This is a genomic window from Corynebacterium sp. CCUG 69979 (assembly GCF_024454095.1).
GTDB classification, from domain to species: domain Bacteria; phylum Actinomycetota; class Actinomycetes; order Mycobacteriales; family Mycobacteriaceae; genus Corynebacterium; species Corynebacterium genitalium.
Genome location: NZ_JAGPZA010000010.1, coordinates 1 through 55922, shown reverse-complemented (window position 1 = coordinate 55922; position 55922 = coordinate 1). Strand labels below are relative to the sequence as shown.

At 62.4% G+C, this 55922-nt stretch carries 57 protein-coding genes (1 of these 57 running past the window's edge); 24 read left to right on the top strand and 33 right to left on the bottom strand.

Features of this window, described 5'->3' with window-relative positions; all coding sequences use genetic code 11:
• The 3 genes in view from rsmA to KBX18_RS07165 are tightly spaced (at most 29 nt apart) and all read right to left on the bottom strand, a layout consistent with a single transcriptional unit that may run on beyond the window.
• On the bottom strand, nt 1–586 hold the 5' portion of the coding sequence (gene rsmA / locus KBX18_RS07175) for a 16S rRNA (adenine(1518)-N(6)/adenine(1519)-N(6))-dimethyltransferase RsmA (protein ID WP_255995423.1). It extends 266 nt beyond the left edge of the window; only the first 586 of its 852 coding nucleotides appear in the window; its start codon is at nt 584–586; its stop codon lies off the left edge, out of view.
• Nucleotides 587–597: 11 nt separating this feature from the next.
• Entirely contained in the window at nt 598–1740 is a 1143-nt protein-coding gene (locus KBX18_RS07170; protein ID WP_255995422.1) for a resuscitation-promoting factor, read from the bottom strand.
• Between the two features lie 29 nt (nt 1741–1769).
• Nucleotides 1770–2621 (bottom strand): TatD family hydrolase, encoded by an 852-nt coding sequence (locus KBX18_RS07165; RefSeq protein ID WP_255995421.1) that lies wholly within the window; start codon nt 2619–2621, stop codon nt 1770–1772.
• Between the two features lie 23 nt (nt 2622–2644).
• Between KBX18_RS07165 and KBX18_RS07160 the strand changes: the two genes are divergently transcribed.
• Nucleotides 2645–3034 carry a DUF3806 domain-containing protein gene (locus KBX18_RS07160; protein WP_005291296.1) on the top strand — a complete coding sequence of 130 codons (390 nt, stop codon included), beginning with the start codon at nt 2645–2647 and terminating at the stop codon, nt 3032–3034.
• Between the two features lie 347 nt (nt 3035–3381).
• On the opposite strand, the gene metG is transcribed toward KBX18_RS07160, so the two are convergent.
• From metG to rsmI, 3 genes are read right to left on the bottom strand one after another with little or no spacing between them, the layout of a single operon-like run.
• Complete coding sequence (gene metG, locus KBX18_RS07155) at nt 3382–5250, bottom strand: methionine--tRNA ligase (protein WP_255995419.1); 1869 nt, start codon at nt 5248–5250, stop codon at nt 3382–3384.
• An 18-nt stretch (nt 5251–5268) separates the two neighbouring features.
• Nucleotides 5269–7071, bottom strand: a complete 1803-nt coding sequence (locus tag KBX18_RS07150; protein ID WP_005291300.1) for a BCCT family transporter — start codon at nt 7069–7071, stop codon at nt 5269–5271.
• 39 nt (nt 7072–7110) lie between these two features.
• Nucleotides 7111–7956, bottom strand: a complete 846-nt coding sequence (rsmI, locus tag KBX18_RS07145; protein ID WP_005291302.1) for a 16S rRNA (cytidine(1402)-2'-O)-methyltransferase — start codon at nt 7954–7956, stop codon at nt 7111–7113.
• 50 nt (nt 7957–8006) lie between these two features.
• On the opposite strand from rsmI, the gene KBX18_RS07140 reads away from it, so the two are divergent.
• On the top strand, nt 8007–9584 hold the full coding sequence (locus KBX18_RS07140) for a dolichyl-phosphate-mannose--protein mannosyltransferase (protein WP_370687235.1): 1578 nt from the start codon (nt 8007–8009) through the stop codon (nt 9582–9584).
• On the opposite strand, the gene KBX18_RS07135 is transcribed toward KBX18_RS07140, so the two are convergent.
• Both KBX18_RS07135 and KBX18_RS07130 read right to left on the bottom strand, forming a co-directional pair.
• On the bottom strand, nt 9585–10241 hold the full coding sequence (locus KBX18_RS07135) for a zf-HC2 domain-containing protein (protein WP_255995418.1): 657 nt from the start codon (nt 10239–10241) through the stop codon (nt 9585–9587). It abuts the gene before it with no gap.
• The gene (locus tag KBX18_RS07130; RefSeq protein ID WP_005291308.1) at nt 10234–10641 is read right to left on the bottom strand and encodes a DoxX family protein; all 408 of its coding nucleotides are present in this window, start codon (nt 10639–10641) and stop codon (nt 10234–10236) included. Before KBX18_RS07130 ends, KBX18_RS07135 begins: the two co-directional genes overlap by 8 nt.
• Nucleotides 10642–10697: 56 nt before the next feature.
• Here KBX18_RS07130 and KBX18_RS07125 point away from each other — a divergent pair, with 56 nt between their 5' ends.
• A complete protein-coding gene (locus KBX18_RS07125) occupies nt 10698–11435 on the top strand; it encodes a DNA-3-methyladenine glycosylase I (protein ID WP_255995416.1) in 738 nt (245 codons plus the stop codon).
• Between the two features lie 67 nt (nt 11436–11502).
• On the top strand, nt 11503–13146 hold the full coding sequence (locus KBX18_RS07120; protein ID WP_005291312.1) for a thiamine pyrophosphate-dependent enzyme: 1644 nt from the start codon (nt 11503–11505) through the stop codon (nt 13144–13146).
• Nucleotides 13147–13171: 25 nt separating this feature from the next.
• Here KBX18_RS07120 and KBX18_RS07115 read toward each other — a convergent pair whose 3' ends face one another.
• From KBX18_RS07115 to KBX18_RS07095, 5 genes are all read right to left on the bottom strand, one after another.
• Complete coding sequence (locus KBX18_RS07115; RefSeq protein ID WP_005291314.1) at nt 13172–13702, bottom strand: hotdog fold domain-containing protein; 531 nt, start codon at nt 13700–13702, stop codon at nt 13172–13174.
• A 24-nt stretch (nt 13703–13726) separates the two neighbouring features.
• Nucleotides 13727–14839 carry a gephyrin-like molybdotransferase receptor GlpR gene (gene glpR / locus KBX18_RS07110; protein ID WP_255995415.1) on the bottom strand — a complete coding sequence of 371 codons (1113 nt, stop codon included), beginning with the start codon at nt 14837–14839 and terminating at the stop codon, nt 13727–13729.
• A 108-nt stretch (nt 14840–14947) separates the two neighbouring features.
• Entirely contained in the window at nt 14948–15625 is a 678-nt protein-coding gene (locus KBX18_RS07105; RefSeq protein ID WP_255995413.1) for a GNAT family N-acetyltransferase, read from the bottom strand.
• Complete coding sequence (gene glp, locus KBX18_RS07100; RefSeq protein ID WP_255995411.1) at nt 15622–16887, bottom strand: gephyrin-like molybdotransferase Glp; 1266 nt, start codon at nt 16885–16887, stop codon at nt 15622–15624. The genes KBX18_RS07105 and glp overlap by 4 nt, the downstream gene beginning before the upstream one ends.
• Before the next feature lie 12 nt (nt 16888–16899).
• Nucleotides 16900–17844 carry a UTP--glucose-1-phosphate uridylyltransferase gene (locus KBX18_RS07095; RefSeq protein WP_255995409.1) on the bottom strand — a complete coding sequence of 315 codons (945 nt, stop codon included), beginning with the start codon at nt 17842–17844 and terminating at the stop codon, nt 16900–16902.
• A 70-nt stretch (nt 17845–17914) separates the two neighbouring features.
• Here KBX18_RS07095 and KBX18_RS07090 point away from each other — a divergent pair, with 70 nt between their 5' ends.
• The 3 genes from KBX18_RS07090 to mscL are packed head-to-tail and all read left to right on the top strand — an operon-like array spanning nt 17915 to nt 19594.
• On the top strand, nt 17915–18499 hold the full coding sequence (locus KBX18_RS07090) for a 5-formyltetrahydrofolate cyclo-ligase (protein ID WP_255995408.1): 585 nt from the start codon (nt 17915–17917) through the stop codon (nt 18497–18499).
• A 3-nt stretch (nt 18500–18502) separates the two neighbouring features.
• Entirely contained in the window at nt 18503–19141 is a 639-nt protein-coding gene (locus tag KBX18_RS07085; RefSeq protein WP_255995407.1) for an SAF domain-containing protein, read from the top strand.
• Nucleotides 19142–19168: 27 nt separating this feature from the next.
• Nucleotides 19169–19594 carry a large-conductance mechanosensitive channel protein MscL gene (gene mscL / locus KBX18_RS07080; RefSeq protein WP_255995406.1) on the top strand — a complete coding sequence of 142 codons (426 nt, stop codon included), beginning with the start codon at nt 19169–19171 and terminating at the stop codon, nt 19592–19594.
• A 216-nt stretch (nt 19595–19810) separates the two neighbouring features.
• On the opposite strand, the gene KBX18_RS07075 is transcribed toward mscL, so the two are convergent.
• The 9 genes from KBX18_RS07075 to KBX18_RS07040 all read right to left on the bottom strand — a co-directional run bounded on the left by KBX18_RS07075 (nt 19811) and on the right by KBX18_RS07040 (nt 26825).
• Nucleotides 19811–20377: a molybdenum cofactor biosynthesis protein B gene (locus tag KBX18_RS07075; protein WP_005291333.1), complete on the bottom strand. Its 567-nt coding sequence runs from the start codon at nt 20375–20377 to the stop codon at nt 19811–19813.
• A gap of 69 nt (nt 20378–20446) precedes the next feature.
• A complete protein-coding gene (locus KBX18_RS07070) occupies nt 20447–21673 on the bottom strand; it encodes a trypsin-like peptidase domain-containing protein (protein ID WP_370687234.1) in 1227 nt (408 codons plus the stop codon).
• Between the two features lie 100 nt (nt 21674–21773).
• Nucleotides 21774–23210, bottom strand: coding sequence for a HAMP domain-containing sensor histidine kinase (locus KBX18_RS11880; RefSeq protein ID WP_255995405.1), 1437 nt, complete (start codon nt 23208–23210; stop codon nt 21774–21776).
• Entirely contained in the window at nt 23207–23905 is a 699-nt protein-coding gene (locus KBX18_RS07060; protein WP_005291343.1) for a response regulator transcription factor, read from the bottom strand. Before KBX18_RS07060 ends, KBX18_RS11880 begins: the two co-directional genes overlap by 4 nt.
• 113 nt (nt 23906–24018) lie before the next feature.
• Nucleotides 24019–24192 carry a 50S ribosomal protein L32 gene (gene rpmF, locus KBX18_RS07055; RefSeq protein ID WP_255995404.1) on the bottom strand — a complete coding sequence of 58 codons (174 nt, stop codon included), beginning with the start codon at nt 24190–24192 and terminating at the stop codon, nt 24019–24021.
• A gap of 28 nt (nt 24193–24220) precedes the next feature.
• On the bottom strand, nt 24221–24493 hold the full coding sequence (locus KBX18_RS07050; protein WP_005291347.1) for a type B 50S ribosomal protein L31: 273 nt from the start codon (nt 24491–24493) through the stop codon (nt 24221–24223).
• A 139-nt stretch (nt 24494–24632) separates the two neighbouring features.
• On the bottom strand, nt 24633–24935 hold the full coding sequence (locus tag KBX18_RS11875; protein WP_370687233.1) for a DUF418 domain-containing protein: 303 nt from the start codon (nt 24933–24935) through the stop codon (nt 24633–24635).
• A complete protein-coding gene (locus tag KBX18_RS07045; protein WP_255995403.1) occupies nt 24880–25926 on the bottom strand; it encodes a DUF418 domain-containing protein in 1047 nt (348 codons plus the stop codon). Before KBX18_RS07045 ends, KBX18_RS11875 begins: the two co-directional genes overlap by 56 nt.
• The gene (locus tag KBX18_RS07040; RefSeq protein WP_255995402.1) at nt 25923–26825 is read right to left on the bottom strand and encodes a CPBP family intramembrane glutamic endopeptidase; all 903 of its coding nucleotides are present in this window, start codon (nt 26823–26825) and stop codon (nt 25923–25925) included. Before KBX18_RS07040 ends, KBX18_RS07045 begins: the two co-directional genes overlap by 4 nt.
• A 337-nt stretch (nt 26826–27162) precedes the next feature.
• Between KBX18_RS07040 and rpmB the strand changes: the two genes are divergently transcribed.
• The 4 genes from rpmB to rpsR are packed head-to-tail and all read left to right on the top strand — an operon-like array spanning nt 27163 to nt 28138.
• Nucleotides 27163–27399 (top strand): 50S ribosomal protein L28, encoded by a 237-nt coding sequence (gene rpmB, locus KBX18_RS07035; RefSeq protein ID WP_040423806.1) that lies wholly within the window; start codon nt 27163–27165, stop codon nt 27397–27399.
• Entirely contained in the window at nt 27399–27563 is a 165-nt protein-coding gene (rpmG, locus tag KBX18_RS07030; RefSeq protein ID WP_005291356.1) for a 50S ribosomal protein L33, read from the top strand. Before rpmB ends, rpmG begins: the two co-directional genes overlap by 1 nt.
• Before the next feature lie 2 nt (nt 27564–27565).
• Nucleotides 27566–27871 carry a 30S ribosomal protein S14 gene (gene rpsN / locus KBX18_RS07025; RefSeq protein WP_005291358.1) on the top strand — a complete coding sequence of 102 codons (306 nt, stop codon included), beginning with the start codon at nt 27566–27568 and terminating at the stop codon, nt 27869–27871.
• A gap of 18 nt (nt 27872–27889) precedes the next feature.
• Nucleotides 27890–28138, top strand: a complete 249-nt coding sequence (rpsR, locus tag KBX18_RS07020; RefSeq protein WP_005291360.1) for a 30S ribosomal protein S18 — start codon at nt 27890–27892, stop codon at nt 28136–28138.
• Between the two features lie 101 nt (nt 28139–28239).
• Here rpsR and KBX18_RS07015 read toward each other — a convergent pair whose 3' ends face one another.
• Entirely contained in the window at nt 28240–29133 is an 894-nt protein-coding gene (locus tag KBX18_RS07015) for a hypothetical protein (protein ID WP_255995399.1), read from the bottom strand.
• A 114-nt stretch (nt 29134–29247) separates the two neighbouring features.
• On the opposite strand from KBX18_RS07015, the gene KBX18_RS07010 reads away from it, so the two are divergent.
• A complete protein-coding gene (locus tag KBX18_RS07010; RefSeq protein ID WP_005291364.1) occupies nt 29248–29910 on the top strand; it encodes a TetR/AcrR family transcriptional regulator in 663 nt (220 codons plus the stop codon).
• On the opposite strand, the gene KBX18_RS07005 is transcribed toward KBX18_RS07010, so the two are convergent.
• The 5 genes from KBX18_RS07005 to KBX18_RS06985 all read right to left on the bottom strand — a co-directional run bounded on the left by KBX18_RS07005 (nt 29907) and on the right by KBX18_RS06985 (nt 35053).
• Entirely contained in the window at nt 29907–30680 is a 774-nt protein-coding gene (locus tag KBX18_RS07005; RefSeq protein WP_255995396.1) for a hypothetical protein, read from the bottom strand. The two genes, KBX18_RS07010 and KBX18_RS07005, sit on opposite strands and share 4 nt — an antisense overlap.
• Nucleotides 30681–30805: 125 nt before the next feature.
• Nucleotides 30806–31360 (bottom strand): hypothetical protein, encoded by a 555-nt coding sequence (locus KBX18_RS07000; protein ID WP_255995395.1) that lies wholly within the window; start codon nt 31358–31360, stop codon nt 30806–30808.
• Nucleotides 31361–31422: 62 nt separating this feature from the next.
• Entirely contained in the window at nt 31423–32949 is a 1527-nt protein-coding gene (gene purH, locus KBX18_RS06995) for a bifunctional phosphoribosylaminoimidazolecarboxamide formyltransferase/IMP cyclohydrolase (protein WP_255995394.1), read from the bottom strand.
• Nucleotides 32946–33551: a phosphoribosylglycinamide formyltransferase gene (gene purN / locus KBX18_RS06990; RefSeq protein WP_305082995.1), complete on the bottom strand. Its 606-nt coding sequence runs from the start codon at nt 33549–33551 to the stop codon at nt 32946–32948. The genes purH and purN overlap by 4 nt, the downstream gene beginning before the upstream one ends.
• A 2-nt stretch (nt 33552–33553) precedes the next feature.
• On the bottom strand, nt 33554–35053 hold the full coding sequence (locus KBX18_RS06985) for a DUF6350 family protein (RefSeq protein WP_255995391.1): 1500 nt from the start codon (nt 35051–35053) through the stop codon (nt 33554–33556).
• A 223-nt stretch (nt 35054–35276) separates the two neighbouring features.
• On the opposite strand from KBX18_RS06985, the gene KBX18_RS06980 reads away from it, so the two are divergent.
• Both KBX18_RS06980 and KBX18_RS06975 read left to right on the top strand, forming a co-directional pair.
• The gene (locus KBX18_RS06980; protein WP_255995389.1) at nt 35277–35987 is read left to right on the top strand and encodes a M23 family metallopeptidase; all 711 of its coding nucleotides are present in this window, start codon (nt 35277–35279) and stop codon (nt 35985–35987) included.
• A 314-nt stretch (nt 35988–36301) separates the two neighbouring features.
• A complete protein-coding gene (locus tag KBX18_RS06975) occupies nt 36302–36979 on the top strand; it encodes a M23 family metallopeptidase (protein WP_255995388.1) in 678 nt (225 codons plus the stop codon).
• Here the strand turns inward: KBX18_RS06975 and pcrA are convergent, their stop codons facing one another.
• Nucleotides 36980–39274: a DNA helicase PcrA gene (pcrA, locus tag KBX18_RS06970; protein ID WP_255995386.1), complete on the bottom strand. Its 2295-nt coding sequence runs from the start codon at nt 39272–39274 to the stop codon at nt 36980–36982.
• Nucleotides 39275–39344: 70 nt separating this feature from the next.
• Between pcrA and KBX18_RS06965 the strand changes: the two genes are divergently transcribed.
• Nucleotides 39345–39638: a chorismate mutase gene (locus KBX18_RS06965; protein ID WP_255995384.1), complete on the top strand. Its 294-nt coding sequence runs from the start codon at nt 39345–39347 to the stop codon at nt 39636–39638.
• Between the two features lie 164 nt (nt 39639–39802).
• Nucleotides 39803–40813: a hypothetical protein gene (locus tag KBX18_RS06960; RefSeq protein WP_255995383.1), complete on the top strand. Its 1011-nt coding sequence runs from the start codon at nt 39803–39805 to the stop codon at nt 40811–40813.
• A 103-nt stretch (nt 40814–40916) separates the two neighbouring features.
• Here the strand turns inward: KBX18_RS06960 and KBX18_RS06955 are convergent, their stop codons facing one another.
• On the bottom strand, nt 40917–41237 hold the full coding sequence (locus KBX18_RS06955; protein ID WP_255995382.1) for an antibiotic biosynthesis monooxygenase: 321 nt from the start codon (nt 41235–41237) through the stop codon (nt 40917–40919).
• A 62-nt stretch (nt 41238–41299) separates the two neighbouring features.
• On the opposite strand from KBX18_RS06955, the gene pgi reads away from it, so the two are divergent.
• From pgi to KBX18_RS06940, 3 genes are all read left to right on the top strand, one after another.
• Nucleotides 41300–42937 (top strand): glucose-6-phosphate isomerase, encoded by a 1638-nt coding sequence (gene pgi / locus KBX18_RS06950; protein ID WP_255995380.1) that lies wholly within the window; start codon nt 41300–41302, stop codon nt 42935–42937.
• Nucleotides 42938–42983: 46 nt separating this feature from the next.
• Nucleotides 42984–44468 (top strand): glutamate-cysteine ligase family protein, encoded by a 1485-nt coding sequence (locus KBX18_RS06945; protein WP_255995379.1) that lies wholly within the window; start codon nt 42984–42986, stop codon nt 44466–44468.
• A gap of 76 nt (nt 44469–44544) precedes the next feature.
• Entirely contained in the window at nt 44545–45177 is a 633-nt protein-coding gene (locus tag KBX18_RS06940) for a DedA family protein (RefSeq protein WP_255995378.1), read from the top strand.
• A gap of 103 nt (nt 45178–45280) precedes the next feature.
• Here the strand turns inward: KBX18_RS06940 and KBX18_RS06935 are convergent, their stop codons facing one another.
• The 3 genes from KBX18_RS06935 to KBX18_RS06925 all read right to left on the bottom strand — a co-directional run bounded on the left by KBX18_RS06935 (nt 45281) and on the right by KBX18_RS06925 (nt 52392).
• A complete protein-coding gene (locus KBX18_RS06935; protein WP_255995377.1) occupies nt 45281–46129 on the bottom strand; it encodes a DNA-formamidopyrimidine glycosylase family protein in 849 nt (282 codons plus the stop codon).
• Nucleotides 46116–50858, bottom strand: coding sequence for an ATP-dependent helicase (locus KBX18_RS06930; protein ID WP_255995376.1), 4743 nt, complete (start codon nt 50856–50858; stop codon nt 46116–46118). Before KBX18_RS06930 ends, KBX18_RS06935 begins: the two co-directional genes overlap by 14 nt.
• A gap of 82 nt (nt 50859–50940) precedes the next feature.
• Nucleotides 50941–52392, bottom strand: coding sequence for an ATP-binding protein (locus KBX18_RS06925; RefSeq protein ID WP_255995374.1), 1452 nt, complete (start codon nt 52390–52392; stop codon nt 50941–50943).
• 143 nt (nt 52393–52535) lie between these two features.
• On the opposite strand from KBX18_RS06925, the gene KBX18_RS06920 reads away from it, so the two are divergent.
• The 5 genes from KBX18_RS06920 to KBX18_RS06900 all read left to right on the top strand — a co-directional run.
• The gene (locus tag KBX18_RS06920) at nt 52536–53309 is read left to right on the top strand and encodes a 3'(2'),5'-bisphosphate nucleotidase CysQ (protein WP_005291399.1); all 774 of its coding nucleotides are present in this window, start codon (nt 52536–52538) and stop codon (nt 53307–53309) included.
• Entirely contained in the window at nt 53306–54130 is an 825-nt protein-coding gene (locus KBX18_RS06915; protein WP_255995373.1) for a thymidylate synthase, read from the top strand. The genes KBX18_RS06920 and KBX18_RS06915 overlap by 4 nt, the downstream gene beginning before the upstream one ends.
• Nucleotides 54127–54651 (top strand): dihydrofolate reductase, encoded by a 525-nt coding sequence (locus KBX18_RS06910; protein ID WP_255995372.1) that lies wholly within the window; start codon nt 54127–54129, stop codon nt 54649–54651. The genes KBX18_RS06915 and KBX18_RS06910 overlap by 4 nt, the downstream gene beginning before the upstream one ends.
• Before the next feature lie 2 nt (nt 54652–54653).
• Complete coding sequence (locus KBX18_RS06905; RefSeq protein WP_255995371.1) at nt 54654–54935, top strand: glutaredoxin domain-containing protein; 282 nt, start codon at nt 54654–54656, stop codon at nt 54933–54935.
• A 123-nt stretch (nt 54936–55058) separates the two neighbouring features.
• Nucleotides 55059–55922 (top strand): Fic family protein (locus KBX18_RS06900; RefSeq protein ID WP_255995370.1); only part of this gene is annotated, 864 nt, incomplete at its 3' end.

The following is a 55922-nucleotide window of genomic DNA, read 5'->3' as shown; positions in this document are numbered from 1 at the left end:
AGACGTTCTTGCCGATCGTCCCCGCCTTGCGCACATCCCCATAGAATGACGCTTTAACGCTGGGCACGCCATAAATTTTCGAGCCAGGGTCGGCCGCGAGACGCTCCGCCACTTCAAGCTGGACCATGACCAGCACGCGGCGGATGCTGGGAAACTCCTCAAGCAGGTGAAGGAGCACGGGCACCGCCACGTTGTACGGCAGGTTTGCCACCAGCGCCGTCGGCTCTCGGTCGAGGTCGGCGTGGGACACCGCGAGTGCATCCATGTTGAACACGGTGAGCTTGTCGTCGTCGCTGCGCTCGGCGACAGTTTCCGGCAATTTGGTTGCCAGCCGCGGATCGATTTCGACAGCGACGACGTGATTCGCAACGTCGATAAGCCCCAGCGTGAGCGAGCCCAAACCCGGTCCGACTTCGAGAACCGTCTCAGCAATCCCTGGTTCCTCCAGGTCAGCGGCAGCGACGATCCGACGGACCGTATTCGGGTCGTGCACGAAGTTCTGCCCCAACTTCTTCGTTGGAGAGACCTCGAGCTCCTCAGCCAACGCGCGGATCTCCGCGGGGCCAAGCAGCTGGGAAGTAGTCATGCCCTCCGAGACTAGCGGATACCCAGCGATGCGGTGCACGCTGGCCACGCGCCCCAACCCTGGGCAGCCTGGACCTTCTCAGCGACGGCAATCTGCTGCTCGCGGGTCGCCTGGTCAGCCGTCGGAGCATACTGGCCGCCACCGTAAGCGGACCACGTGGACGCCGCGAACTGCAGGCCACCGTAGTAGCCGTTACCTGTGTTGATGGACCAGTTTCCGCCGGACTCGCACTGTGCGATGGAGTCCCACACGGAACCGCCAGCGACTGCCGGTGCGGACGCGCCCGTGTTGCCGCCCGCCTGCTGCTTGCCGCGGGCAATCACAGCGGGACGTGCCTTGCGGGTCTCCTCGCGCTTGAGCACGTCATCGGACTCGACCTTGCCGTTCACGGTGACCAGGCGGCGGGTGACCTTGCGTTCGCCCTTCTCGCCCTTCTCGCGGACCTTCTCTTCACCCGGCGCAAGGCTGTCATCGTCGACGTACGTCGGATCCGCCTCGAACTCCTCGGTGGCGGTGCGCTGGGTGATGTCCACGCGCTCAATCTTGACGGCCATATCCTCGGTCACCGGGGTGTTCAGGCTCGGGGTGACGCGGTCGTTAGAGTCGATGACCACGCCGCGGGCCGCCAACAGCTCGGCGACAGTGCGCGCCGGGGCGGAGGTGTAGGTCGTCTTGCCGCCGTCGGTAATGGAGACGATCTTCGGAGAGGTCACGTCGATCGTCATGCCGTCCTCGACGCGCTGGTCGGCGGAGTAATCGTGAGCGGAGCCACCGGCGACGCCGGGCATCTCGCCCAAGAAGTCATTCACCGTCGCAGCCGTGGTGGTGACTTGCTGCACCTGGCCGCCGTCGATGCGTACACCCACCGGCTTCGCCGTGCGCACGGTCACGGTGTCACCGTTGGACAGCGACTCGCCCGGTGCCGGGTGCACCAGATCCTGGTCGCCGACATCCACGCCGGCAGCCTCCAGCGCGCCGTCGACACTGCCCGCGAAGGTGTTCAGTTCCGTCTCCTCTCCATTGAGGTCGACGGTGATTGTTTTCTGAGCTGCGGCAGCAGTGGTCGCACCACCAATGACGACAGCTCCGATAGCGCCAGAGGCGATCACTGCACGGGTGGTGGAGTTCTTATTGATCCGACGATGACGTGACATGGAAGATAACAGTACGATAACTTCCCGTGTTAATCAAGCGAGTTCGCAGGTTGAAGCAGCCGGTCAAAAGTGCCCCTGACCTCATGCGCCAATTCAGACACATCAACCCCACGAGCCTCAGCCACAACGCGCGCAGTATGACCAATCAGGGCTGGTTCATTCCGCGCGCCTCGGAACGGCTCGGGCGTCATGTACGGTGCATCAGTCTCGATCAACACCTGCCCCACCGGTGCTTCGGCAGCAGCCTGACGCAATTCCTCATTGCGCTTGAACGTGACATTGCCGGCAAACGACAAAACGTGCCCGCGCTCGATCGCCTCCCGCGCCACGTCGAGAGGTGAAGAGAAGCAGTGCAGCATCACGTGCTTCGGCTGCGGCGAATCCGCGAGGATGCGCATCATGTCGTCGTCGCCCTCGCGGTTATGGATCATCAAGGTCTTGCCCGTGTCGCACGCGAGCTGGATGTGCCACCGAAACGCCTCCTCCTGCACCTCGAGCGGGGCGGTGCGCTCCGGGTCATGTTTAAGCCAATAGGTGTCCACACCGGTCTCCCCCACCGCTACGCAACGCTCGTCGCGGGCCATGTCTGCCAACCGTTGGCGTGCGTCGTCGTCAAGCTCATGCGCTCTTGTCGGGTGAATTGCACACGCCGCGAACACGCGCTCATTGAAGTGGGCAGCCTGCAAAGCCAGCTCCGCTTCCTCCAACCCGTCACCGACGGTGCACATCCGTTCCACACCAGCGCCGACCGCCCTTGCAACGATCGCGTCGACCTCCTCGCGGGTGCGGGCATTGCAGGAGGCGAGGTGCGTGTGGGCATCAATAAGCCCAGCGATTCCTTCGGCTGGCACAGGCGTAGGGCGCGGTTTCTTCTTGGACATACCTCCGAGCCTATATTGGGGGCATGTTCACCGACATCGACGATGCCACCCGCGCCCACATCGACCGCGACCTCGCCGAAGCAGCGGTCGCCGGAATCAACGGCTCCATCAGCGACATCGTGGCCAGCTTCGAAGAAACCCTCGGCGAATACCTCGCACTCGACCCCGACCTGCAGCGCGCCTACCCGCGCGGCGACACCGCCCGCATCTTCGGCACCGCGCTCGGCGACGCCTTCATCCGCGAGCACGGTTTCCAATGGCAGATGCTTAACGACGACTACGGCACCGACCTCGTCGTCGCCTCCCCCAGCCGCGACATGTACACCGCGCCCCTCGTCGTGGTGGATACCCGCTTCGAAGATGACGAAACAGGGAAACTGACTGCGTTCATCGCGCAGTTCTTGGGCGAGTAGGGCTGGAAGGGGGTCTGGCCGGTCTGGATGGTCTGGCCGGTCTGGATGGACCCTCTCCCGGCCCGCTTGCGGAAAAGTTGACGAGCTCGAGTGCGAGTTGGCAGCTCAAACCGTTCTGACCTGCGCTAATGGCTCTAGACAGAAAACCAGTTTGTCAACTTTTCCGCACGGGCGCCCTGGCGGTCCCAACTCGAAGCACTTCAAACTCCCGCTGCAAACGTTGACAAACTCGATTTCGATCTACTCCCCTAAAAGGCTCTGACCTGCGGGGACTGTTCTAGACAGGAATCGAGTTTGTCCTCTTTTGCAAGATCGAGCCCAGCAGGGGTTACCCGGGCCCGAGCCCGCTACTGCACCGGTGCCCACTCGGGGCCGGTCCCGCCGAGCTCCGGGTCGAGCTTCGCAATGAGGGGTTGCGGCTTCTCCAAAGGAGTGCCCGGCACAACGTCGACGCGGGACCAGGTTGCCTGCTGCTGTTCGTAGTCACCTGTGATCACCGGGTAGGTCTGGCCGATTTCGGGCAGGCCGACACCGATGAGGTTCATGCCAGCATCGTCATGCTCGGCGTTATCCACGACCTCCTCCACGCGCGGGGATGCGGCCCACACACCGTCGCGGCCGAGAGTCTCGTGCACCTTTTGAGCGGTGTGCGGCAGGAAAGGGGTCAGCATCGCATTGCAATCGGAGACGACTTGGAGGGCGGTCCAGAGGACCGTCGACAAGCGCTCGCGCTGAGACTCGTCCTTGGCCAGCTTCCATGGCTCCTGCTCCGCGATGTAGGCGTTGGCCTCGCCGACGACGTGCATGATTTTGGTGATGGCGTTCTTAAAGTGGGCCTCACCAAGCTCCGCGCCGGCCTCGCCGAACGTGCGGGCAGCCAGGTCGAGAATGCGCTGATCCGACTCGTTCCACGCCCCCGGCTGCGGCACCTCGCCGAAGTTCTTGTGCGCCATGGACACGGTGCGGTTGACCAGGTTGCCCCAGCCGTTCGCCAGCTCGTTGTTGATGCGGCGGACGAACTCGTCCCACGTGAAGCCAGTGTCGTTGTTCTCCGGGCCAGCCACGGCAATGAAGTAGCGCAGCGGGTCAGGTCCGAACTCCGCCAGGAAGTCCTTGACATAGATGACCACGCCCTTGGAGGAGGAGAACTTCGAGCCGGACATGGTGAGGAACTCCGAGGACACAACCTCAGTGGGGAGGTTCAGTGTGCCCAGACGGTGCTCCTGGCCGCCCTTCGTGCCCTTACCTGCATATCCCAGCAGCTCACCGGGCCAGATCTGGGAGTGGAACGTGATGTTGTCCTTGCCCATGAAGTAGTAACCGCGCGTGGCCGGGTCCTGCCAGAAATCCTTCCAGGCGTCCAGGTTGCCCGAGCGGGCAGCCCACTCGATAGAGGCGGACAGGTAGCCGATAACCGCATCGAACCACACGTAGAGCTTCTTGCCTGGGTCGTTCTCCCAGCCTTCGACAGGAACGGGGATGCCCCAGTCGATGTCGCGAGTCATGGAGCGCGGACGCATGTCCTCGAGCAGGTTGAGCGAGAACTTCAGCACGTTGGGGCGCCAGTCTTGGCGCGCCTCGAGCCACTCCTTGAGGGCATCGCCTAGTGACGGCAAGTCCAGCATGAAGTGCTCGGTCTCAACGAACTCCGGTGTTTCACCGTTGATCTTAGAAACCGGATTGATCAGGTCGACTGGGTCGAGTTGGTTTCCGCAGTTGTCGCACTGGTCGCCGCGGGCATCGTCTGCACCGCAAATCGGGCACGTGCCCTCGATGTAGCGGTCCGGCAAGGTACGGCCCGTCGACGGGGAGATCGCGCCTTTGGTCGTCTCCTTGATCATGTACCCGTTGTCGTACAAGCCCTTGAACAACTCCTGCACCACCGCGTAGTGGTTACGGGTGGTGGTGCGGGTGAACAGGTCGTAGGACAAACCCAAACCGGCCAAGTCCTCGACGATCTGGCGGTTGTAGCGGTCCGCCAGCTCCTTGACCGTCACGCCTTCCTTGTCCGCTTGGACGAGCAGCGGCGTGCCGTGCTCGTCGGTGCCGGACACCATGAGCACGTTGTTTCCCGCCATGCGCTGGTAGCGCGCGAACACATCGGAAGGGACGCCGAAGCCGGCGACGTGGCCGATGTGGCGTGGCCCGTTTGCATAGGGCCACGCCACGCACACGAGGACATTTTCGGAGGTGGCGTTGTTCGGGGAGACAGTCATACGCCCCAGCATAAGTGACTACCGCTTGGTGCCGAACATGCGCTGCCGTTTGCGGGCCTTGGCGATGGCATCGCGGTGCATCCGGCGCTCGACAGCCAGCTGGTGGTTGAAGCGCTGCTCCTCCTTCATGTCCAGGTAGATGGTGTCATTGCTGACGTCCTTCACGATGGCGAACATCAGCAGGATGAGAATGACCAGGAACGGGGTGGCAGCCGCGATGGTCACGCTCTGGAGGGAGTCCAAAGCGTCGTCACCGCCCGCGATGAGCAGGGTCAGGCCGACGGCTGCGGTGGCAAGGCCCCACATGCCGGTCAGTAGCGGCTTCGCGTCGGTCTTGCCGTTCTGGGACAGGGAGCCCATCACAGTCGAGGCGGAATCCGCGGAGGTGATGAAGAAGGTGCCCAGCAGGATCAGCGCCAGGATGCCCATGGCGAAACCGCCCGGGAAGGAGTGCAGCAGGTTGAACAGCTGCTCCTCGGACGATCCCTCGCCATAGATGGACTCACCGGTCTGCTCGAGGTGGATGGCGGTGCCGCCGAAAATGCAGAACCACACGGTGGACAAGCCAGCCGGGATGAGAGTGACACCAAAGCAGAATTCACGGATGGTGCGGCCACGGGAAATACGAGCCAGGAAGGTGCCCACGAACGGGGACCAGGAGATCCACCATGCCCAGTAGAAAATGGTCCAGGAACCGAGCCACTCCCCTGCCTCGGTGTCGGCGGACTCGGCAGTGCGCGACGCCATGAGGAAGAACTGGTCCAGGTAGGAACTAATGGCAGTCGGCAGCAGGTTCAGCTGCGTCAGGGTCGGCCCGAAGACGAACACGAAGATGGCCAGCACCGCCGCCACGATCAGGTTGAAGTTCGAAACCCACTGGATGCCCTTGCCCACTCCGGACATGGCGGACAGCAGGAACGCCAGGGTCAGGACACTGACGATGCCGACGGTCAACATGGTCGACGGGGAATCGACGAGTCCGGAGGCCTCCAGGCCAGTGGAAATCTGCAGGGCGCCCAGTCCCAGGGAGCAGGCGGTGCCGAAGATGGTGGCGAAGATGGCGAGGCCGTCGATAAGCTTGCCCAGCCATCCGTCCGCGCGCTTTTGTCCGATGAGCGGGATAAACGCGCTGGACAGCAGCTGCTTGCGGCCGAGGCGGAACGTGGAGTAGGCGATGGCGAGGCCGATGATGGCGTAGACGGACCACGGATGAAGGGTCCAGTGGAACATCGTCTGCGCCATGGATGTGCCCACGGCATCCGCGCTGTCCATGCCAGGCACGCCGTCACGGTAGAAGTTCAGCGGCTCGGATGCGCCGAAGAACATCAGGCCGATGCCCATGCCGGCGGCGAACATCATCGCGATCCAGGACATGGTGGTGAATTCCGGTTGCTCGTCGGAAGCGCCGAGCCGGATTTTGCCGAATTTGGAGACCGCAAGCACCATGACGAACACGACGAAAATAGTGCCGAACAGGACGTACGCCCAACCGAGGTTCTCGATCACCCAGCTGAACGACGCGCTGGAAAAGGCGCTGAAGCTCTCCTTTGCGGCCAGGCCCCAAACGACTACGGCGACCACGATGACGGCGAGCGGGGCGACAATCGCCCAGTCGATTTTCAGGTTCTCGTCTTCGGAGGCACGCTCAATAGCATCCTCCGGGTCGCTGATCTTCTGCTGGTCGCCGTCGTTCCGCGCATCCAGAAGGTCCTGAAGCTCGGCGGTAGCGGGGCGGTTGTGGGTCACGATCGGGTCGTCAGCGTGCGGGTCGATGTTCGGGTCATGCGGATCTGTCATCTTCTCTTCACTACTCACCCACATGACGGTAACGGAGATGTGCGCAGGGTGCACCTTTGCTGACTATTGGCTGCGGGCGGCGATGAAGGCGTCGTAAAGCTCTCCTGCTTTAATTCCCGCATTTTTCGCGACCTCTTTGACTGCATCCTTCAAGCGCATGCCGCCTTTTGTGAGCTTTTCGACATCCCCCACCAAGTCCTCCGGCTCTACCCCCACTTCGGTGGTGCCGTCGATGACAACGGTGACTTCCCCGCGCACGCCCTCGGCCGCCCACGCGGCGAGCTCGCCCAGGGTTCCGCGGCGGACTTCCTCAAATGTTTTGGTCAATTCCCGGCACACGGCGGCGCGGCGGTCATTCCCGAGGACCTCCGCGGCCTCCTCGAGCGTGGCTGCGGTGCGGTGCGGCGACTCGAAGAAGCACACGGCGCGCTTTTCGGTCTGCAGCGACTCGAGCCATGACCGACGCGCACCAGACTTCCGTGGAGCGAAACCGTCGAAAATGAACCGGCCCACGCCCAGTCCGGACAGAGCGAGCGCGGTGGTCACAGCCGACGGCCCAGGCAGGCACGTCACCGGCACGCCGGCATCGTGGGCAGCGCTGACAAGGGAATGCCCTGGGTCGGACACCAGCGGCATGCCTGCGTCGGTGACGATGAGGACGATGCCTGCACGTGCAGCGTCGATAAGCTCACGCGTGCGCTTGTCCTCGTTGTGGTCGAAGTTGGAGACGACTCTGCCGCGGATCTCCGCCCCGAGCGCTGCCGCCAGGTTGCGGGCCCGCCTGGTGTCCTCAGCGGCGATCACGTCGGCGCGTTCCAGCGCTGCCTTCAGGCGCGGGGACGCGTCACCGATATTGCCCAACGGAGTGGCGGCCACCACGACACCATGGGCGGGAAGAGTGTTGTCCATGCACCCAGCTTGTCACAAGCAGCGCGGGGCACACAGTAAGATCATCACCCGTGAGTTCGACACTAGTGGCCGAGAAAGTGCGCGTGGACCGTCCCGCCCCCACCGCACCTGTGACGGTCCCCTGGGACCGCCGCGACACGATCACCACAGCGGTGGTGGCCGTGCTGGCGTTCTTCACGCGATTCATCGGAGTGACCACGGCAGTGTCGAAAGGCACCCCGGTTTTCGACGAGAAGCACTACGTCCCTCAGGGCTGGGACATTTACCGTTCGTCGTTCAACCCGGTCATCGGCGGTATTGAGTCGAACCCGGGTTACGGCCTCGTTGTACACCCGCCGCTGGGCAAGAAACTCGTCGCACTCGGTGAAGCACTGTTCGGCTACACCCCGCTCGGCTGGCGTTTCGCGGCGGCCCTGTTCGGTGCGTTGACTGTGGTGTTCATCATGCTGCTCGCGCGGCGCATCTCGCAGTCGTGGGTGGTGGCGATGTTCGCGGGCATCATTGCTCTTTGCGACGGTGTGCTGCTGGTCATCAGCCGTTTCGGCATGCTGGATGTGTTCATTCTGCTTCCCGTTGTTGTAGCCGCGTGGACGCTCGCGGGAGATATGCGCCAAGTGCATCAGAGGCTTTACAGCGCCTGGCGTGACGGCACCATCGCCGCCTCCGGCCCGTACGGCCCCCGGCTGGGTTTTCGCTGGTGGCGGTTTGCCACCGGCGTCGTACTCGGGTGCGCTCTGGCCGTGAAGTGGTCCGGCCTGTACTACATCGCCTTCTTCGGATTGCTGTCGTCCTTTTATGACGTGTACTTGCGGCGGCGCTACGGCGTGGAAAAGCCCGTGGCCGGAACGCTGCTGCGCGACGTTCCATCAGCGCTGGCGTCGATCGTGCTCATCCCGGCAGTTCTCTACTTGTGGTCGTGGCGCGCTTGGTTCGCCTCCGAAACCTCGGTGTACCGCCACGCGGCGGTCGACGGCACCATCGCCGACTCCGACTGGCCTTGGCTGAGCAACCTGCCCGACGCTTTGGGCGGCTGGCTGTACTACCACCTGTCCGTGCTCAACTTCCACAGTGAACTGACCTCCTCATCCGGCCACTCGCACCCGTGGGACTCTAAGCCGTGGGCTTGGCTGGTGGCGTCGCGCCCGATCCTGTTCTACTCCTCCACCGGCATCGAATGCGCCGGCGGGCAAGAGTGCCGCCGCATGATCTACCTCTTCGGCACACCCGCGATCTGGTGGCTGACAGTCCCGATCCTGCTGTGGGCGATCTGGGCGTGGATCTCCCGTGGTGACCGCCGCGTCATCTTGCCGCTGATCGGCTTTGCGGCGGGCTTTTTGCCGTGGCTGGCGGCTTTCGACCGCCAGATGTACTTCTTCTATGCTGCGCCGCTGGTCCCCTTCACCATCGTGCTCATAGCTTTGGCGCTGGGGAACCTAGCGCAGAAGGGCGGGCCCGTGCCGAAGTTGCACAAGATCGCCGGCTACCCGATCACATGGGGCCAGTTCACGGTGGTGAGCTACTTAGCTGTGGTGATCGGGATGTTCCTCTACTTCTCCCCGATCCTCTACGGCTTTGTCATCCCCAACAGCTGGTTCCAGCAGATCATGTGGCTACCGAGTTGGACCTAGCTACGGCAGCGGGCCCGAACTGAGGCGCCGCAGCGGGTTAGCCAGCCCCTTGTCGGCAAACCACATGAACACCAGCGCAGCACAGGTGAGCAACAGTGCGAACAGCTGCATCCACGGCGCTGTGCCGCTGCCAGAAACGGCCTCCAGCACGACGAAGCCCACCGTGAAGCCGAACATTGCGCCCACGATGAGCAAGATTCCGGGGATTTGAGCAGGCTTCCAAGCAGCAAAAAGCAAGGCGGATGTAATGCCGACATGAACCGCGGCCATCCCGATGAGCAATTGGGCCGTGGAGGAATCATCGGTGACAGCCGTTGCGGACAAGACATAGTCACCGGCCCAGAACGCGTGAACCACACCGAGCACAACTAGGAGGATCCGGCCCACCGCCAACGCCACAACGCGCCGGGAGGAAACGCGGCGGAATTCGCCCTCCACCCCAGCAAAGATGACATCGGAGAGATCTGTAGGCGGGACCATGGCACCATCAGCCTCCACCAGGCTCAAGGAGCTGGTCAGCCGCAGCGACCGTTCCCAGAAGGCCAGGCACTCGGGGCAACCGGCGAGGTGAGCGTCGAGGACGGCGTTGTCTAGGCCGGGGTCTTCACCGTCGATACGCGCAGAGAGCGCTTTTTGCACCTCGCTGTGGCTAACCATCAACGAGCACCCGGTCCATGCTCGCCCGGCCCGCGCCGAACACGAAGATCAGCCCCAGGAGAACGGCGAGAATCAGCGGGTACTCTAGTCCGCCGTCTTCTGCGAAGAAACCGTGCGGAAGGTGGATGAAATAGCCTGCCACCAGCACCATCACGGCCATCAACCCGGCGATGATAGTGGTGAGCAACCCGATGATGAGCATGGCACCGCCGATCAACTCGACTGAGCCCGCCACATACGCGACCAACCGTGGCTGCGGTACACCGGCCTGGGCGAATTGCTGCGCAGTCTCGCTCATCCCCGTTCCCACCCAGTGCTGGTAACCCCGGGCAATGAACACCACTCCCACGATGAAACGTGCAAGGAGCAGCGCAAAGTCGCGGACAGCCGGTCTATTCATGAATTCAACCCTACAACGTGGAACCAAACGGGCACGTCCAGCAGTCTAACGAGGGTATGACGACATACCTCGACTTTGAATCACACTGCACCTGCTCCTACGACCACCTCCCCTTCGACTTCCTCACCATCGACGACTGCCCGCTGCACGCCCGCTTGCTCGCGCCCCTGTTGGAAGACAAACCGGCCATTGTCGGCCCCGTCATGTGCGAAGACGGCAAGGCCCGCCCGCCGTGGGCAGCCACAGACCCACTGACACGTTTGTATTACGACACGACGTGGGGTGTGCCCGGGCTGAGCGAGAATGAGATGTTCCGCGCCCTGTGCTTCCAAGTCCTGCAATCCGGACTCTCCATGCGCGCCGTGCTGCGGAAGTTCCCCGCCCTCAACCGTGCCTTCAGCGATTTTGACCCCTATGTCGTGGCGCAGATGACGGAGGCTGACGTGGAGAAAATGCTGGACAATCCAGCCCTGATCCGTAACCGGACGAAACTCAGCGCCGTCATCACCAACGCTGAGGCCACTGTGGCGATGCGACGCGACGGAACATGCCTGCCCGAACTCGTGTGGGCCTACCAGCCAGCCATCATGCCGCAACCGGAAACGATGCTGGACATCCCTGAACGGACAGAAGAATCTGCTGCGCTGGCCAGAGACCTCAAAGCCCGCGGCTTCACCTTCATCGGCCCGAAGTCTGCGTGGCTGTTCATGCAGGCGGCAGGTGTGGTGAACACCCATCTGCAGGGCTCTTGGCGTCGCGATGCGGGACTGCGGATGACGCCGCTCGAGTTCTAAGTCAGTGGCAGAAACCGGCATGACAGGGCACTCTTGGTGGGGTAAGTAGCCCCCACCAAGGAGAGCCATGCACGTCGGTTCGGCCATCGCCCAGACCCTCGAAGACCACGGGACGGAACACGTCTTCCTGGTCCCCGGTGAGAGTTACCTCGCTGTGCTTGACGGTTTGCACGACACTGATATTTCCACCATTGTGTGCCGCCACGAGGGCGGCGCCGCCTACATGGCAGATGCCTACGGTAAGGCGACCGGTAAACCCGGAGTGGTCATGGTCACCCGCGGCCCCGGTGCTGCCAACGCCAAGATCGGTGTCTACACCGCCTGGCAGGACGCCGTCCCGCTCGTGCTGTTCATTGGTCTGATTCCGCGCGAAGACCGCTACCGCGAGTCTTTCCAGGAATTCGACCCGCACCAGTGGTTCGGCTCGATTGCCAAGGGCGTGTTCATTGTTGATGAGCCAGACCGCGCCAGCGGTGTCGTCGCGAATGCGATGCGTTTGGCTCAGCAGGGCCGTCCGGGCCCGGTCGTTGTCGGGTTGCCGGAAGATGTCGTAGCCGCCGAGTGCCCAGGTGGTGAGCTCGCTCCGCCCATCAAGGTCGCGCATGGAGGCGTGTCCAATGCCGATGCGGCGGTGCTCAAGGAACACCTGGAGAAGGCCGAGCGCCCGCTCATCTTCGAAGGTGGCCAGGGCTGGACGCAGGAAGCGTGCGACGCTGTCCAGCAGTTTGCGGAGGAGCATGAGATCCCGGTCGTGGGCGACACCCGCTCCTCCGACCGCATCGGCTTCGACTCCCCCGCCAACGCCGGGTGGCTAGGCACCGCGCGCAAAGAGGAAACCGCGCAGCTTCTCGACGACGCCGACCTGCTCATTACCGTCGGCGGCGTCCTGTGGGACAAGCCCACCGACAATTTCACCCGCCGGCAGGACTTTGGTGCAGCGAACATCGTGATCACGCCGGACCCGGACTTGGTCGGCCACACTGCCGCCGTCACGCGTCACATCATCGCCTCCCCGGTGGCCTTCGCCGAAGCGCTGGGCAGCCTCGAGCTCGATTCCACGCCCGACACCAGCGAATGGTTCACCCGGGCGCGCGAGCTGCACCTGGAGCACTCCACGTTGCCCACTGTCGCAAAGCGTTACGACGAACCCGCCGCGTGCGTGGACATGCACGACGTCATGGAGGCACTCATCAAACAGCTTCCCGACGACGCGATCTGCACCTACGGGGCCGGCAACCACTGCTTCTGGCCGCAGCGGTTCTTCCCTACGCGGACATTCCCCTCGATGATCGCGAACCGTCTGGGTTCGATGGGTTACTCGCTGCCGGCTGGGATCGCTTCGAAGCTGGCGTTCCCGGACCGCTTCACGGTCGTGTTCACCGGCGACGGCGAATTCATGATGAACGGCAACGAGTTGATCACCGCCGTGCGCTACCACACCCCGGTTCTCATCGTGGTCGTGGATAATGCCCAGTACGGCACGATCCGCATGCACCAGGAGAAGCACTACCCAGGCCGGGTCAGCGGTACCCAGCTGGAGAACCCGGAGTTCTGCAAGCTGGCCGAAGCGAACGGCGCGTGGGCGGCGAAGCTGGACGACCCTGCACAGGTGGACAACACCGTGGAAGAGGCCGTCCGCCAGGTGGCGGACGGCCGGGTGGCGCTGCTCCACGTCCGCGTGGACCAGGAGCAGGCGGAGCCTTTGCCGTAGTCTCTGGAACCTTCAGGCTCAGGGGTTACTTCTTCGCGGTGACCCAGACGTCGATCTCGGCGGTGATGGGCTCAACACCTGCATCGTCGACGATCTGGCAATCAATAGTGACCAGCTGTCCGCCCGTCTCGCGGGTGATGGAGTCGAAGTCCGGGAAGTCCGCGGTCGCGGTAATGGTCAGGCCTCCGGTGGACTTCTTCGGGTAGTCCGCGCGCATGCCACGAGGGATCCAACGGTGGGTGTCCGGAACCGACACTTCGCACAGCAGACCCATTGCAGCTTCAGCGCCGTTCAGGCCAGCAATCACGTGGAAGGTGCCAATGTGGTTCTGCACACCCCACCACTTGCCCAAACGCACCACGCAGCGGCCTGGCACGGCTTCGCGCACGCGCGGCATGACGGTGCGGAAGTAGGGGGCTTTGACTGAGTAAAAGGCAGAAAACACCGCACGCTTGAGCGCGGTGTCACTGAACTTTTCCCACAGCTGGGCGGATTTGCCCGGGTTGGGGTTGGTCTGGGTGGTCGGGTCAGCAGTAGTCACGGAAGCGTCAGTCATACCCCGTGATGTTACTGGCCGCAGTTAGGCGATGTCGCGGTATTGCGTCTCCAGTTCGTCGAGCTGCTCGACCGGGCGGCGGTAGGTGGGCAGGTTGGCGAAATCGGCGCTTTCGTCGTCGATCTCCACAATCACAGCGCCCGGTCGGCGCATGTGAGCGGGAACCGGAGCACCTTCCTCAGACGAGACGACACCCAGGCGGGCACGGTGGAGCTGGCGCATACGGCGCGCGTGGAGCTCACGCTCCTGCATGACCTGGGTGCGCAGTGCCACCAAGTACCAGACCAAAAGTCCGGCAACGACAACCGGTGCTGCCCATGCCCAGCCGCCAGCGACGAGCGCGAGCACGACTGCGATCGCGCTCGCGGCGGCGAGACCGAGGATGGTGCGCTGGCGGCGGCGAGCACGGTCCTCGCGGGCGAGCTGCGCGGTCTGCGGGTCCCAGCCGCCGCGCCCACGGCGTGCGCGGGCGTAAGAGATTTCGCTCTCGTCGAGCTCGGCCTCAGCGTCAACATCAAAGTCAACATCGAGGTCTTCTGCGTCGAGATCGTCCTCAACAGCGAGCTCCACATCAGAGGCGCTCTCGTCGTCAGCGAAGGCATCAGCGTCTGCTTTTGTATCTGCGTCGAGATCCACAGACTCATCTGCGTCGAGCGTGACGACGGTACTGTAACCGTAATCCTGCGGGGAGAAGTACGTCGCGTCCAACTCGTACTCGGCGGCATCTACGTCACTGTCATCGAAATCACCGGCGCGAACGACGCTATACGTGACGGTCTCGTCGTCGGTGGTTGCGGTGTCGTCGATAAGCGCCGCGGGCTCGGACTCTGCGTCGATGATATCGTGCTCTGCGGCGGCACTGCGCTTCTTCCAGGAGGTCGAACCGCTGTCGGATTTCACAGGCTCAACGACCTCATAATCATTGTCGTCGTCGAAGTGGTGAATGTCCGCTTTGGTTACGCGCGGACGGCGTCGACCCTGCACATCAGCGGTGCCGCCCTGGTGAAGGACGCGAGTTTCGTCGTACCCCTCTCCGGAACGCCTGATGGGTTTGGAGTCCCCGAACACCATCGGAGCGAGAACGATCGCCCACACCACGACGATGAGGACGATGATCAGGCTGAGGCTGCCGGACATGGGCCCACGACCTTTCTGCACACAGGACAGGTTGCTAGTTGTTAGCTAGACACTAGCCACGGTAAGTGGGCCCCTGACCGAACCACGCCGTGAAAATTGGTGCAGAATTTAAATCCACAACCGGCCCTGCGCCGCGAGCCTTTCCACAGCTGATCCGGGTAGATCATCAATGTTCTGGGCGACAAAGTGGTGGTCGCGCCAGCGGCCGTCGATATGCAGATTCTCTTTGAGGAAGCCTTCCTCCCGGAAGCCAGCGTTGGCCAGCACCTTGCCGGAAGCCGGGTTATCCGGAAGGTAGGTCGCGGTCACCCGATGCATGCCGATGCGGGCAAAGGCGTGGTCCACCCCGAGGGCGCACGCGACCGTCGCGATGCCCCGGCCCGAATAGGGCGAATGAACCCAGTACCCGATCCAGCACTCCCCGATCGCGCCGTGCTGTATGTTGCCCAACGTGACTTGGCCGATGAAGGCGTCGTCGAGCTCGATGACCAGCGGAACGATGACCCCGTCCTGGGCGTAGCGGCGCAGGTTGGTCCAGGTATACATCCATGCGGACTGCGAGTGAGCCTCGCGCCATGTGCCGCTGACCGTGGGCTCGACAGGACGCAGGGTTGGCTCGTCGGCAATGCGCATGCGCGCCCAGTCCCTGCCGTCCTGGATAGCGAGCGGACGCAGGCGCAAACGGTTCTCGCCTGGGATGAACACTGTCGGCGTGGGCTCCGGCCAGCCGGGGTGCACTGGGTGGCGCTGGCCAGAACGCGGGCGGGATTTCTTGCCGAAGATCATGCCCGTTGCTGGAGGAACATGACATCGACGATGTCGCCAGGACCGACATGCGCCACGTCGACGGGGATGCGGATCATCGCGTTCGCCTCAGCAAGACCGGCCAGAAGGTGGGCCGGGCCGCCGGACGGGCCACCAATGCTGTCCACCAGGTAGTCGCGTGTTTCCGCATCGCGCATGAGGCGGGCGCGCACGTAGCCCACGCGGCCCGGAATCGACTCGATGTGGTTAAGAGAGCGCGCCTTGACGGTGCGGCGCGTGGGTACACGCTTGCCCAACGATGTTCGGACCGCAGGTCTGATCAGCGCCTCGAAGATCACCAGCGCACTGACCGCGTTTGACGGCAGCAGGAAAACCGGGATCCGGTCCTCGCTGATCAGACCGAAGCCCTGGGCAGACCCAGGGTGCATGGCAACGCGCGAGGTGTCGATCTCCCCCAGCTCACCGAGCGCTTCCTGGAGCGGCTTCGCACTTGAGCCGCCAACGGCACCCGTAATAATAAGGAATTCGCTGCGCTGCGCCTGGGTGGCAATCTGCTCCTTGAGGCGGCGGGGTTCCGCATTGATGATTCCGACGCGGTTGACCTCCGCACCGGCGTCTTTCGCTGCAGCGGCGACGGCGTAGGAGCTGACGTCATACACCTGGCCCAGGCTGGGGTTGCGGTCAACGTCAACCAGTTCAAGACCGTAAGACATCACTGTCACACGCGGACGCGGGTACACCAGAACCTTATCGCGGCCGGTGGCAGCCAGCAGGCCAATCTGCGCTGGGCCGAGCACGGCACCAGCGCGCACGGCCAGGTCACCGGGTTGGATGTCGTCGCCTTCCTTACGGATGAAGTCGCCAGAGCGCACCGGACGGTGCGGGGAGACGCGTTTGCGGCCGCGGTCGGACCATTCGAGCGGCAAGACAGCGTCTGCAAGCGTCGGCAGCGGGGCACCCGTGGCCACACGGACAGCCTGGCGCGGTTGGAGGCGCAGTGGCTTTTGCGAGCCTGCCGCGACCTCGCCCACCACGGGCAGTGACGTTTCGGTCTCCGCCGCGGCCGGTCCTTCTTTTTTACCCAGTGTTTGACCGCCGCCGACGTCGACCGCGCGCACCGCGTAACCGTCGACAGCTGCCTGCGAGAAACCCGGCAGTGGTGAGGAGGCCTGGACTTCTTCGGCGCACATCAAGCCCAACGCGTCGGTGATGCCGATGCGGATGGGCTCGGGCGTCATCGTCGCGTCGATGATCATGTCCAGCTGCTCGTCGACACTGCGCATGGTTTGAACCTACTACTGGTCGCGCAGGTGTGGGTTCTCCGACTCGAAGTCCGCGACGATCTGTTTGATGGCCTTGTAGAGCGCGGGACCGTACTTCGGGTGGTTGAGGCCGAAGTCCACGTTCGCCGGAATGTACCCACCCGGGTTGCCCAGGTCGTGGCGCTTGCCGTCGTGGACGACGACGTGGACTGGGTGGCCCTCGTTGATCATCAGCTCAATCGCGTCAGTGAGCTGCAGCTCACCGCCCTTGCCCGGCTCAATGCGGCGCAGCGCGTCGAAGATACCGCGGTCGAGCAGGTAGCGGCCGGTGGCCACGAAGTTGGACGGGGCATCTGCCGGCTCGGGCTTTTCCACCATGCCCACGACGCGTTTGACGTGGGATGCGTCGACGCCAGAGTCAGCGTCGACTTCGCGGACATCAAAAACGCCGTAGTTGAACACGTCTTCCGGGTCGACCTCGAAGGCGCACAGTACTGACCCGCCGAGAGTGTGGCGGACTTGCGCCATCTTTTCCATCACGCCGGTGGGCAGCACAAGGTCGTCGGGCAGCATGACGGCGACAACATCTTCGTCATCACCCAGCAGAGATTCCGCGCACCCCACAGCGTGGCCCAGGCCCAGCGGCTCTTCCTGCACGGCAGCCTCCGCCGTGATGATGTCGGATGCTCGGGCAACCTTTTGCGCCTGCTCATCCTTGCCGCGTGCCAGCAGGGTATCGCGCAATTGATCGAATGGGCCGAAGTGCTCCATGACCTCACCTTTGCCTGGCGCGGTCACGACTGCCAGGCGCTGTGCCCCCAACTGCGCTGCTTCTTCCGCGATGAGCTCAATGCCCGGAGTGTCCACGACCGGCAGCAGTTCCTTCGGCACCGTCTTCGTGGCGGGCAGGAACCTCGTGCCCATGCCTGCGGCGGGCACGATCACGGTTTTCACGTTGGACTTGCGCGTAGATGCCATAAGTGGTGAGTCTACCTACAATGATTCGACATTCAGCTAAAGCCTCCCGCAGGTTGTACAAAGGATAGCGATGGATTCAAAGGGGCAACTGCGTGCGGTTGCGCGTCAGCGCAGACGAGTGCGCGAAAACAAGACGCTTATCGACGCCGCTGTGCGCGACCACCTGCTCACCCATCTCCGCGGCTGCACCCGCGTAGCCGCATACTCCCCTATGCCGGCTGAACCCGGGGGCGAGGAGCTTCCCGACGTCCTCGCCGCAGCAGGATTAGAGGTCTTCTTGCCCGTCACACTCGGTGCTGGAGTGTTGGAGTGGGCACTGCATGTGCCGGGGCAGCTGGCTCGCGGGGCGCACTTCGGCATTACTGAGCCCACCGGTGAGCGTTTCCCATCGTCGATGTTGAGCAGCTGTGACGTGGTGATTGTTCCCGCGTTGGGGGTGGATCGGCGCGGGATGCGGCTCGGCCAAGGCGCGGGCTACTACGACCGAGCACTGGTGCATGCAGGTGCAGTTCCCCGGATTGCGCTGGTTTACGACGACGAGGTGCACGACGTCCTGCCCTCCGAGCCCCACGACAAGCCTGTGGACGGCGCCGTCACCCCGCAAGGGTTTTTGCGTTTCAAGGGAACCACTCCGGGGGCTGCGACAGTCCAATAAGGCATGGACTTTCTCACACTCGCTCCTGGCTACCGCCGCACGCTTGCTTTACGACGTCTCACCGCCGCCCTGTTACTCCTCGCCGCCGCCCTCACCACCGTCACCGGCAGAGCGGCCAATGACCCGGCCGTGCTGGCATTCACCCGCGAAGTTTCTCCCGGCGAGCCACTCAGCGCCGATGACGTTGAGCTGCAAAGATTGCCGGAGGCGATCGTGCCCGACGGCGCTTTCGACCAGGTCAGTGATGTGGAGGGGCAAATCGTGGCGTCGACGGCAAGTGCGGGCGAAGTAGTCACTCCAACGCGGTTGTTGGGGCCCGATCTCGTCTCAGCGCTCGTGCCCGGCGACCGTGCAGATTACACGATGGTGCCCGTCAAGCTTGCTGAGCCCGACATCATTCCGATGCTCCACCACGGCGACCGAGTCTCCGTTGTCACCATTGATCACGGTGAACAGGAAGGAGCGGCCCGCACAATCGCCACAAACGGCGTAGTGGTCCTGGCCGGCGGAGCAGAAGACTCGCCCGCCGGAAGCGTTCTACTCCTTCTCCTTCACGACGAAGCGGAGGCGGTGGCGGCGGCCTCGCTGTCCTCCCCGCTCGCTGTTGTTCTCACTGGTGAACGCGTCAGGCAAGACAAATAGTCATTTGATATGTTAACTTGTCTCACCGTGCTACAAGGATTCAAAGATTTCATCATGCGCGGCAACGTCATCGACCTGGCTGTCGGTGTCGTCATCGGTGCCGCGTTCACGGCGGTTGTCACTGCATTCTCTGAAAACATCATCAACCCTCTGATCAACGCGGTCGGCGGCGCGGACTTCTCCCCCCTCGGTTTCCACGTCTTGCCGGACAACGATGCCACTTTCGTGGACTTCGGTGCCCTGATCACCGCGCTGATCAACTTCCTGCTGATCGCCGCTGTGGTTTACTTCCTCATCGTCGCTCCGATGAACAAGCTGGACGCAGCGCAGAAGCGCCGCAAGGGCATCGACCCGGAGGCAGAGGACCCGACCGAGCAGGAGCTGCTCACCGAGATCCGCGACCTGCTCGCCGGCCAGAACGGCACTACTCCGACCAACACGCCCCGCGCGTAAGGCCCGGAAAACATAGAAAGTTATTCCCCTCCGTAATGCGGCGGGCGCTCGTCAAGAATCGGTGGTTCTTTATCGAAATTGACGTAGCGCTCGCCGTCTCCTTTTTCCTCTGCAATCGGAGCGTCTGCGTGCCTGTCATAGTCAGTCTCAGCCCGGCGAGAGGCGCGGCGGCGGGGTTTCCGTGAAGTCATTGCCTAAAAAGACCGCGGGAAGCCGCTACTGGACGCTGTACTTGCGCAGCTCGCTGATGAGGTGCGCAACCAGAGGAGAGATCGTGGAAATGCCGTCCCTAATCGCCGCGCGCGAGGGGGCCAGGTTGACCACTACCGTGGACCCGGATACTCCGCAGATGCCGCGGGACGTGCATGCGTCGACCGCGCCGCAGGCCTGACCGGAAGCACGCACCGCCTGGGCAACACCGGGCACGAGCTGGTCGATGACACCGCGGGTCGCCTCCGGGGCCTTGTCGCGAGGGCCGACACCGGTGCCGCCGACCGTGACCACGAGGTCCACACCGCCTACGACAGCCGTCTCGATGACCTTGCGGATCTCGGACTTCTTAGACTTCACGTACACGACACCGTCCACCTTGAAGCCGATCTCCTGGAGAAGTTCGAAGACGAGACGGTCAGTCCCCTCGTCGATCGCCCCACCCTGCTTGTGATCGCTCACCAGGACTGCTAGTGCACACGGCTGACTGGGGACTTCCACCTCGGCTTCCGTTGCCATCAGAAAAGCCTCGTCCGGCTCGTGGATGTCCAGCGCGTCAAGAGTGTCCGACATGACCGTTACTCCTCGTCTTCAGTTCGTGGCAGGTGGTGTGCTACTCCGAAAAGTTTCGCATCTAGAAATCTACTCCGAACTCAGAGTCACATCTACCGTTCTGGTCTCATCCGATCCGGCGGATTTGACCTCCAAAGTCACCGTCTCGCCGAAGTCGTAGGAACGGGTAGCTGCCACCAGGGCATCAGAAGAATCGATCGGCCGGTCATTGACGCGGATAATCACATCGCCAGGCTTCAATCCAGCCTCGTCAGCAGGGCTGCCTGGCTGCACAGAGTCGATCAACGCGCCGTCGGCATTGTGGCGGATGTCCACTTGGACACCCATCATCGGCTGACGCGCTTCACCTTCGTTGATCAGCTGGTCCGCTACACGGCGGGCGAAGTTCGACGGGATGGCGAACCCGAGACCGATCGACCCCGACTCACCGGACGCACCCTGCGACAAGGACGCGATCACGGAGTTCATGCCGACAAGATGGCCGTTCATGTCCACCAGCGGACCGCCTGAGTTACCCGGGTTAATCGCAGCATCGGTCTGGATACCGTCCATCAGTGAGCTCTCGCCGCCACCCTGAGCTGCACGGACTGGTCGATTCAGTGCCGAAACAATGCCAGTGGTGACAGTTGCGGACAACCCCAGCGGCGAACCGATCGCCACAACGGGTTGCCCCACCGCCAAGTTGTCGGAGTTGCCGAACTGGACGACCGGGAGGTCAGACACCCCCTCAATCTGAATCACAGCGATATCGGTGTTGACGTCCGAGGCGATGAATGAGGCGGGATGCTTGGAACCGTCGTTAAGCGTGACTTGCATCTTCGTATCCCCATCGGCTGCTTCCGCAACCACGTGGTGGTTCGTTAGCACCTTTCCGTCGGAGGAGATGATCGAACCAGATCCCTCAGCTGCGCCGGAGCGGGCTACGACAGAAATGGACACCACGGCGGGAAGCACGGACTCGGCGACCTTTTCCACCGAACCATCCGGCGCTGGCGGCCTGTCGTTGTCCACAGGTGCTTCGAGCGCATTGTCTTCGTCGCTGGCCCCCATGCCAAGACTCTGCCCGGAGCCAGATCCGTTACCGGCGAAGTGGCTCACAGCATAGCCGGCGGCCGAACCCGCGATGAGCGCTGTCACCAGTGACAGAGCGATTGCCCCACCGGCACCCAAGCCTTTCTTCTGCCGCGTGTTCACAGTCACGGGCTGAGAAGAAAAAGGCTGCGCTTCCGGCTGCAGCATCGGTTGCCGGGCCGGCTGAGGGGCAAAAGCACCGTTCGGGTCATTCGTGTACGTCATGATCGGGTATTGTCCTCCCGCTAGCTGTCACTAACATCGCGATGAATCTCAGCTCATCGTAGTACTTCCTACTCGCTCACTGTGTGGTGCCGGGGTCGCTTTACTCCGACACCGGGCGGCCGGGAAAGACGACGCGGATACGCGTGCCTCCGTCGTCGGACTCTTCGACGGCGATGGTGGCCCCATGACGATGCAGAACCTGCTGCGTGATCGCCAGACCAAGGCCCGATCCCGGCATAGCGCGGGACTCTGGCGCGCGGTAGAAACGCTCGAAAACCTTGGTCCTCTCCTCCACCGGGATTCCGGGGCCGGAGTCGTCGATGATGAGCACGGCGCTGCGCTTCGCTGCACGTAGGGACACACGGACCACCCCACCCGGCGGCGACCACTTCGCCGCGTTATCCAAGAGATTGACGGGGGCGCGGGATAGGGCGTTCGAATCAGCGTCCATCACCCACGGGTCCGCGCGGAAGCGGAACTCCACATCTGGACGGCGGCGCTTGACGCGTTCGACAGCGTCAGTGAGGACCCCGTCCAGACGCTCCGGCTCGAACTCCTTCTGCGGAACATCCTCGCGTGCGAGATCCACCAAGTCGCCGATCAACGTCGACATCTCTTCCATCTGGGCGGTGACATCGTCTTCCAGATCGTTGAGCTCTTGCTCGGCCATCATGGTGCGCTGACCGGAGCGGTGGAGCATTGTCAGCAACTCAATATTGGTGCGCATCGACGTCAGCGGGGTGCGCAGCTCATGGCCAGCATCGGCGACGAGCTGCGATTGGCGCACACGGGAGTCATTGAGCGAAGCCATCATCTCGTTGAGGGATTCAGCCAGGCGGCTGTATTCGTCGTCGCCTTCGACCTCAATAGGCTCAAGCTCGTTGCTATCTCGGACACGATCGACAGAACGCCGGAGACGCTCCAACGGACGCAACGTACTGCGGGCAATCAGCGAGCCGCTGAGTGCGGCCAGCAACGTTCCTAGACCGACAATGCCCATGAGTGTGGCCCGCAACCGGTTGTCCTGGGCGAGCACTCCGCCCGTGTCGCGGGCAAGCGCAACAGTCACGCCGTCGCCGTCGCGGAGTACCGAAACCCACTCGTTGCTGAAGGTTTCCTGCGTCCAATCGGGGCCCTGCCCCTTCCGCGCGAACCTGTCTACGGGAACGGGATCACCGACAAACGGTTGATTCTCACCAGGTGACACCGCTACCCGGTAACCCGGATTGTCAGTGCGAAACTGGTCAACCAGCATACCGAGCATCTCGACATCCGTGCCCGAGGTATCAAGCACGTATTGCGTTTGGCGCATCAGCGCCACAGTACGGGCTTCCAGCTCGAGAACTTCGCCGTCCTCCATGGCCCCTGAGACGGCAACGTAGGACAGCAGGGCTGTTGCACCGACAGCGAGGGTCACAAGGACCGCCGCAAGCGTTGCAATCCTGCTGCGTAGCGACGACGGGCGCGACAGCTCGAGTTCCCGCGACCTAACCCCCTGAATGTCTTGGGTTTCGCCGGCTACACGCCGGAGGATCACGGCGCAGACTCCCGCATCACGTACCCGACACCGCGCACGGTGTGGATGAGACGGGGCTCCCCGTCTGCCTCGGTCTTGCGGCGCAGATATCCAATGTAGACCTCAAGGGCGTTGCCGGACGAGGGGAACTCGTGGCCCCACACTTCTTCGAGAATCTTCTGCCGGGTGAGCACTTTGCGGGGGTTCCGCAACAGCAGGTGAAGCAGGGAGAACTCCGTGCGGGTGAGCGAAATGTGGCGGTCACCGCGACGGACATCGCGAGAAGAAATGTCGAGGTGGAGATCTTCAAAGCTGAGCTCCGAGCCGCCTTCAGCATCCTGCTGAATGGCATCGGCGCGAGCGCGACGCAGCAGGGAGCGTACACGCGCCAGCAGCTCCTCCAGCGCGAATGGCTTGGGCAGGTAGTCGTCCGCCCCCGCGTCCAGACCAGCCACACGGTCGGAGACGCCATCGCGGGCAGTGAGCATGAGGATCGGCCGGTCATAACCAGACGAGCGCAATTCACGGCATACTCCCAGACCGTCGAGCTGCGGCATCATCACATCGAGAACTGTCAGGTCCGGTTGCTCTTGCTCAATGCTCGCAAGCGCCTCCTGACCGTCTTTTGCCAGTGCAACGTCGTATCCGTTGAATTGCAGGGAGCGCCGCAAAGACTCCCGGACCGCCTGCTCGTCGTCGACCACCAAGATCTTCATACCACTATTATGACCATACCTAGCTAAAACTCACGACATTGAGGGGCCTTTAACTGTTTTTAGACAGAAAAAACCACCACTTTCGTGGTGGTTTTCACATGGGATTAGCAGAATTAAAACTGCTCGATGTCGATCAGACCCTGCTGTGCAGCCTTGACCAGGCGGCGCGGGATACGCACAGTCTGGCCGTCGATCTTGGTTTCAACCAGAGCGGCGTTGTCGGCCTTCCACTGGGAGCGGCGGTGGTGCGTGTTCGAACGCGACTTACGGAACTTCGGGGTTGCCATGGTGTCTTCTCCTCCTTAACGGCCGTTACTAGTTGTCGGACTTCTTCTTGCGGCGAGCCATACCGCCGAAACGGCGGTTGAACTTCTCGACGCGGCCAGCGGTGTCCATGACACGCTGCGCGCCCGTCCAGAACGGGTGGGACTCGCTGGTGACATCGACGACGATGAGCGGGTACTCGTTGCCGTCCTCCCACTGGGCGGTACGGCCGGAGGTGGCAGTGGAACGTGTCAGGAACTGGTGGCCAGTACCTGCGTCCTGGAAGATCACCGGGTGGTAATCAGGGTGGATATCGTTTTTCATCTCTTCGTTTCCCTCAGGATTGATACTTCAGGTCGGTTCCGCTCCTCTGCGCTGCTATCTGCGCCAGAAACGGATCGTGCCTGAGTTGGGTGCGAATTGGACTGCAGGGATGTTACCGGCAGCACGTTGAAAAGGAAAATCACGCCCCTGCCGGTTCCGGGCCCGTGGTCACCGCTACGCCCCGCTTGCGCAAAATTCGTTGATCCCGCCGCTTCGCCAGCGGCTCATAGATCCGTTTCATGACCATCTCCACCGGCCCAAGCTTGAAGCTATTCAGCCAAACGACGCTCAAGAGAACTAGTGCTACCGCGATAGCCGCGAAGATGAGCAGAACCCAGTAAGTGAAAAGTGGGCCCTGAATGCGCCGCGCAACCCCGAAGCCGAAGTCATAAAAGATGACGGATGCAATGACGTTCTGCAGGATGTAGCACGTCAGCGCCATGCCCGACGGCCGCGAAGGGCTTGCCCACGCTGCCGAGCGCGTTGTCTTTCCTCACGTAGAAACCAGCGACGAGCGCCAAAACCCCGAAAGCCACCATCGTTGAGGTGACGTACCGGGCGACCGGAAAACCCCTGATGGTGAGGAAAATTCTCACAATCCAATCCAGCGGGAGACCGATACCGAAGCCGATTGCCATGACCTTCCCGCGCAGCCGGTGGCCGTCAGGTTGGAAGAGTCCGGCACGGTACAGGCGTGCAGCAATGATGAACACGCCGATGCCCATGAAGAACATGATGGGCACCTCCCATCGGCCGCCGAGGAGGTCACGCGCGCGGAATTCGACCATGCCCCAGTAGCTCTCGGTGGAGTAATCCCCCATGATTTCATCAAGGCCCAACGCCCCCGGGCCCTTCTCCTTCAGCATGACGTTCAACCCGATGGCAACCATGGTGAATGCAGATATAACGAGCGCGTGCACGCACAGCCCGGCAATCATCCACCCCTTCTGCACCTTCTCACTGCGCGCAAGAATCGGCGCGACAGCAAGAGCGGTCAGACCGTAGCCCATGAGCACGTCGAACTCGAAGATGAAGATGTAGTTCAGCAATCCCTCAAGCACGAGAACGCCGGCACGCCACATGTAGCCGCCTGGCCAGGGCATGCCGCGGCGCAACCGGCTCTGCCGTTGGATCTCCACGCCGATGCCGAACATGATGGTCAATAGACTTAGGAATTTGCCGTCGGTGACCAGATACAGGAGAGAATCAATCAGCCAGGTGTCGAATCGGACGTCGGCCCCGCTCGTTCCACGTACAAAATCCATTGCTTGTGCAGCGATGGACTTGTCCGGGAAATAGCCGGTGAGAAGATCCTCGGTCGATCCGGCGAACAACCAAATGTTTGTCAGCAGCGTCCCCAGGATCGCCAGGCCGCGGGCGACGTCGAGGGCAACGATGCGTCGATAAGCATGCCCCTGGGGTTGCGGGTTCATGCGCGCGACAATAGCACCGCTACCCTGCGCGTGGCGCCGCGAAGGAGCGCACCAGCCGCGATAGTGAAAAGAACGCCTGGGAGCACCCACATCACCCGCGGCTCGATCGGCGGAAGGGTGTAGGTAGCTATGAGGGTTCCCACGTGAAAGCCGCTGTGAATACCCGCCGCTATCCATCCATTACCCCAGCGCATCGCGCATGCCGCCGCAAAGACGGCGATACCGAAGGAGGTGACCAGATAAAGCAGGTGATCCACAATCCCTTCCTGTCCCGCCTGCGACAACAAGTGCATGACCGTGAACACGCCGGTCGACCACCAGAACCCTAGCCACGGGCGGCCTGGCGTGGACCGAAGTAGCCAACCGCGGAACACTAACTCTTCTGGGATGCCCTGCAGCAAGAATGCGAACCCGGCGAGCTCAAACACAGCGCCGATGTTGACTGCGGCCGACTCAGATGGAAACTCCTCGGGCATCTCACCGGTGGCCATCCCTAACGCAATGCCGATCAAATGGGCCAGAAGCACAAGTGCGCCTGCCGCGACGGTTCCTGCGACCAACCCCGTGACCACCTTGGCGCCGCCAAAACCAGTGGCAGCAAAAGGCCGTCGTTCCGCATAACGCATCCACGCCCAGACAGCCAGAAACGCCAGCACGCAGTTGATCGCGCTCAACCCGAACCGCTGCAGGCCAGCGACCACAGGCTGATCTGAGACGCCCGTCACCAACATCAGCCCGAGAGGGATGAAGGTAGCACCAAGGACGATCACCACCGCGACCACGCCGCGCACCGTGATACCCCACCACGTCAGCGGCAGCCGAGGCGGGGTGGCTGGATCTGAAGGGGTGGTTAGAGAAATGAAGTCATCAGGAGGCGACGCAGCGCGGGAAGTATTCATGGTTTCATCCCACCAAGAACACCGTTTCTCCCGCCACGGGGATCGCACCGATTTCCCCTCAGGGTTGTCCCCGATTTTGCGGCCACTGCCCCACCATGCAAGCTGTCATGGACGCCGCCGCAGATGCCGTTCCAGCGATTAGGAGTTCGCCGGCTGTGGGTGTAGTGTTGACTCTCGCTGTTGTCGAAGTACACGTTTACGCTTAGTCAACCGGTGACTTTTGACGCCCTCGAGCTCACCCGGCCATCCTCACTACCAGGCCGATTTCTAGTTTCGAGTGTGGTGTCAGCTATTACATGTCTCCGAGTTTTCAAGCGGCTAGGAGAAAGAAGTAACCATGTCGGCACATTGCCAGGTCACGGGAAAGCAGCCGTCATTCGGCAAAACCGTGTCTCACTCGCACCGCCGCCACTCGCGTCGTTGGAACCCCAACGTGCAGAAGCGGCGTTTCTACCTGCCCTCTGAGGGCCGTACCATCACGCTGAACGTTTCCACCAAGGGTCTGAAGATCATCGACCGTGACGGCATCGAGTCCGTCGTCGCTCAGATCCGCGCCCGAGGGGAGAAGGTCTAATGCCCAAGAACGACATCCGCCCGATCATCAAGCTCAAGAGCACCGCGGGCACCGGCTACACCTACGTCACCCGTAAGAACAAGCGCAACAACCCGGACCGCATCTCTTTGAAGAAGTACGACCCGGTCGCGCGCAAGCACGTTGAATTCCGCGAGGAGCGATAGTAATGGCTAAGAAGTCCAAGATCGCTAAGAACGAAAAGCGCAAGGAGATCGTCGAGCGTTACGCGCAGCGCCGCCAGGAGCTCAAGGCGATCATCCGCAACCCGGAGACGTCCGACGAGGATCGTCTCGAGGCTCAGTTCGAGCTCAACCGTCAGCCGCGCGACGCCTCCCCGGCTCGCGTTCGTAACCGCGACTCCCACGATGGCCGCCCCCGAGGCTACCTCCGCAAGTTCGGCCTCTCCCGCGTCCGCATGCGCGAGATGGCTCACCGCGGTGAGCTGCCGGGCGTCCGCAAGTCGTCCTGGTAAGCAAGGAGTGCACCAATAATGAAGCGCAACAACAACCGTAAGGCGCGGATGGAGCAGTCCCGCCGCCCGAAGAAGAACCCGCTCAAGGCCAAGGGCATTGAGGCAGTCGACTACAAGGACATCGAGACCCTGCGTCTGTTCATCTCCGACCGCCACAAGATCCGTTCCCGCCGCGTGACCGGTCTGACGCCGCAGCAGCAGCGCCAGGTGGCCACCGCCGTGAAGAACGCCCGCGAGATGGCTCTGCTGCCGTTCACCAGCCGCTAAATCACTGGTTGACAGCAGCGTAAGAAAAGCGCCCGCTCCCCTATGTAGGGAGACGAGCGCTTTTTCTATTTCGCGGCCTGTTTGTCGCCGCCTTGCGCGGGCTAGCCGCAGCGGGCGCCAGGCAGGGATCCGAGCTGACCGTTCAGCTCAGCAGCAATGTCGTTGAGCATTTGCGTTGCTTTGCCGTAGCCGCCGTGGGGTGCATACGCCGTAATGGCGATGGCCACGTCGCCGCGTGGCCCGCGCACGAGACCGAACTGGCGGGCTAGGTATCCCCCACCCTGGTGGTTCCACCCGCCTTTGAAGCGCGCTCCGGGCATCCGCCCCAGTCCCCAACGCTGATCGGGCGTGATTCGTGCCATCATGCCCACAACCGGGCCCGAGCCATTCACGCACGGAAGGTTCGCCGCGAAGCGCGCCTGCTCGCTCGTGGTCCACAGTGTGGACATCTTGTGCGCCGGGGAAGTAGCAGTGTGGGTGCGCCCTTCGCCCAGCACTGTCTGCACCTGGTGGGTGGGGATGGCATTGGCCATGCGGTGCATGGCTGGGTTGTCAGATACTGTCACGGCCAATTCTGCATCGCGGTACCAGCGAGGACCGTCCTGTTTGAGCGCTGCGATGGAGACCGGCACCTTCATTGTTGAAAAAGCCGGCTGCGGCCGGTTATCCCCTGCCGTCGCGCTGGCGCCAGGACTGAACACAGAGATGGTGGCCTGCCCTCCGTGGCGCGCGTTGACGCGGTTGACAATTCCCTGCAGCTGCGGCTGGATGTTCACCGGTTGAGGGCGTTGCTGCGGGGCGGCTGAGTTCAATCCCAGAGCTTGGCTGGACATTGGGGTTGGCCACCCGAGATCACGCTTGACGTTACCGGGGATCTGGTTGAACGCTTCCACTGCGGCAGGGCCGATAACGGGCATTTCAGCGATGTTCGGGACTGCAATAGTGGGCATCGCGATCCCGGCTGCAGCGAGGAAAGCGGCGAGGTGGCGCATCATGGCTACAGATCATAGCCCTGCTTTCCAGGGAAAGCAGGGCAAGGGTTTAGGCTGCCGCACGGAAGATCGGGTATCTTTTGCTTGACAGGTTTACAGTGTCGCCAGGAGGAAGAAATGGCAGGAAGTGTCGGACGGCCACGGAAGTCGTCGCCGCGACGCTCAGGACGCACGGCACGCGAGGAAATCCTCGACGCGTCTGCGGAGCTGTTCACCAAACAGGGTTTCGCCACAACCTCCACACACGAAATCGCCGATGCCGTGGGCGTGCGTCAGGCATCGCTGTACTACCACTTCCCTTCCAAGGCCGATATTTTCTTGACCCTGCTGAAGTCCACGATCGAACCGTCGCTCGCTCTTGGCGCGGTGCTGCGAGATTCGGATGCGTCTGCGAACCAGAAGCTGTGGGCGCTCGTTGCTGCTCAAACTCGCTTACTGCTGTCCTCAAAGTGGAATATCGGCCGGTTGTACCAGCTGCCAGTGGCCACCTCCGAGGAGTTTGTGGAGTACCACAAGGAACGCGCTGAGCTGGAGGATTACTTCCGCTCCTTTGCGGCTGAGATTGTCGGAGACGACGATCCGCTGGTGGAGATGCCATTCCACATGTCGCTCGCAGCCGTCGAAATGCGCGACAACACGGGAAAGGCGCCCTACCCTCTCGTCACGGATGCGCTGCCGTCGCCATCGGTCATGCTCGCGGACGCGGTGCTCGACGTCTTGCATGCGGAGCTTCCGCCGGACCGCGGCGAGCGCACCATCGAACTGCTGGAAAACAGCTAACAGTTCGCCGCGGGAGCACTCTCGAGCGAACCAGCGATCTGCGCTGCCAGTTGAGTCGCCATCGCCTGTCCGCTTTCGTAACTGCCGTCGCCCGCGGTCACAGCGATAGCTACGGCGACATTCCGCCCCACACTGTCGTGCACAAGTCCGAATTGACGGACCTCGTACGCACCATTGCTTGACGACGGCCCCCACCCGCCCTTGAACCTCGCCCCCGGGAGAGTACCTAACCCGTAGGACTGGTCGACCGTGATCCCGCCCATGAGACTGAGTACTGGTTCAGAGCCGGTCACGCACTGCAAGTTGGAGGCGAAGCGGGCTTGCTCAGCCACAGACCAGACAGTTTGGCCGAAGGGCGAGAACTCCGACCGGATCCGCTCCCGCTGGACCGGAACCGGCGTACCGCCTTCCGCTAGCACCGCTTCCACAGCTTCCGGCGACACGCTGTTCCACAACGCCATCGCGGCGTCGTTGTCGGAGACCATGATGGCCGTCGAAGCCTGCCCCGCCATTTCTGGGTGCTCCTTCAACGCGGCGATAGCAATGGGCACCTTGATTGTGGACCATGCCGCAAAGCCTGTCGTGTCCCCGGCGGAGAACTCACCTCCGCGGCCGGACACCGCGACTTCGGCGCGGCCGCCAAAGCCGTCGAGCACATTGGCAACAGCATCGTTCAACACGGTCTGGGCATCACCTACTGGTGCCGGAGGCATGACCTGCTCCTGCCGCGGGGGCACGTGGACCGGATCATTCTCTGCGGGGATGTCCATGGAAGGCTCTGGAAGAGTGCGGCCGTCACCACCGCCTGCCGGACTGCTGGAACCGACCGTGCATGCAGACAACAACAACGCGCACACGGTCGCGCATGAGAACGCGGGAAATCGTCGCACAGGACCTAAGAAATATAGACAGCCGCGTTGTTCCCGCCGGTGCACGCCACGTGCGCTCCTTGGTCACGGCAGGTCATGTCGTAGTTCTTACCGGTGACGGGGCTGTACACACCGTACAGAGTGACGTTCGAGCTACCGGTGGAGTTGTACTTAGCCACAAAGGCGGAGAACACGTTTGCCGCGAACTGCGGAGTCGTCACATCAGAGTCGTTGACCCAATAATCCGTGTAGTTCTTCGTGGGCTTGTTCGCAGGCTTCGGTTGCTGCTGCTCGTTCGGCGAGGGCGCGTTCACCGTCTGGGTAACGGTGGGGCGATCGCCCTCACTCGGCTGCTGCACGCTGGTCAAGGCGGGCTCATTGGCCGCGCGGTTCGCGTCCGAATTCGTCGTGAAGTAATAAACCAGAAATCCCGTCAGGGCGATGGCTAACAGCCCGGCGATGACGCTCATGATGATCATCCCTGCGTTGGATGATTTCTGTTGCGTCACCGGCGGGTACTGCGGGGGATACATACCAGGCTGGTACTGGTTGTGGGGTGCGCCCCAGTATTCGTTGCTCACACTGTTGATTATTGCACTGTTTCCAGGGAAAGCACTACAAGGGCGCGTGGGCTGACCGGCGGTTAGTGCGAGAAGTGGCGGGTGCCCGTGAAGTACATGGTCACGCCAGCTTCCTTGGCCGCTGCCACAACCTCATCGTCGCGGATGGAACCGCCCGGCTGCACCACTGCCTTCACCCCTGCGTCCGCCAAGATTTGGAAGCCGTCGGCGAAGGGGAAGAAAGCATCGGACGCGGCAACGGCTCCGTTGGAACGGTTACGTCCCTCGTCAAGGGTGTTCGCGCGCTCGACTGCCAGACGGGCCGAGTCGAGACGGTTGACTTGCCCCATCCCGACACCCACCGCGGCTCCATCACGGGCAATGAGGATGGCGTTGGACTTCACGCATCGCACGGAATTCCATGCGAACTCGAGGTCCTTAAGAGTTTGCTCGTCAGCCGGCTCCCCGGCGGCAAGCTCCCAGTTCTCCGGATTGTCACCGTCGGCTTGGTAGATATCGCGATCCTGCAGCAGCGTGCCACCGGAGATCTGCACGATGTCCATTCCTTCACGCTCTGGCTGCTCGGCGGTGAGGATGCGCAGGTTCTTCTTGGTTTGCAGCAGCTCCAGGGCTTCCGGGGCGTACCCCGGCGCAATGATGACTTCGGTGAAGATCGGGGCGACTTGCTCAGCCATCTCCACGGTGACTTCGCGGTTGGCGGCGATCACACCGCCGTAGGCGCTGACCGGGTCGCAGGCGTGGGCCTTGGAGTGCGCCTCGGCGATAGAGGTGTCCGAGACTGCGATGCCGCACGGGTTCGCGTGCTTGATCACGGCCACGCATGGACGCTCGTGGTCCCAGCACGCGCGCCAGGCAGCGTCAGCGTCTTGGTAGTTGTTGTAGCTCATCTCCTTGCCGCCGTGCTGGGTGGCACCCGCCAGGCCCGTACCGTCCGAGATGAGGGTCGCGGACTGGTGCGGGTTTTCGCCGTACCGGAGAGTCGTCCGCGTGCTCCCTTCGTCCAGTTGCTCGGCGAACCAGGCGGATACTTCAGAGTCGTAGATCGCGGTGTGCGTGAACGCGTCTGCCGCGAGCTGGCGGCGCTGCGCTGCGTCGAAGCCACCGCCTCGCACAGCGTCGATGACTTCGCTGTACCGCGAAGGGTCCACCACGACCGCGACGGACGGGTGGTTCTTCGCAGCCGCGCGCACCATCGAGGGGCCACCAATGTCGATCATCTCGACGACCTCGTCGAATCCCGCACCGGAATCAGCTGTCTCACTAAACGGATAAAGATTGACCACGACGAGATCGAACGGCTCCACACCGAGCTCCTGGATCTGCTTGACGTGCTCTTCCTTGCGCAGGTCAGCCAGAATACCGGCGTGAACGCGCGGGTGCAGCGTCTTCACACGGCCCTCGAGCACCTCCGGGAAGCCGGTCAGCTCCGCGACCTCAGTCACGTTCGCGCCAGCGTCCTTGATGTGCTGCGCAGTCGAACCAGTGGAGACGATCTCCACGCCAGCCTCGGCGAGAGCAGTCGCGAGCTCATCCAGGCCCGTCTTATCGAAAACACTGATCAGGGCACGTTTGATAGGTGTGCGGGTCATGCGGAGAACTCAACCTTTCCGGTCGTCGTGGGGGTGGCGCGATGGAGCGTATCGACGATCAACTCGCGCTCCATCACCTTAATCCGTTCGTGCAACTCTTCTTCAGTTTCACCCTCGCGCACATTCAGCGCACGCTGGGCAATGATTTCGCCCGTGTCTACCCCCGAATCGATGTAGTGCACCGTCGTTCCGGTGACTTTCACGCCGTACGCCAGAGCGTCCCGGACGGCGTGCGCTCCGGGGAACGCCGGCAGAAGTGCTGGGTGGGTGTTGATGAGCGAGCCTTCGAACCGATCCAAGAAACCCTGCCCGAGGATCTTCATGAATCCGGCGGAGACGACCACATCGGGGTCTGTACTCGCCACCGTCTCCGCGAGACGGACATTCCACTCGTCGCGGTCACCCTCCACTGCGACAACCGCGGCGCGGATCCCAGCAGCGCGCGCCCGGTCCAATGCAGGGCACTCAACGTCGGCGACGACGAGGTCTACACTGTAGCGGCCTTGGTGATCAAGGATGGCCTGCAATAGCGTCCCCGACCCCGACACCAACACGGCAACGGAAATCTCTGGAGAGCCTGAAGAGTCTGACACAACGGCCAAGTCTAGTCCGTGACGGGGCGCTGCGTTTCACTCAACGGGTCAGCCTCATCGGCCTCGAGCCCGGCTTCGCCTTCCCGCTGTTTCAGAACTGAGTAGGCAGTGGATCCGCCTGCTGGCTGCTCTCCCTCAGAGACACCCTCATCGGATTCTTCCGCCTCGGGTTTGGACTCGGGCTGAGGTTCTTCGACCTCGCGGTGGCCGTCTTCACGCCCGTCCGTCTCGAGCTCCCTTGGCACGTCGACGACATCGTCCGCGTCCTCGGCATCCTCGGCGTCTGCTGCCACAGTGCGGCCCCTGATCGCTGACACGATCCAGGCCAGGCCAATCACTCCTCCAACCCAACACAGTGCCGCTAGGGCGAAGAACAAAGGTGACGGCCCGATCCAGCCGTACGCACCGACATGGCCGCCAGCCATGAGCGCGCCAACAAGAGCGAAAACGGCAGCGATGAGGGTGCAGGCGGCGATGTCGATGGGGAGGAAACGTCGAGAAGCGACGAAGTGGATGAGCACCGCTGCCGGCACGATCATCAGCACTGGCGCCCACGCGGGCACAGTGCCTGGGATCGCGCCGAAGAGCGGCAGCGGCGGAAGCGGCACAAGTGCAGCACTGAAGAGAGAGACACCGCCCTCGGCGATCTGCATCGGAGCGCCGAGCAACACGGACAGTGTGGAGATGACCGCGTTCGGCAGATAGAGGATACACAGCCCCACCAGCGCGAGTACCCCTCCCCCATCCAAAACCGGGAACTGGGCGACTAGGTCCGTGATGCGTCCGTAGCCGACAGCGAGGAGCGCAAGGTAAACGATCGCCGCGGCCGTAAGGAGGCGTAGCGCGAGCGTGGCCATTGCGCGGGTGGCGCTGATCAACGCGACCGGCAATGAGGCACGATCGAACAGCGCGCGCCACAGCCGCTCACTCATGCCGCACGCCATCCCAGCGAGGTGAACGAACACCGGAATGAAGAGCGCCTTGTGAATCGCAGGCGGACTGACGGGAAAAACGCTCGACGCATCCGCCACCATGAACCACGCTATCGCGGAGAGGGTGAACGGAATGAGCACCACAAGGCCAAAGATCGCATACAGATCGAGCACACTCACCCGCTCGCGCGTGGCGACGCGGACACGCCACGCAATGAACGCAGCCACCAAGACCGCCGGCAAGAGCGGAAGTGAGCCCAAGATCACACCATCGAAAATCACGGGTACACCGTGGAGCACGAACCACGTCTCTGCGATCGCGGCGGGCAACGCGGCGACGCGACCACCAGCGAGCAGGATAGTAGCCAGGCAGACGGCGATAGTGCCCAGCACAAGCACGATATTGGGCACGCCGATGTACGGCGCGTAATGGCGGACGCGCTCCTTCATCGTCGACGGCGCTGCCGGTGTCGCGTTCGCCCGCGCAGCATCTGATACATTCACTGAGCGCGGGCGACGACGAGCGACCGTGGGCGACGTTCGGGACGAACGCGTCGGAGGACTAGACTTCTTACTCATTGCATTCCACCTTGTCACGGGTGACGTGCGAATCGTGGTGAGACACGTTTGTCAGACACTTCACTTTCCGGCGTAACACATGAGATCTTCCACCCGATTTGGTTAAAGTTGCCCGAAAGGTTGCTTAACGTTCTGGAACTGACTAGTCTGTGTCCGGTAGATAACAACTCGGTTACGATTATGGAACGACCCGTAACCCATTGACGATCTAACGAGGTTTACGTTGAACTCTTCGAGCACACGCCGCACCCACGGCAAGCACCGGAAACAGACCCCTAACAAGGGCCGTGTCGCACTTGTCGCCCTGACCACGGGTGCAGTGACAACTGGCGGCGCTTCGGTAGCTACCACGGCTAATAATGACCGCCCTGCCGATGCGCAGACTGCTTTTGACGGGATTGCCCCCGCCGAAGAGGCAGCCCCGCAGGAAGCGCCTCAGATCCTGGCGATCAGCGAGTACAAGCCGGTGGACAATCTCGCTGAACAGCTGGGGAAGGCTGTTGAGTTTGCAGAGGAGCGCAAGGCAGCAGACGAGGCTGCCCGCACGCCGAAGTCCATGAAGCCGGCAGAGGGCACTTTCACCTCCGGTTTTGGTATGCGCTGGGGCGCGATGCACAACGGCATCGACATCGCCAACGCCGTGGGCACCCCGATCATCGCTGTGGCTGATGCCGTGGTCATCGACTCCGGCCCGGCACAGGGTTACGGCAACTGGATCCGCCTCCGCCACGATGACGGCACCGTTTCCGTCTACGGCCATATGGAGACCCTCGACGTCGCCGTCGGTGAGCGCGTCAAGGCTGGTCAGAAGATCGCTGGCATGGGTAGCCGCGGCTTCTCCACCGGCTCCCACCTCCACTTTCAGGTCCACCCTGACGGCACCACCCCGGTCGACCCTGTGCCGTGGCTCGCAGCTCGCGGCATCACGGTTTAGAACCTCCGTAGAACGCCCCCTCCTTATCGGGAAGGGGGCGTTTTTCGTTGCATGGTGGCGCTTCTGGTACAGGTTTCAATCACGGAAAATCACCCCCGCCCGATACCCCCGCCTCAAAACTCACAGGTTTCACAATAGTCACAGAAGTTAACTGCCGTATCCAGCGCGTTTCCGTGGGATCCTTCCCCAACAGGAGCGAATTTGCACGTCAACGGCCGTGTCCGAGCATTGATCGGGGCTCCAGAGCCAGTTAGCATGTGGCGAGTTCAACGGACCATTCCATGCGTAGAGACGAAGAAGCAAAGAAGGATGCAATGAAACGACGCTTGATCGCCGCAGCGGTGGCCCTCACGACCCTGGCCGCCATCCCCGCGCACGCCATCAACGTGTCTGTCGACGGCGAAGACGTCGACGGTCTCGCCCCTGCCCTGCCGTCCATCGGCATGGCCCTCGACGACATCCTGTCCCAGGGAGCCACGTTCTCTGCGGCCGGCTACAGCATCGTCTACGACCCACGCGCGCTGCCGGAGTACGACGAGGAGGAAGCGACCGTAGAGGTCCCCACCACCTCCGTGACCCCGCAGGAGGGCACCGCGCCAAGCGGCCAGAAGGTCGTCCTTCCGGCAGCGGGCCGCTTCACCTCAGGCTACGGCCCGCGTTGGGGCCGCATGCACAACGGCATCGACATCGCCAACGGCATCGGCACCCCGATCTACTCCGTCATGGACGGCACCGTGATCAACGCCGGCCCGGCGCAAGGCTTCGGCAAGTGGGTCCGCGTGCGTCACGACGACGGCACCATCACCGTCTACGGCCACGTCCACTCCTTCAACGTGAGCGTGGGCCAGCGCGTGACCGCAGGCGAGCAAATCGCCGAGATGGGCAATGAGGGCCAGTCCACCGGCCCGCACCTGCACTTCGAAGTCCGTCCGGGCGGCGGCAACGCCATCGACCCGGTGCCGTGGCTCAAGGACCGCGGCATTGAGGTGTAGCTAGAGCTTTTCCATCGGCACACCGCCGATGAGCATCAGCCGCACGGTTCCGCTGGAACCGAAGTCGATGGTGACGGTCTCCCTGGCTCCGACACCATCGACACTCATGACCGTGCCCAGCCCGTACTTAGCGTGGTTAACGCGGTCGCCCTTAGCCAGGTGCAGATCCTTATTCACAGGTGTGCGCTCGCGGCGCGGCATTGCACGCCGCGAAGGCGCGGGACTCCCCCACGCTTCGTTGGAGAACGAGTACTCCGGTTCAACCCGGCGCCAGTCGAGGAGGTCTTCCGGGACCTCCGCGAGGAAGCGGCTGGCAGGGTTGTTCATCGGACTGCCCCACGACGAGCGCGTCAGCGCCCGAGTCAGGTAAAGACGCTCCCGGGCACGCGTGATACCTACATAGGCGAGACGACGCTCCTCCGCGAGCTCAGCTGGATCGCCCATTGCCCGCATGTGCGGGAACTGGCCGTCCTCCCATCCGGTGACGAAGACGACCGGGAACTCCAGGCCCTTCGCCGTGTGCAAAGTCATCAGCGTGACCACGCCCTGGCCCTCATCCGGGATCTGGTCCGCGTCTGCGACCAACGACACACGCTCCAGAAAGGCCTGCAAAGACCCCGGCTGGGCTTCTCCGCTCTCCGGGTCCCACTCCTCGCCGTAGGCCATCTGGTTCGCCGCTTCAGAGGAGAACTCGCGCGCCACAGAAACCAACTCGTTGAGGTTGTCTAGGCGCGCCCCGTCCTGCGGATCATTCGAGGCTTCCAGCTCCGCCTTGTACCCCGTGACGTCGAGAATGCGCGTCACCAAAGCCCCCAAGTCGGGCATTCCTGTGACTTCGTTTCTCAGCTCCGGCATCTCGTCCCGCAGCCCTTGAATCATCTCGACAAAACCGCCGATCGCGTTCTTCGCGCGGGGGCCTAGGGTGGGGATCTCTCCCGCTGCGCCGTCGATAAGCGCGCGCCCGAAACTCATCCCGTGATTGTCCGCGTGAAGCGCGACCATCGCCTGCGCTTTGTCGCCGATGGCGCGCTTGGGCACGTTAATGATGCGTCGCATGCTTACCGAATCATCCGGGTTGTCCAGAATGCGCAGGTACGCAACGATGTCGCGGATCTCGCGGCGCTCGTAGAAGCGCGTGCCGCCGACGACCTTGTACGGGACACCGGCACGGATGAAAATATCCTCCAACGCGCGTGAGGAGTTGTTGGTGCGGTACATCACGGCAATGTCGCCGTACTGCACTCCCCGATCAGCGAGCTCGTCGATCTCGGTGGAGACGAAACGAGCCTCATCGTGCTCATTGTCAGCAACGTAGCCGACGATCTTCTCCCCTGTGCCCGTGTCAGTCCACAGCTTCTTCGGGCGGCGGCCAGCATTCTGTGCGATCACGGCATTCGCCGCGGCGAGGATGTTCTGCGTCGAGCGGTAGTTCTGCTCCAGCAGAATCGTCGTGGCGTCGGGGTAATCACGCTCGAACTCCTCAATGTTGCGGATCGTCGCACCGCGGAAGGCGTAGATCGACTGATCCGAATCACCAACGACCGCCAGCTCCGGCGCATCAGGGCCATTGCCGACGAGGGTGTGGATCAGCTCGTACTGTGCGTGGTTCGTGTCCTGATACTCATCCACAAGCACGTGACGGAAGCGGCGACGATAGTACTCCACCACCTGCGGATGCTGCTTGAACAACCCGACAACCTCGCCGATCAGATCGTCGAAGTCCACCGCATTGCCCTCCCGCAGCCGACGCTGGTACTGCGTGTACACCGCAGCCACGGTGACCTCGAAGGGGTTCTTCGTCGTCTGGGCGTTCGCAGCTGCCTCCTCCGGGCCAATGAGCTCGTTTTTCAGGTTCGAGATCCCGTTGGCCAGCGTCCGCGCGGAAAACTTCTTCAGGTCCAGGTTCATCTCTTTGGCGATCATGCCCAGCAAACGGCGCGAATCATCACCGTCATAGATGGTGAAGTTCGTGTTCAGCCCCGGCACCAGCTGCGCCTGCTGCCGCAGAATACGCACGCACACAGAGTGGAACGTGGCCACCCACATCCGCTCCGCCTGCGGGCCGATGAGAGCACCCACGCGCTCCTTCATCTCGGCGGCGGCCTTATTGGTGAAGGTGATCGCCAGAATCTCCCACGGTGACACCCCACGCACCTGCAGCAGATACGCAATGCGCCGCGTCAGCACAGCCGTTTTGCCAGAGCCCGCGCCAGCAACAATGAGCAGCGGGCTGCCCGTGTGCTCCACGGCGGCCTTCTGCTGCGGATTCAACCCCAAAGTCAAGTCAGTTCCCATGATGGCTACAACCGTACTAGGCGGGTGTACCACACCTGTCCCGCAGCCGGTCATGGCAGAATAAAGCGCTATGAGCGAGTTCGAGATCAGGCATCCGTCGGGCACCGACGATCCGCTTTCCAACGCTGAAATTCAGCGCTACCGGCAAGAGATCGACCGACTCGATCGGCTGATCCTCGACTCCGTGAAGCGCCGCACCGAGATCTCCCAAGCGATCGGCAAAACCCGCATGGGTTCCGGCGGGACGCGGTTGGTGCACAACCGCGAGGTGGCCATCATCAACCAGTTCCGCGACGAGCTAGGAGAAGAAGGCCCGAACCTGGCGGCGATCCTGCTCAGGCTCGGGCGGGGCAAGTTGGGCTAAGTTAGCGGGCGGCCTGGATATAGTTTGCACCCGGCCCCTTCCGAGCTGACAAAACCGCAGGTCAGATTTAACTTCCACGGCAAGCGTGCAAACTATATCCAACAAGGCCACACTGTTCGCGATTCAAGGGAACCGAACCACCCTTCCCGCAGTCTAAGAAGGGCATGGGCTACACAAAACTTGCGTGCGTCGATCGGATGGCTATTTCCCGCCGAGTCCCCGGCACCCTCAACCGGACAGGCGGGGGAATTCAGGTTTCTTCCGGTTTCTTCGCGTCAGACTTCCCGGTTCGATCACCTGAACTTGCCCGGCACGATGCCCGATTCCACCCCCACAACACCGCCTACCGGGTGCCTGCCGGTCTACGAGCTGTAGCCCACGCCCATGAGAACCCCAACTGCGTGGTCGCAGGTCTCAGCGCTCTCGCCCTGTTGGGTTTTCCCTACCTAGCCGACTCGTGCGACACCACGATGAACACACCGGTGGATCGGAGGGAAAGGGAATGGGGGCTGGTCAGGAGGCGTCGAAAAGCGAAGGGCACGTGGACCGTCATTTGGAACGGGCTAGAGATACCCGTCAGCGCACCACCCGACGCTGTCGTTGAAGCTGTTCAAGATGTCCGCGCAGGGATCCACTCATGGTCAAGCCCAGCATGGGTAGCTGACCCTATCGTCCTGTGGGCTGTCCAGCTAGTCGACGCCTCACGCCACCTACTTGGAGTCACCCCCGAATCCATCCTGGATGCCGCGCGCGGCCGAGTGGACAACCGATGGCTGCGCAACGTTCTCCAGCTCTCTAGCGCGCGGGCTGAATCGCCCAAAGAAACTGAGATGCGTCTCATGTGCACAGCGCTGACGGAAAAACCCAACCTCATTGGCGACACTGAATGGGCACAGGCCGCGCGGGAATTCGGATCACACGGGCTCGCCTTCACCGAGCAAGTCCCGCTTTACGACGGCCCACGCCTCATCACCACCTTCGACCTCGCCCTTACAGACCTCAAGATTGCCCTGATGTACGACGGCGAACACCACCTAGCTCGCGACCAACGAGACACCGACTTCCGGATCAACCTGGAATGCCAGCTCATGGGATGGACCGTCGTGCGGATCTCAGCTGGGACGCTCCACGACCTACCAAGAATCCTCCTCGCGTTGCTCCGGGAAAGGGCCTAGAGGTGGCGTCAAGATATTGTTTGCATTCGCTCGTGACGGTCTGGACAAAACCCCAGTTCAGAATTGTTTACCTGTGCAACTATGCAAACTAAATCTCGGGCCCCTAGTCCTCCTCGAGCGAGTCGAGCACGACCTCGAACTCGAGCAGTTCCGCCCCAGATGCGACCGGCTTGCGGGCCTCGCCACCCTCGCCGTGTGCGTGTGCAGAGCGGCCTTCCCCGGCCCACCAGTTGTTATAGGACTCTTCATCCGCCCACCGGGTGACCACGAAATAGCGCTCTTCCCCCTTGACGGGGCGCAGCAGCTGAAAGCCTTCGAAACCGGGCTGATTGTCAATGGCGTGTTTGCGGGCCTTGAAGCGCTCCTCCAGGTGCTCGCCAGCGTCCTTAGGGACAGTGATTGCGTTGATCTTCACAATGCTCATGCGGCCCATTATCCCCGAAAATTAACCCCGAGAGCCCGGGATATTTCACTACCCTTGGGGCCATGACCGACATCACCTCCACCGCTGCCTGGAACAACCTGCTCAAGCTTCACGCCGAGAAGAAGGCGACCACCCTGCGCGAACTGTTCGCCCACGATGACCACCGCGCTGAGACCTATACTTTTGACGCTGCTGGCCTGCACGTCGACCTGTCCAAGAACCTCGTTGACGCCGACATTCTCGCCGCGCTCGTGGAGCTTGCCGAGGAGGCCGACCTGAAGGGTGCCACGGAGAAAATGTTCACCGGCGAGCGCATCAACTCCACTGAGGACCGTGCTGTGCTGCACACCGCGCTGCGCATCCCGGCGGAGCGGGATCTGAAAGTCGACGGCCAGGACGCTGCAGCAGACGTCCACGAAGTGCTGGGCCGGATGCGCGATTTCGCCTCCAAGCTGCGCTCGGGCGAGTGGCAGGGACACACCGGCCACACGATCAAGAAGGTGGTCAACATCGGTATCGGCGGCTCGGACCTGGGTCCCGCGATGGCGGCAAACGCGCTGCGCACGTACGCCACGGCGGGCATTACCGCCGAGTTCGTCTCTAACGTCGATCCAGCTGACATGTCCCGGGTCCTCGATGAGGTCAATCCGGAGGAAACGCTGTTCATCGTTGCATCGAAGACCTTCACCACGCAGGAGACCCTGTCCAACGCGCATGCTGCGAAGCGTTGGCTGCTGGAGCAGTTCGACGGTGACCAGTCCGCCATCGCGAAGCACTTCGTAGCGGTGTCCACGAACGCGGAGAAGGTCGCCGAGTTCGGCATCGACACTGACAACATGTTCCCGTTCTGGGACTGGGTCGGCGGCCGCTACTCGGTCGATTCTGCAATCGGTCTGTCGCTCATGGCGGTCATCGGCCCGCAGGACTTCATGCGTTTCCTCGAGGGCTTCCACGCGATGGACGAGCACTTCCGCACCACCCCGAACGAGCGCAACGTCCCGGCACTGATGGGCCTGCTCAACGTCTGGTACCGCAACTTCTACGGCGCGCAGACCCACGCCGTGCTCCCCTACTCCGAGGACCTCTCCCGCTTCCCCGCCTACCTTCAGCAGCTCACCATGGAGAGCAACGGCAAGAGCACGCTTATCGACGGCTCCCCCGTCACCGTCGACACCGGCGAGATCTTCTGGGGAGAACCGGGCACGAACGGGCAGCACGCCTTTTACCAGCTCATCCACCAGGGAACGACGATGATCCCGGCGGACTTCATCGGCTTTGCCACCCCGAAGGAAGACCTGCCGACGGCCACCGGTGAAGGATCGATGCACGATCTGCTCATGGGGAATTTCTTCGCCCAAACCAAGGTGCTCGCTTTCGGGAGGACGCAGCAAGAGGTGGAGGCAAGTGGCGTCGATAAGCAGCTGGCGCCGCACAAAGTCATGCCGGGCAACCGCCCGACCACCACGATCCTCGCCCCAGAACTCACACCGCACGCGCTTGGCGCACTCATCGCGCTGTACGAGCACATCACCTTCACCCAAGGCGTGATCTGGGGCATCAACTCCTTCGACCAGTGGGGTGTTGAGCTGGGCAAAGAGCAGGCCAACCAGCTGGCGGGCGCTGTCAGCGGCGAAGAAACACCCGACACCGGCGACGCTTCAACGGACGCGCTGATCCGCTGGTACCGCGAACAAAAGTAAATGAAATGCGGTTGATCGGCGCCGCCTGCGGTTATTCTTGACAACCATGGGCGACGCCGTATCACGCGATTCTTATACCCCGAAGCAGCGGACGCAGTACCGCAATTACCTGCTCGACGAGCTCGAGGTTTTTGACAAGCACCTCCAAAAGGCCGAATTCGTCGATCACGGCACGATCGGTTTGGAGCTCGAGCTCAACCTCGTCGACGAGAATGCAGCGCCTGCGGGTTGCAACGATGCGGTGCTCGCTGAGCTTTCAGATGAATACCAGGCCGAAGTCGGGCGCTACAACGTCGAGGTGAACCACCCTCCGTTGTCGATGGAAGGCGACGGGCTCACGAGGCTGCACAACGGACTGAACGAGCGCCTGCACAATGTGCAGGAAGCCGCGACGGCGGCAGGAGCGCGGATGGCGATGATCGGCACCCTGCCGACCGTCACCACCGAATACCTGAAAAGCCCCGAGTGGATGACCAAAGAGAACCGCTACGCTGCCCTGACGAACTCGGTGATGCAGGCCCGCGGCGAACTCGTAGACATCGACATCGCGCGCGAAGAGCGGTACCGAGAATCCTTTGAGGACATTGCTACCGAGTCCACCTGCACCTCGATGCAGCTGCATCTGCAAGTCGCCCCCGACCGTTTCGCGGACGCGTGGAATGCCTCCCAAGCTATCGCGGGCGTGCAGGTGGCGCTCGGAGCAAATTCCCCACTGTTCTTAGGCCACCGAGTGTGGCACGAATCCCGCATCCCCATCTTCCAACAGTCCATGGACACCCGCACCGCGGAGCTGGTTAACCAGGGCGTGCGGCCGCGCGTGTGGTTCGGTGAACGCTGGATCACGTCCGTGTTCGACCTGTTCGAGGAAAACGTCCGCTACTTCTCCCCGCTCATCCCGGAAGGCCGCGCCGAAGCAGGCAAACCGATCATGGACGGCAACAGCCCCGGCCTGCACTACCTCAATCTGCAGAACGGCACGATCTGGCGGTGGAACCGGCCGATTTACGATCCGTCGACGGAGCTGTCCCACATCCGCGTGGAGAACCGCATCCTCCCGGCGGGCCCGACGACGATCGACATCATTGCGGACGCAGCTTTCTACTACGGCATGGTCAAGTTCCTCGGCGAACAGACTCGACCCGTCTGGTCGCGCCTGACTTTCACCGATGCGACGAATAACTTCTTCGCCGGCGCGCGCGACGGCCTCGGTGCCCGGGTTGTGTGGCCCACGCTGGGGCGTATCGACGTCTCCAACCTCGTCCTCAACCACCTCCTAGACCAAGCGCGACTCGGGTTGGAGATGCTCGAGGTCGACGAGAACTTGATTGACAAGTACCTGGGCGTCATCGAAGGGCGCGCGTGGCGGCGCCAGAACGGCGCATCGTGGCAGCTCGATGCTTTGGCCTCCACCGGCGCGGGCACGAAGCCCGGTTCCCCGGAACGCCAGGACGCACTTGCCCGTGTGCTCGAGGCGTACCTGGAGAATCAGAAGACCTCCGCCCCGGTGCATACCTGGTCAACAGATATCTAACGGTGCGCGTTTCTAGTCCAGATACCTTTAGCGGATAGAGTGCTAGAGGACTGACCGCCAGAAGAAAGAGTGACGCGTGTCCGGAATCATCGATTGGATTGTCAACCTCATGGATGCCCTCGGCGCCCCCGGCGTGGGCATCGCGATCCTGCTGGAGAACCTCTTCCCGCCAATCCCCTCGGAGGTCGTGCTGCCGCTGGGCGGCTTCACCGTCGCGCAGGGTTCCCTGAACTTCGTGTCGGTGTTCATCTGGGCGACCATTGGTTCCGTCGTCGGCGCGTACATGCTCTATGGCCTGGGTGCGTGGTTGGGCGCTGACCGCCTGCGCGCCATCGCGGATTGGATGTGGCTGGTCAAGGCCTCCGACGTGGATAAAGCTCTGGAGTGGTTCGACCGTTACGGCAAGCCGTCGATCTTCTTCGGGCGTCTCATCCCCGGCGTGCGCTCGCTGATCTCCATTCCCGCCGGCCTCGACCGAATGAACCTGCTCACTTTCGGCCTGTGGACCACCCTGGGCTCCGGCATTTGGAACTTCATCCTGATCTACCTCGGTTTCAAGCTCGGTGAGAACTGGGACGTTGTCGAGCGCTACGTCGACCAATACTCCAAGGTCGTCTACGTCCTGCTCATCCTCATCATCCTGGGCTTCTTGGTCTTCTTCATCCGCCGCGCCATCCGCGAGCACAACGAGACCGCACCGCAGGCGTAGGGGTTCACGGGTCCCTTGCGGAAAAGTTGACAAACTGGATTTCCGTCTAGCAACGTAACCGCAGGTCACGGCGTTTTAGTCGTTTGAGCACGGTCCCGCTATGTCAACTTTTCCGCACGGCGCGTTCTGCCCAGCCCTCTGGCTCTGGCTGGCAGGTGGGGCACCACCAGATCACGCGCTCTAGGTCACCCGCACCGCCGAGGAACCCGTTTTTGATCAAGGTGGCGCAGCGCCGGCAGGGCTTGTTGTTTCGACCGAAGACGTAAGCCGTCTCCCCGGCCCGTTTCACCCCGGTGGAGACGCGTTTGACCTCATCTTTGTTCGTCCACATGAGGCGGCGGGAAATATCGATGATCGACCGAACCTTCTCCTCCCCCAACTCCCCAACGGTGCGGGCAGGGTGGACGCCGGCGAGGAAGCAGATCTCGGCGCGGTACTCGTTGCCAATTCCCGCGACACGGTATTGGTCCATCAGCGCGCGCCCGATCTCTCTTTCCGGTGCGGCGAGAATGCGTCGATAAGCCTCCGCAGAATCGAAGTCTTCCGCGAGCATGTCTGGGCCGAGATAGCCCATCTCCTCCTCGTACGCGACGGCAGGGAAGACGTCGACAAGACCGAGGGAATGGCCGACCAGCTCGATATCGCCGGCCGCATCCGCAAGCTGGAGCACGACTCGAGCTGTGTGACCAGGCTTCTTCCAGCGACTGCCCGCGCGGTGAACGGACCAGGTTCCCTCCATCTTGAGGTGGGTGTGCAGTATCTCGGGCTCGTAGCTGTCCGCGCCGAACTGCATGAACAAGTGCTTACCGTAGGGCCAGACGCGGTCGACGCTCATGCCGGTGAAGTCGACGGTGGCAAAGCGGGGCACGCGCAGAGAGCACTTGGTCACCTCGCGGCCGGTCATGAACTGCAGCCGTTTGGACAGCTGGTAGACCGAATCACCCTCGGGCATCGGTATCCTCCTCGTCAGACGGGTCGTCGAAGCTGAGGTCGTCCAGCTCCATCGACTTGATCGCGTCGGTCACCGTCCGGCCACGGCGCTTCGGCGAAGCAACCGTTCTGCCGCCGATCTTCGCGCCCTTCGGCGAACCGGCCGCGCCGTATTCTTTCAGGATGAACGCGGGCCCGCCGTTGAGCTTTTCGACGGTCAATGGCGTCATCCTCCCCTGCCCCACAACATCGGCGAGCGCCCCGACGACCATGCGTAGAAGCTCTACGTCCCTGTCACCGTCGACGACACCCTCGGGGAAGCCGTCGAAGAAAGTGGTCATGGTCTTGCCGCCGCGGGTGGTGTGGGCGGCGAGGAGGCCGTCGATAAGCACGACGAGCGCGCCGGCAGACCGTGTCGGGCCGGATTCTGGCCATGGCAACGCCGCGCCGTACGGGTTCGCGGGGTCGGTGGCGGCAAGCACGTAGACCTTCGGTTCCTTGGTGCCGGACGGCCAGCCGACGAGGTCATCTGAGTCCTGGTGCCCGCGCAAACGGTCGATCGTGGCTGGCGTGGAGAATTGCGCGGCGCCGAGCCCTTCGACGAGGTAACCGCGCATGGCTTTGCCGGACTCCTCGAAACCGGAGAGCGTCTTATAGGCCAGGGCGAAACCGCCGGGGATGTCCTCGGAGACGATGCTGCCGCGGGTGACCACGCCGTAACGGTCAAGCCACGCTTCACCGTGCGCCAGCGAACGTTGCGTCGGATCAGTGTCAGGCGTTGGTGTCGCAGCCCAGCGCCCGGTCATGTCCGGCGGAGTCACGGTGGTGAAGGTGGTGCGCCCAGAGCGGATTCTGCTTCTCGACGGCCGCCGCTTCGCCCTGTGCGCCGTCTTCCCATGCTTACCGCCGGCGAGGCGAGCACGGATCGGAGCGAACGAGTCAGGTGCGATCAGACCCGCCTCGACGAGATCCCACACGGACTCGCGGAGCTCGTCGGTGGTCGCGCTGCGCGCACCACCGACACCATCCAACAAGTCCGTGAACAGGTAGCCGCCGCCGGCGCGGATCTTGTCCATCACCTGCTGCTGGGTGAGACTGAGCAGGGGTTCTTCCGGGATCGGCATGAGTTGGGCGGCGTAGTCGGCGGGCAGCAGCATGATCCATGGGTCGCGTGCGCCGGCCTTGCCTGCCCCGACGATGACGACTTCGCCGCCCAACGTCAGCTCGTCGAGCATCTCCGGGGAGTAATCGCCCACGCGCGACGGGAGGATCATGGACTCCCACGCGCTGGCAGGAAGGCGGACGCCAGCGAGCTGCTCAATGACCGAATACACGCCGTCCGCACCGCGCAACGGCGGCCGCGTGCCGGCAGGGGCGATGTTGAGCCAGGCCGGCATGAACCGGCCGAGCGCCGATTGTGAGACCGGGCGAGTCTGTGCGCGGGCAGCGGCGAGCGACCGGGTGCGCACGATGCGCAGAACCTCGGCGGCCATGTACTCCTGCTCGTCAACACCCTGGCGGTAGCGGCCTTCAATGACCTTGTCGGCGTCAACCAGCGGGGTCAACGCCGTGTAGGCCGCACCGACCGACAGGCCGAATGCGTTCGCCAGGTCGCGGAGCGTGAACGGCCCGCGCGTGCGCACCCAGCGGCTCACCAACTGGTTCAGAGCGTCCGGGATGGTGGCCACTTGGGCGGGGATGCCGGGCGGGACAGGGACGCCGAGCCCGTCGCGAAGCAGTGGTGCATCGAGTGATTGCGCCAGATGCTCGCGGCCGCCGATGCGAACGACCATGACTCGTTTGCCGAGGCTTTCCGCGAGTGCCGCTAGCGGCACTGAACTGTAGGTGGGCAGCTCAGCGACCGGGATCGGGCCGACGATGCGCAGCGTGTCCGCGAACTGCTCGGAGGTGTCCGCCTTGCCAACGCGGCGGAGGGAGGCGTCGACCTCTGCGATGACATCAGCGTCGAGAAGCTCTCTTAGCTCCACGGTTCCCAGCAATTTAGCTAGCAGCGACGGGTCGAGCGACAGCGCCGCCGCGCGCTTTTCCGCCAGCGGAGTGTCGCCTTCGTACATGAACGCGCCGGTGTAGTTGAACAGCAACGACGAGGCGAAGGGGCTCGGCTGGTCCGTGGTCACCTCAGCGACGCGGATGCGGCGGGTAGCCAGCTGGCGCATCACGTCCTGCAGCGCCGGCAAATCGTAGACATCCTGCAAACACTCGCGGACTGTCTCGAGGATGATCGGGAAGGACGGGTAGTTACGGGCGACGTCGAGGAGCTGCTCGGCGCGCTGACGCTGCTGCCACAACGGCGCGCGCTTGCCCGGATTGCGGCGCGGAAGAAGCAGCGCGCGGGCAGCGCACTCGCGGAAACGGGACGCAAACAGCGCGGAGTTGCCCACCTGTTCAGTCACGATGTCTGCGATCTCGTCCGCGTCGAAGCCGAACACCGACGCATCCGGCTCTTTCTCCCCTTGCGGCAGGCGCAGCACAATGCCGTCATCACCCGCGACAGCCTGGGCATCCATGCCGGTCTCCTGCGCCACGCGCCACCCCGTCGCCAACGCCCACGCGGCATTGACCCCCTTGCCGAACGGAGTGTGCAGCACGACCCGCCAGTCCCCCACCTCATCCGTGAAGCGTTCGAGGACCAGCGTTTTCTCATCAGGGATGACGCCAGTCGCTTCCTCCTGCTCGTCGAGGTATTTCAGGAGGTTGTCGCGGGCGTACGCATCCAGGCTCGGGTCGATCTCACCGCCGCTTTTCGCTTCTCGACGAAACTCGCCAAGCGCAAGACCCAATTCATACGGCCGACCCAAACTGTCGCCGGACCAGAACGGCAAGCGGCCGGTGTGGCCCGGCGCGGGGCTGACCTGGACTTGGTCGCGCGTGATGTTCTCAATCCGCCAACTGGATGCGCCGAGTGTGAACACGTCTCCGACGCGGGATTCATAGACCATCTCCTCATCGAGCTCCCCGACGCGCCGGGGTGCTCCTCCGTCGGCGTCCGTGCCGATCAGGAACACTCCAAACATTCCTCTGTCCGGAATGGTGCCGGCGTTGGTGACAGCAACGCGTTGGGCGCCTGGGCGGGCTTTGAGGGTGGTGCCGTCAAGAATCGCGCGGGGGCGCAGCTCGGCGAAGTCGGTGGAGGGGTAGACGCCGACAACGAGGTCGATCACCGCATCGAAAACCTCGCGGGCCAAGTCGCGGTAGGGCCAGGCACGGGTGACGGTCTCGTACCAGTCGTCGACTTCGAGGTCCTCTACCGCGACAGCGGCAACGGTCTGCTGTGCGAGCACGTCAAGCGGGCTTTTCGGGGTGTGCAGCTCCTCGATGAGGCCTTCACGCATGCGTGGGACGGTGACAGCCGTTTGGACAAGGTCGGAGCGGTGCTTTGGGTAGAACGAGCCCTCTGACACGGCACCGACGGAGTGCCCGGCGCGGCCGACACGCTGCAAGCCCGAGGCCACCGACGGCGGAGATTCAACCTGGACGACCAGGTCCACCGCACCCATGTCGATGCCGAGCTCGAGCGAGCTGGTGGACACCACTGCCTTGAGCGTGCCCTCCTTCAGGGCGGTCTCCGTGGTCACGCGCTCTTCTTTCGACACGCTGCCGTGGTGGGCGCGGGCGATCACTGGCGCAGCTTTGCCTGCCACGTCGGACGCCTTCATTAGCTGTGCTGGTGTGCGCCGAAGTTCCGGGCTGAGGGATTCCGGGTCGTGCTCCGCCGCCCAGATCTCGTTGAGGCGGCTGGTCAGGCGCTCCGCGGTCCGGCGCGCGTTGACGAATACGATCGTCGAGCGATGCGCCATAATCTCCCGGTACAACTGCGCCTCAATGTGCGGCCAAATGGACGATTGGCCCGGAGTTGGCGGCGGGGCGAGGTCGAAGTCAATGACATCTTCGGCTGTCGGAGTGACATCGATAACCGCATCCCCGATCGGGGATCCCTCTTCGGGCACCGGCAGGTCACTCATGTCCTCAACGGGCACGTGGACGTCGAGCTTCCACTTCTTCTCCGCGGGCGGGTTGACGATGGTTGTGCGCTCCCCCAGGAAATTCGCCACCGCGTCGAGCGGCCGGACGGTTGCCGAGAGACCAATGCGCTGGAAATTCCCGGCAAGGCGGCGCAGCCGCTCCAGCGACAGCGCCAAGTGCACACCGCGTTTCGTGCCGGCAAGCGCGTGGATTTCATCGATGATCACGGTATCGACGGTTTTCAGAATCCCCGCCGACTTGCTGGTCAGCATCAAGTACAGGCTTTCCGGCGTAGTGATGAGGATGTCCGGAGGTTTGCGGGCCTGCCGGTTGCGTTCAGACTGCGGAGTATCCCCCGAGCGCACCGCGACGGAAACGTCCGGCATGTCCAGACCCATCCGCTGGGCTACGCGAGCGATACCGGTGAGCGGCGCGCGGAGGTTGTTCTCCACGTCCACACCGAGCGCTTTCAGCGGAGAGATATAGAGGACGCGCACGCCGTCGCGCGTCCCCTCAGTGCTGCGCTGCAACGCCGCGTTTTCAGTGAAGTGGAGCGATTGCTGCCCCGCGCGACCCACCATCTGATTGAGGGACCATAGGAAGGCGGCGAGCGTCTTACCTGAACCGGTCGGGGCGACCACGAGGGTGTTCTCCCCCTCCGAAATCGACCGCCACGCCTGGTCCTGGACTGCAGTCGGCCCCGCGAAGACCTCTTCGAACCAGGTGGCTACCTGGGGGTGGAAGCGGTCGAGGACGTTCGCGGGCATGGGATCACTTTAGCCCGGCAGCACTTCACACTTAACTTCACACTACATAACACCTGTGTGAAGTTAAGTGTGAAGTTGAGTGCTATGTCGACCGCCGGGACAGCCGGTAGCGCTGACGTGGCGAGCGGACCGGCTCAGTAGCTTCAACAGTGCCGGAGTTGATGAGCTGCTTAACAGCACCAGTGACCGCGCTACGGCTCAAGCCTGTTTCGGCGACCAGCTCCGCCGCTGACCACGATTCCCTCTGAGTAAACAGGTCGTGCACTCTATCCGAAGCGGTGACGTGGCGTTCCTGGGGTGCCACGCGTCGCTTCCTGAAGATCACTGTGAAATCAGTGATCCTGTTGATGAACTCTGGTGGCGCCATTAGTGCTTCCTGCAGCGCTCGGTTCATCGTTGCAATGCCTGAACCGCGGTTTTCCGCAACCGGGCCACCACCGTCGAAAGTCAGATCTTCAAGGAAAGACGCCAGCCTTTGGTTACGAGATGAACTAACGCCTGCGTCCCCGAGATTCTCCACGGTCACACCGCCGTAAAGCCCACCAGGACTCGTAATCTCCAACCGGTCCACGAACATATTGATTTGCACCTGACCCCCCTGCGCACTTGGGGAGTAATCGCGGTGCATGAGGGCGTTCACCAGCGCTTCCCTCACAGCCACCAGCGGATAATCAGGCACATCGGTGCGGTAGACCTCCCCAATCACGCTTGCAGTTCGCATATTCTTCTCGACGGCTGCCACACCAGCTTCGACGAGTTCCGGAATTGTTCCGGCGAATGTAGCACTATCCAGCAACCGCGCTCCGGTTGTGACATCGCCCTTACCTGTTCCGGGGAACAAGCCGAAGGTCACAGTGAGACGGGGAAAGAATTGTTGCGGATAATCCCCCATGGTGAGCAAAGATGCGAGCGTGGGATGGTCCCCATCGAGAATTTTGAGTCGCCGAAGTGCCTTTTCTTCCCCATCGGCAAATGTCTTCGGGCGCTGCTTTCTCTGCACTTTGAGAAAACCTGACAATTCAGGTTCCGACAAATCGTCTACAAACGCTTCAGCGACTGGCTGTTCATCCCACTTTGGTGGAACCTCTTCCTCAAGAAGCCGGTCGACCTCGTACTTGCTCAGCCGTCTCTCGCTGTCACCTGAGCGGATGTAGGATCCGTTGTACCGCCCCTGACTTGTGACGTAACAGGGTTTATCCTCGCGGTTCAGTTCTGATATCTCAGCGACGAGAACAGGCACATCATCAATGTGGTGTATGTCAACAACCGGACGGACCGGAGGCGTGAGTTCGTCGCATCGCGACACGAGCGCGTCGCGCTCCTTGACGGGATCAAAACCCACGACTGGCTGAAAACCGTCAACCTCACTCAAACCCACAATAAGGATCCCGTTGCCAGAGTTAGAGAATGCGCTGAGCGTCTCACGAATGTTTTTGCCCACCCCACTCTTGATTTCGACGGCTTGGCCTTCCGCCCCGATCACGCGCAGATCTGCAATGAGCGCGTCTACCTCATCCTTATTCACGGAAATCACCTCAGACTCTCCAACTTCACACTCAACATAACACTACATAACACTTGTGTGAAGATAAGTGTGAAGTTGAGTGTTAAGTTCCCCGGCGACCACGACCCGGCACGGCGCGCGCGCACTGGCGGTATAGCGGTATGGTTTGAACCATGACGGCAACGTACTCGGACTCACGGTTGACTAACCTGATTGCTCTTGGCACCGGCGAAATCCTCAAAGGCATCCGCGGTGTCGGGCTGTTGCGCGGACGCGAGCTCGGGGAAGCCGGCGATGACCTTGCTCAGAACTGGATTGCCCGGGTCCTAGAGCAGCACCGCCCGGATGACGGTTTCCTGTCCGAAGAAGCAGTGGATGATCTTTCCCGTCTGGAGAACAACCGCGTGTGGATCGTGGATCCGCTCGACGGAACAAAAGAGTTCGCGACCGGCCGCCAGGACTGGGCAGTGCACATCGCCCTCGTCGAGGACGGGGTACCCACGCACGCGGCTGTCGGCCTGCCGGACCTGGGCGTGGTGTTCAAGTCCTCCGATGTCCGCCACGTTGCCGGCCCGCTGTCCCGCAAGATTGCGCTGTCCCACAACCGTCCGCCGGCTGTCGCCCGTTTCATCGCGGACAAGCTCGGTTTTGGCGCTGAAGGTATCGGTTCGGCCGGCGCGAAGGCGATGCACGTGCTGCTCGGTGATTATGACGCCTACATTCACGCCGGCGGCCAGTACGAGTGGGACCAGGCGGCGCCGGTGGGTGTCGCTAAGGCAGCAGGCCTGCATGCTTCGCGTCTCGACGGCTCCGAGATCCGCTTCAATAACCAAGACACCTACATTCCGGACTTGCTCATTTGCCGCCCCGAGCTTGCCGACGATATTCTCTCCCACGCCGCCACTTACCTCGAAGAGAATGGCAGTTACGAGGGCATCGCAAAGTGACAGATTCCATTAACACCAATAGCGCTATCAACACACCGTACGAGGACCTCCTCCGCGAGATCCTCGACACTGGTGTTGCCAAAGAAGACCGCACGGGCACAGGCACGGTCAGTGTCTTTGGCAAGCAGCTGCGCTACGACCTGTCGGACTCATTCCCGCTCCTGACCACCAAGAAGGTCTACTTCAAGGGTGTTGTCGGGGAGCTGCTGTGGTTCCTCAAGGGCGACTCGAATGTGAAGTGGCTGCAGGACAACGGCATCCGCATCTGGAACGAGTGGGCGAATGACAACGGCGAGCTCGGCCCTGTCTACGGCGTGCAGTGGCGTTCCTGGCCCACCCCGGATGGCCAGCACATCGATCAGATCCAGGGCGCGCTGGATCTGCTGCGGCAGGATCCGTCGTCACGCAGAAACCTGGTGTCCGCGTGGAACGTCGCTGAGCTAGACAAGATGGCACTGATGCCGTGCCACCTGCTGTTCCAGCTCTATGTCGCAGACGGCAAGCTGTCCATGCAGGTCTATCAGCGTTCCGCCGACATGTTCCTCGGTGTGCCGTTCAACATTGCGTCGTATTCGCTACTGACGCACATGTTCGCGCAGCAGGCGGGTCTGGATGTTGGCGAGCTCGTCTGGACCGGCGGTGACTGCCACATTTACAGCAACCACTTAGACCAGGTTCGCGAGCAGCTCACCCGCGAGCCGCGTCCGTACCCGCAGCTCACGCTGAACAAGGCGGACTCGATCTTCGACTACGGCTTCGACGACATCGCTGTCGAGGGATACGACCCGCACCCGACGATTAGCGCGCAGGTATCCGTATGATCGGCGCGATTTGGGCGCAGTCTGTCGACGGGGTCATCGGCGACGGCCATGGTATGCCCTGGTACCTCCCCGAGGATCTGAAGAACTTCAAGGAGACCACGCTCGGTCATCCCGTCATCATGGGCCGGCGCACGTGGGAATCACTGCCTGTCACTCCCCTGCCGTGCCGCCCGAACCACATTATTTCGTCTCGCGAGCCCGGCACATGGTCGAAAGGGGCGTTCGTCTCCCACGACCTGCCCGAGTTCAGCGCCAACATGAACGCCTGGATCATCGGTGGCGCCCAACTCTATGAAGCCACTCTCGACGAGGTCGACATCATTGAGCGCACGCTTATCGACGTCTCCTTGACCCCCCTCCTCGGCCCCAGCGCCGTCCTCGCCCCGCGCGTGACCGACGACTTTGACCTAGTCAGCGAGACTGAGTGGATGACCTCCGAGCGTGGCCGCCTTGAGCTCGGCGATGAAACGTCAGCTCCGCTGCGCTACCGCTTCCAACGCTTCGAACGAAAGGCTCAATAGCAATGGCTACCACCCCGGAAACGACCTCCCCCGTCACCGTCTTCGTCGCCTCCTGGTGCCCGTTCTGCTCCCGGCTCATCGCCGACCTTGGTCGCGCTGACCTGCCTGAGGGCACCGTCGAGATCATCGATGTCGATGCCCCCGGCACCGAATCCATCTCCGAGTGGATCGAATCCGTCAACGACGGCAACCGCGTCGTGCCGACAGTCCTCTACTCCGACGGCACCCACGACACCAACCCGCCTGCGGCCGACGTGCTAGCCAAGATCGGCGAGCTGAGCTAACAGCAAAATTGCAATTTACAGCTCCTCCCCCAGCCCGTATTTTTCAAAATGCGGGCTTTTTGCAAAATACAGGCTTAAGATAGGTCTCTAGATTGCACCCCGACGACCAGGGAGGTTCGCAACATGAGCCCTTACAAGCAGCTAAAACAGGTCTTCCACAGCCATCAACACGGTGAAAAAATCGCAAAGGAGCAGCACGAGCTGCGTCTTGCCTCGCCCGCAACGGTCACCTGGGACTTCAACGTGGGCGACCACCCCTTGTTTGTCGTGCATACGAACGAGGTCGTGGAAGCGATTGAGCGGGTGTGGAGCAACGAACTGCAGATCGCCCCTAAGTGGTCATCACTTCCTGATGCCGCCAAGAGCCACTACCTGAGCGGCCTCCTTATCGAAGAGATCAAGGCAACGAACAGCATCGAAGGCATTCGCTCCACTCGCCAAGAAATCGCCGAAGCACTGAAGCAACCACGGACAACCGCGCACAAGCGATTCCGTGAAATGGCGGCCTTGTACTCATCTCTGCTCTTTCCCCGAGAAGCTGCACGGGCCTTCCCCCAGTCACCACAAGCGCTTCGCTCGCTTTACGACGAACTCCTGGCCGACGAGATTGCAGATAGCGACAAGCCTGACGGCCAGTTATTCCGTGCCCACTCAGTTTCGATTCACGATGGGCAAAAAGAGATTCATGCCGCTCCGACGGACGAAGCCGAAATCACCGCGAGACTCGAGACCTTCCTTGCTACGCAAAGCGCGGATACCCACCGCCTGGTCAGTGCTTTCATGGGGCACTTCATGTTCGAATACACTCACCCGTTCTACGACGGAAACGGCCGCATCGGCCGCTTTCTCTTGGCTTTCGCCCTGATTAAGGCGCTGTCCGCCCCGACTGCAATGTCAGTGTCGCACCAGCTTTCCATCCAGCGCTCCAAGTACTACAAAGCGTTCGAGGAGACAGAGGCACCTCTCAATCGAGGCGAAGGAACCTTC

What these genes read in the sequence shown, in the direction of transcription:
- KBX18_RS07125 (WP_255995416.1), top strand. Translation starts at nt 10,698, where the DNA reads ATGACGACATACCTCGACTTTGAATCACACTGCACCTGCTCCTACGAC.
- KBX18_RS07090 (WP_255995408.1), top strand. Translation starts at nt 17,915, where the DNA reads ATGGATTCAAAGGGGCAACTGCGTGCGGTTGCGCGTCAGCGCAGACGA.
- rpsN (WP_005291358.1), top strand. Translation starts at nt 27,566, where the DNA reads ATGGCTAAGAAGTCCAAGATCGCTAAGAACGAAAAGCGCAAGGAGATC.
- glpR (WP_255995415.1), bottom strand. Translation starts at nt 14,839, where the DNA reads ATGTCCGGCAGCCTCAGCCTGATCATCGTCCTCATCGTCGTGGTGTGG.
- KBX18_RS06905 (WP_255995371.1), top strand. Translation starts at nt 54,654, where the DNA reads ATGGCTACCACCCCGGAAACGACCTCCCCCGTCACCGTCTTCGTCGCC.
- KBX18_RS06920 (WP_005291399.1), top strand. Translation starts at nt 52,536, where the DNA reads ATGACGGCAACGTACTCGGACTCACGGTTGACTAACCTGATTGCTCTT.
- purH (WP_255995394.1), bottom strand. Translation starts at nt 32,949, where the DNA reads ATGACCCGCACACCTATCAAACGTGCCCTGATCAGTGTTTTCGATAAG.
- KBX18_RS07085 (WP_255995407.1), top strand. Translation starts at nt 18,503, where the DNA reads ATGGACTTTCTCACACTCGCTCCTGGCTACCGCCGCACGCTTGCTTTA.
- KBX18_RS07075 (WP_005291333.1), bottom strand. Translation starts at nt 20,377, where the DNA reads ATGTCGGACACTCTTGACGCGCTGGACATCCACGAGCCGGACGAGGCT.
- rpmG (WP_005291356.1), top strand. Translation starts at nt 27,399, where the DNA reads ATGCCCAAGAACGACATCCGCCCGATCATCAAGCTCAAGAGCACCGCG.
- KBX18_RS07095 (WP_255995409.1), bottom strand. Translation starts at nt 17,844, where the DNA reads ATGGCATCTACGCGCAAGTCCAACGTGAAAACCGTGATCGTGCCCGCC.
- KBX18_RS07005 (WP_255995396.1), bottom strand. Translation starts at nt 30,680, where the DNA reads ATGGACATCCCCGCAGAGAATGATCCGGTCCACGTGCCCCCGCGGCAG.
- KBX18_RS07070 (WP_370687234.1), bottom strand. Translation starts at nt 21,673, where the DNA reads ATGACGTACACGAATGACCCGAACGGTGCTTTTGCCCCTCAGCCGGCC.
- KBX18_RS06965 (WP_255995384.1), top strand. Translation starts at nt 39,345, where the DNA reads ATGAGCGAGTTCGAGATCAGGCATCCGTCGGGCACCGACGATCCGCTT.
- KBX18_RS07170 (WP_255995422.1), bottom strand. Translation starts at nt 1,740, where the DNA reads ATGTCACGTCATCGTCGGATCAATAAGAACTCCACCACCCGTGCAGTG.
- KBX18_RS07165 (WP_255995421.1), bottom strand. Translation starts at nt 2,621, where the DNA reads ATGTCCAAGAAGAAACCGCGCCCTACGCCTGTGCCAGCCGAAGGAATC.
- KBX18_RS07130 (WP_005291308.1), bottom strand. Translation starts at nt 10,641, where the DNA reads ATGAATAGACCGGCTGTCCGCGACTTTGCGCTGCTCCTTGCACGTTTC.
- KBX18_RS07010 (WP_005291364.1), top strand. Translation starts at nt 29,248, where the DNA reads ATGGCAGGAAGTGTCGGACGGCCACGGAAGTCGTCGCCGCGACGCTCA.
- KBX18_RS06945 (WP_255995379.1), top strand. Translation starts at nt 42,984, where the DNA reads ATGGGCGACGCCGTATCACGCGATTCTTATACCCCGAAGCAGCGGACG.
- KBX18_RS07150 (WP_005291300.1), bottom strand. Translation starts at nt 7,071, where the DNA reads ATGTGGGTGAGTAGTGAAGAGAAGATGACAGATCCGCATGACCCGAAC.
- KBX18_RS07160 (WP_005291296.1), top strand. Translation starts at nt 2,645, where the DNA reads ATGTTCACCGACATCGACGATGCCACCCGCGCCCACATCGACCGCGAC.
- KBX18_RS07060 (WP_005291343.1), bottom strand. Translation starts at nt 23,905, where the DNA reads ATGAAGATCTTGGTGGTCGACGACGAGCAGGCGGTCCGGGAGTCTTTG.
- rpmB (WP_040423806.1), top strand. Translation starts at nt 27,163, where the DNA reads ATGTCGGCACATTGCCAGGTCACGGGAAAGCAGCCGTCATTCGGCAAA.
- glp (WP_255995411.1), bottom strand. Translation starts at nt 16,887, where the DNA reads ATGCGCAGTGTCGACGAGCAGCTGGACATGATCATCGACGCGACGATG.
- rsmI (WP_005291302.1), bottom strand. Translation starts at nt 7,956, where the DNA reads ATGGACAACACTCTTCCCGCCCATGGTGTCGTGGTGGCCGCCACTCCG.
- KBX18_RS06960 (WP_255995383.1), top strand. Translation starts at nt 39,803, where the DNA reads ATGGGCTACACAAAACTTGCGTGCGTCGATCGGATGGCTATTTCCCGC.
- KBX18_RS07120 (WP_005291312.1), top strand. Translation starts at nt 11,503, where the DNA reads ATGCACGTCGGTTCGGCCATCGCCCAGACCCTCGAAGACCACGGGACG.
- KBX18_RS07015 (WP_255995399.1), bottom strand. Translation starts at nt 29,133, where the DNA reads ATGATGCGCCACCTCGCCGCTTTCCTCGCTGCAGCCGGGATCGCGATG.
- KBX18_RS06985 (WP_255995391.1), bottom strand. Translation starts at nt 35,053, where the DNA reads ATGAGTAAGAAGTCTAGTCCTCCGACGCGTTCGTCCCGAACGTCGCCC.
- KBX18_RS06910 (WP_255995372.1), top strand. Translation starts at nt 54,127, where the DNA reads ATGATCGGCGCGATTTGGGCGCAGTCTGTCGACGGGGTCATCGGCGAC.
- rpmF (WP_255995404.1), bottom strand. Translation starts at nt 24,192, where the DNA reads ATGGCAACCCCGAAGTTCCGTAAGTCGCGTTCGAACACGCACCACCGC.
- KBX18_RS11875 (WP_370687233.1), bottom strand. Translation starts at nt 24,935, where the DNA reads ATGGCGCTGACGTGCTACATCCTGCAGAACGTCATTGCATCCGTCATC.
- KBX18_RS07050 (WP_005291347.1), bottom strand. Translation starts at nt 24,493, where the DNA reads ATGAAAAACGATATCCACCCTGATTACCACCCGGTGATCTTCCAGGAC.
- KBX18_RS07115 (WP_005291314.1), bottom strand. Translation starts at nt 13,702, where the DNA reads ATGACTGACGCTTCCGTGACTACTGCTGACCCGACCACCCAGACCAAC.
- KBX18_RS07045 (WP_255995403.1), bottom strand. Translation starts at nt 25,926, where the DNA reads ATGAACCCGCAACCCCAGGGGCATGCTTATCGACGCATCGTTGCCCTC.
- KBX18_RS07040 (WP_255995402.1), bottom strand. Translation starts at nt 26,825, where the DNA reads ATGAATACTTCCCGCGCTGCGTCGCCTCCTGATGACTTCATTTCTCTA.
- metG (WP_255995419.1), bottom strand. Translation starts at nt 5,250, where the DNA reads ATGACTGTCTCCCCGAACAACGCCACCTCCGAAAATGTCCTCGTGTGC.
- KBX18_RS06930 (WP_255995376.1), bottom strand. Translation starts at nt 50,858, where the DNA reads ATGCCCGCGAACGTCCTCGACCGCTTCCACCCCCAGGTAGCCACCTGG.
- rpsR (WP_005291360.1), top strand. Translation starts at nt 27,890, where the DNA reads ATGAAGCGCAACAACAACCGTAAGGCGCGGATGGAGCAGTCCCGCCGC.
- pcrA (WP_255995386.1), bottom strand. Translation starts at nt 39,274, where the DNA reads ATGGGAACTGACTTGACTTTGGGGTTGAATCCGCAGCAGAAGGCCGCC.
- KBX18_RS06955 (WP_255995382.1), bottom strand. Translation starts at nt 41,237, where the DNA reads ATGAGCATTGTGAAGATCAACGCAATCACTGTCCCTAAGGACGCTGGC.
- KBX18_RS06975 (WP_255995388.1), top strand. Translation starts at nt 36,302, where the DNA reads ATGAAACGACGCTTGATCGCCGCAGCGGTGGCCCTCACGACCCTGGCC.
- KBX18_RS06935 (WP_255995377.1), bottom strand. Translation starts at nt 46,129, where the DNA reads ATGCCCGAGGGTGATTCGGTCTACCAGCTGTCCAAACGGCTGCAGTTC.
- pgi (WP_255995380.1), top strand. Translation starts at nt 41,300, where the DNA reads ATGACCGACATCACCTCCACCGCTGCCTGGAACAACCTGCTCAAGCTT.
- KBX18_RS07105 (WP_255995413.1), bottom strand. Translation starts at nt 15,625, where the DNA reads ATGATCTTCGGCAAGAAATCCCGCCCGCGTTCTGGCCAGCGCCACCCA.
- KBX18_RS07135 (WP_255995418.1), bottom strand. Translation starts at nt 10,241, where the DNA reads ATGGTTAGCCACAGCGAGGTGCAAAAAGCGCTCTCTGCGCGTATCGAC.